We start from the raw sequence: 40,424 nt of genomic DNA on the forward strand, positions 1-40,424 counted from the left end.
CTATACTTGCATAGAAAAGGAAAAACCGGGATGATGTTCATGATGACAGGTAGAATCTGATCCATGGCGAAACCCGCAAAACAAAAGGCGCGCCCCGGCGCCGCCGAATCCGATACCGGCAAGGAAGGCAAGGCCCGCTCTGCGCGGACTCTGCTGATGGCTGCGGCCTTGTTGTCGGTGGCCTCGCTCGGAGGCGGATTTGTTCTTGCAAGGATAGCGTTCCAGCAGGACGCGGCGAGCTATGAGCCCGACTACGTCGCGGACGACGAGGGCAAGCCCGCAGAGGCGGCGCATGACAAAGAGGCCAAGGCGGACCACCCGGCGCCCGAGGCCGGCGCCGCCGGAGAAGAGGGGCAGGGCAACGACGGGGTGCTGGAATTCGGCGAGATTGTCACCAACATCAACGGGTTCGATACCAGCGGGAAGCCCACCCAATCGTTTCTGAAACTGAACCTGGTGCTGGTCTACCGCCCCGAAGAAGGCGCCGCAGATCTGATGAAGACACGCCAGCCTTTCATGCGCGACCTGTTCACCGGTTATGCGCGCAGCCTGACCGAAACCGACGTGCGCGGCATGGCCGGCGTTCTGAACGTCAAGGCCGAGTTGCTCAAGCGCGCCCGCGCCGCTGCGGGCAGCGATCTGCCGATGGAAATCCTGATCAGCGACCTGATCGTACAATAGGGGGCGCATTTTGAACAAAATCCTGTCCCAAGACGAGATCGAGGCCCAGGGCGGCAATCTGATCGACGAGATCATCCGGATGTCGGATTTCAGCTTTGAGCGGCTGCCGATGCTGGATGTCATCGGCGAGCGGCTGGCCGATTCGATCTCGGTGTCGCTGCCCGACCTCACCGGCGTGATCTGCGAGGCCTCGCTGAGCCAGCTCGACTATGTGCCGATGGCCCAGGCGACGGATGCGCTGCCGTCGCCGGCGATGCTGGCGGTCTGCTCGTCGCCAAGCCTCGATGGAGAGATATTGCTGGCGATGGACGCCACGCTGTTGCTGACCGCGATGGAATTGATGCTGGGCGGCGCGCCGAGGGACGAGGCCCCGCGCCAGCCGGAACGCTTCACGGCGATCGAGCGCGGCTTCGGCCGCCGTCTGGCGACCCTGATCATGACCGAGCTGCAAAACGATTTCGGCCTGGTCGGCGATATAGAGCTGGAGTTGGAGCGGGTCGAAACCGACCCCGACTCAGCCGCCGTCACCCAGCCCGCCAACCTCTGCGTGCGGCTGCATTTCGCCGTCGGGCTGGCCGGGCGGACCGGTGCGCTGGAAGTGATTCTGCCCTATGACGCGCTGGAGCCGGTGCGCGGCAAGCTGGGCAAGATTCATTTCGGCACCCCCTCGGATGACGGCAGCCCCTGGCGGGAACAGCTGTGCGGCCAGATCGAACGCGCCACGGTCGAGCTGGAGGCCGTCCTGGCCGGGGTGCAGCTTTCGATTCAGGACATCATGAAATGGAAGACCGGCGACGTGGTGAACCTCTGGGTCGAGGAGGATCACGACGCCACCGTCGTCTGTGCGGACACCCCGATGTTCCGCGCCGCGATCGGCAAACGCAACAACGGCAACACGGCGATCCGCATCACCGAGGAGCTGGAACCCGAAGAGGAGGCGAACCATGGCCGCAACGATCACTGACATCCTGATCATCCTTCTGCTGGCAGGCAGCGTCGGCTACGGCGTGATGATTTCGCGGCGGGTGCAAAAACTGATGGCCTCGCTCGAGGCGCTGGAGCCGCTGGTGCGGGAATTTTCCGAGGCGGTCGACAAATCCGAAACCTCGGTCAACGCGCTGCGCGACAACCTGGCCGAGGGCCTTTCCGCCCCGCACGATGGCGCCGCAGACGGGGCCGGATACGGGGCCGGGGAAGACGCCGGGGACGCGCCTGCCTTTTCCTCGCGCCGCCATGCGCAACGGCGGCTGCCCGGGGTGCAGGTGGTGCGCGGCAAGCAGGATCTGGTGCGCCGTTTCTTTGAAACCTCGCGCAGCGAATCGAGGGCCTGAGCGTGGCCCGAGCATTGGCCGGCAAATTGCTGATCGGCGGGCTGGCGGTGACAGCCTTTGCCAAGGCCGCGATCTCGTTTCCCGGCCTGCCGTTTCCGTCCGACCAGATGATGCGCCCGGACCTGCCGGTCCGGGTCGCGGTCCAGACCGAGAACCACGAAGCCGTCGCGCTGGATGACATAGCCTCTGTGACCGCGAGGGTGCCGGAGATGCCGGCCCAGTGCGAGACCCCCGAGGAGGTTCTGCAATCGCTGGCGCGGGAACGCGAACTGATCGCCGTCCAGAGGGACGATCTGGACAGCCGACGCTCGGAACTGTCGCTGGCAAAGGAAAAGCTGGAGATCGAAAAGGCGGCGCTGCTGGAGCTGAAGGACGACATCGAGGCGCTGCTGGCCCGCGTCAAAGCCGCCGAGACCGAAGACCTCGACCGTCTGATCGGATTTTACGAGAACATGAAACCGACCGAGGCGGCGCGGATCATGGACGATCTGGACATCGAGGTGACGATCCTGGTTCTGGCCAAGATGAAGCCCCGGGTGGCCGCGCCGATCCTGGCCAAGATGTCCCCGGTGCGCGCCCGCGCGGTCTCCAAGATCATCCTGGAACGCTCGCAACTGCCGGGCGATCAGGATCTGGTGGGGATCCGGTTGAAGTAACTGCGGCAACGCCCGCCGACCCTGAGATCCGACCCTGCGATCCGGCTCTGCCCCGCCCCGGCCCCCGTGCCGGGGCGTTTTCATTGGCCGCAACAGATGCCGTCGGTCATCAAAGCCCACGGCTCGGTTCCCGCGCGGCAAACCGGATGTGTCCGGCGCGGATCCGTCACTCCGGGCCGGTGCGCAGGACCGATCCCTGGGGCGGCTTGCGGTGGCGGTTGTGCTTGAGGTCCAGAACGAAACTGATGATCTCCGCCACGACCTGCCAATGCTCCACCGGCACCGTCTGGTCGATCTCGACCTGGTCGAAGAGGGTGCGCGCCAGCGGCTTGTTCTCGACGATGGGCACGTCGTGCTCATGGGCGATCTCGCGGATCCTGTGGGCCAGCAGATCGGCCCCCTTGGCAACGCAGACCGGCGCCTCATCGACGCCCTGTTCGTATTTCAGCGCCACGGCATAATGGGTCGGGTTGGTCAGGATCACGCTGGCCTGCGGCACGGCCGTGGCCATGCGCTGACGCGACCGGGCACGCCGGATCGAGGCGCGTTTGCCCTTGATATGGGGATCGCCCTCGGATTCCTTCATCTCGTCGCGCACCTCTTTCACCGACATCATCTGGCGGCGGCGCCAGTCGAACCGGTTCCACAGGATATCGAAGATCGCCACCGGCACCAGGAACACCGTCGCCGCGATCAGCAGCCGGCGGGTGGCATCCAGCATGTACCCCGGCAGCGTCTCGGGCACGAAACCGGGGGCCTCCCAGATGCCGCGCACGGCCCGCTCGGTCACCCACAGGGCCAGCCCGCCCACCACCAGCACCTTGATCAGGCTCTTGCCGAATTCCACCAGCGTATTGGCCGAGAACAGCCGCTTCAGACCCTGCACGGGCGAGACCTTGGACAGTTTCGGCGTGACCCGTTCAAGCGCGGCGACGGTTTCCCCCTGGATCAGCACCCCGACCACGCCGCCGGTCAGAATCATCAGGAACAGGGGGGCCAGCACCAGCGCCAGCGACAGGACCAGCTCGCGCAGCACAAGCCCCAGCGCGGTCAGCCCGGCGCGCCCCTGCCCGACCTCGATCTGGCCCGCCCCTTCGATCACCGCGCCAAGCGTTGCGGACAGGCGCGGACCCTGCCAGGGCAGCACAAAGGCGGTCGCCAGCACCAGCGCCAGCACCACCATCATGTTGCCCGTCTCGCGCGATGAGGGGACGTCGCCCTTTTTGCGCGCATCGCGGAGCTTCTTGTCCGTCGGCTCCTGTGTCTGCTGGCTCTTGTCCTGATCCTGGTTGTCGGCCATCGCGTCAGAACCTGAACAGGCCGAACCAGTCGGTGAACTGGCTGATGAAGTAATCCATCATCGAGGGGATCGCGACCGCCAGCACCAGCAGTCCCGAGGCGATCAGCAGCGAGGCCCCGACAAAGAACACCGGAAGCTGCGGCATCATCCGGTTGGCCAGCCCCATGCCAAGGTTCAGGATCACCCCCATGACGAAAAACGGCGCGGCCACGGCGGTGCCGATATAAAGGCTGCGGGCGCCGGCGCGCACGATCTGCTCGGCCAGATCGCCGGGCATCACCGGCCCCGGCGGGAACACCGCATAGCTCATCATCAGCCCGCGCAGGATCACGTGATGGGCATCGGTGGCAAAGATCGCCGCCACCGAGCCGATCAGCAGCAGCGTCGCCACCAGCGTCGCCCCCTCGAACGAGCCGAGCGAGGGACCAAAGGCATTCGCCAGCCCCGAGACCTGCCCGACCTGGTAGCCTGCGAAATCCATCGCCGAGAGCAGCACCCGCGCCACCAGCCCGATCCAGACCCCGATGGTCATCTCCGAGGCCAGAAGCTGTGCCATCCCCACCGGGGTGCCGGGCATCACGGCGGCGATCGGCGTGGCCGGGTAGAGCGCGGCACAGAGCACCAGCGCAAAGGACAGCCGCGCGCGCAGCGGGATCTGGGTTTCACCGAAGCCCGGCAGGAACATCAGCGCGCCGCCGATCCGGGCCACCACCAGCACGTAACCAAAGATCAGCCCGGCGACATAGGCATCCAGCCCCATGGTCACGTTCCGACCGTGGCGACGGTCTTCAGCGCCGCCTTGCGGTGGACCTCGTTATGGGAAATCACCTGGGTGACGGGGCTGACCCGTTCCAGGATCTGGCGCACATAGGGGCGCACGTCCGGGGTCACCAGCAGTGCCGGCCATTCGTCGCCGGCGGCGAATTTCTGGATCTGCTGACGCACCGCCAGCACGAATTCCTGCACCCGGGCCGGGGACATCAGAAAGGCGTTCTCGTCCGCCCCCGGCGAGACCGCGTTGTTCAGCTCGCGTTCCCACTCTGCGCCCAGGACGATCACCGGCACGAAGCCGTTGCCGTCCACCAGCGACTGGCAGATCTGCTTGGAAAGACGGCTGCGCACATGTTCGACGATGGCCCGCAGGTTCTGGGTGGTGGCGGCGGCCTCGGCCACCGCCTCGATGATCCGGGGCAGGTTGCGGATCGAGACCCGCTCGGACAGCAGCGCCTGCAGCACATGTTGCAGCAGCACGGCGGGCGACTTGTTGGACATGTCGCTCAACAGCTTCTGGTATTCCTTGCTCTGCCCCTCGATCAGATCCTGAGTGGCGGAAAAGGTCAGAAGATCCGGCATATGCTCCTTGATCACCTCGGTCAGGTGGGTGGTGACCACGCTTTCGGGATCGACCACAGTCAGGCCGCGCATCTCGGCCTCGGAGGCGCGGGCCTGATCGACCCAGATCGCATTCAGCCCGAAGGTCGGCTCGCGGGTGCGCTCGCCTACCAGGTCGGTCTCGTTGCCTCCGGGGTCGATCACCATCATCGAGCCGGGCCGGACCTCGCCGCGGGCGGTTTCCACACCTTGCAGCGAGATCGCATAGGTCATGCCGGGCAGCGCGTTGTCATCCTTGATCCGGACCGGCGGCATGACAAAACCGAAATCCTTGATGAAGAGGTTGCGCAGGCTTTTCACCTTGCCCGGCAGCGCCGCGTCGGTGGAACTGATCAGCGGCACCAGCGCCGCCCCCAGATCAAGCCGCAGATCGTCCAGCCGCAGCGCCTCGGCGATCGGGTCTTCTGGCTCGCGCCGCTCTTCCGCCCTTTTGGCGGCGGCGACCGTCTCGCGGTCCTGTTCCGCGACGTGTTTCTGCATGACATAGCCGAGCGAGGCCATGGCCGCGGCCAGGACCGAGAACACGATCAGCGGAAAACCCGGCAGAAAGCCAACCATGAAACTGAGCCCGGCGGCCATGTACAATGCCTTGGGGAAATTCCCCAGTTGCGCCAGCACAGCCTCGTTCGCGGCGCCGTGGGTGCCGCTCTTGGTCACCAGCAGGCCGGCGGCCAGCGACACCACCAGCGCCGGGATCTGGGTGACCAGACCGTCGCCGATGGTCAGCACGGTATAGTTGCCGGCGGCGTCGCTGATGCTGAGCCCGTGGCTGGTCATCCCGATCAGAATGCCGCCGATGACGTTGATCAGGGTGATAATCAGGCCGGCGACCGCGTCGCCGCGCACGAATTTCGAGGCGCCGTCCATCGCCCCGAAGAATGCGCTTTCCTCTTCCAGAATGCGGCGGCGCTCGCGGGCCTCCTCGTCGTTGATGATGCCGGCGCCCAGATCGGCGTCGATCGCCATCTGCTTGCCCGGCATCGCATCCAGCGAGAACCGCGCGGCGACCTCGGCGATGCGGGTCGAGCCTTTGGTGATCACGACGAAATTGATGACCACCAGAATCGCAAAGATCACGATCCCGATGACGAAATCGCCCGCCACGATGAACCGCGAGAACCCCTCGATCACCCGGCCGGCGGCGTCCGATCCCTGATGCCCCTGGCTCAGGATCAGCCGGGTCGAGGAGACGTTGAGCGCCAGCCTCAGCATTGTCACGACCAGCAAGAGCGTAGGGAAGGAGTTGAATTCCAGCGGCGTCGGAATCCACAGCGCCACCATCAGGATCAGCACCGCCAGCGACAGCGAGATCGCCAGCCCGAGATCGAGCAGGATCGCCGGCAACGGGATGAACAGCATGCACAGGATCAGCACGACGCCGATGGCAAAGCCGACATCGCGGTTGGCCAGGCCGAATTGCGACAGCCCCTTGGCTGCTCCCGCCGCGGTCGGGTTGACGTCCCGTGCGCTCATCCCGCCCTCACTTCATCGTCCGGTAGGCCGGCAGGACCGGCTGCATCGGGCGGTTGGAATAGATCGAGAACCGCTCGGCCCCGCCCGCGTCCGAACTCCAGTACACCGGCGGTGGCGGCAGTTGTGGCGCTGCGGCTTCGGCCGAGGCCACGTCGAACATGCGCGCGGTGCTGGCCTGGGCGATCAGCGCGCCCAGATGCGCATTGACCACCGAATGGTTGCGCCGCAACGCGCTCAGGTAGACCTCGCTGTAGGTTTCGGTGGCGGAATGATAGCGCCCGGCGGCTTTCCACCAATCGCCGCTTTCGCGGAAGAGGCTCAGCAGGAAGCGGGCGGCGTAGTCCACATTCATCGCGGGATCGAACGCCTGTTCGAGCGAGACAAAGCCGCCGCCGTGCCATTTCTGGTTCACCTGCATGCAGCCCACGTCGATCGAGGCGATACCGGCCTGCTGCCTGGCGCGGACCCATGTCAGCGCCTCGTCCCGGGTGTTGAAAAAGGCGCCCTCGCCGGCGGCGTTCACGGTCCAGGGCCAGACTGTCAGCCCGCCCGGGCCGCGCCGCCCGGCCTCCTGGATGCCGATGGCCAGAAGCATGTTGTCGGGAATGTCATAGCGCGCCTGCGCATCCAGGATCGCCGCCAGGCAATCGGCCCCGCGCAGGGCGGGCGCCGGATCGCGGGCGGGTGCGGCCACAGCGACCGGCGCCGATGAGCGGTAGAACCCGGAAAAGAACTCGGCCCGCGCCGGAAGGCTGCTCCATGCCAGGCCGCCGGCCATGCTGGCCCCGGCCAGTCCGATGCCAAGGGCGAACGCGCCGCGCATCCTAAAGGCCGCCGCTGACGATCAGATCGAATACCCGGTCCGACAGCCGCATCAGCGTTCCATAGATAAACGGCATGGTCAGCGCCAGCGCGGCAAAGATCGCTATGATCTTGGGCACGAAGGTCAGCGTCATTTCCTGGATCTGCGTCAGCGCCTGCACAAAGGAAATCCCCAGCCCGACCACCAGCGCGACCGCCAGCACCGGCGCCGAAGCCAACAGCACCGTGCCGATCGTCAGGCGCAGAACCTCATATGTGCTGACCGTATCCAATAGCGCCCCCGGTTTGGCATTCCTGCCGTGGCGCGGGCGCCGTCAGAGCGGCATCCGCAGAACTTCCTGATAGGCTTCGACCAGCTTGTCGCGCACCGCGATCGAAACCTTGACCGTGCTTTCCATCGCCATGGTCGCCTCGACCACCTGCTGCAGCCCGGCCTTGCCGGTTAGTCCGGCGGCAGCGGTTGCGTCGCCCTCGCGCACGGTGGTGACGGCATCGGCGGCGGCATTGCGGATCATCTGTCCGAAATCCTGCGCCCCGGCGGGATCGAGCTGGCTCCCGGCGGCCTTCTTCCCGGTCAGCTCGCTGGACGCCCCATAGGCCGCCCGGATCGCGGCATTGGGCTGGATCGACGTGAAATCGCTCATGGCTCAGCTCTATTTCAAAAGGTCTATCAACTGGCTGCGCATCTGACGCGCGTTTTCCAGCATGGTCATGTTCGCCTCGTAGCTGCGCGACGCCTCGCGCATGTTGCTCATCTCGATCAGCGGGTTGACGTTGGGCATCTTGACATAGCCGTTCTCGTCAGCCCCGGGATGGGAGGGATCGAAGCGCAGGGAAAACTCGCCCATGTCGCGGGTGATCTCGGCCACGCGAACCATGGCCGCGCCGGTGGCGGCATCGGTGCCCTGGCCAAAACTGATCACCTTGCGCCGATAGGGATCGCCGCCCGCCTCCTGCGCCGTGGTGGACGAGTTGGCGACGTTTTCCGACACCACGCGAAGGCGTTCGCCCTGGACCCGCATGCCGCTGGCGGCGGTGGTTACGATCGAAGACAGAACGTCCATTCAGAATACTCCCTCAACGCGACCCGGACACCGCCAGCACCATCTCATGCGCCTTGCGGTAAAGGTTGGATGCCAGCTTGTACTGCCCGGCAGCATTGGATGCCTGGAGGATCTGCTCCTCCAGCACCACGTTGTTGCCGGAAATCGCCTCTGCCCAGGTCGCCTCGACCTCTTCGATCGCGGCCTTGGGCAACCCCTCGGCCCGGTCGGCGCGATCCATATAGGAGGCGAAATCCTCGACCTCCCGGGCGCGATACCCGGCGGTGTCGGCGTTGGCGATATTCTCTGACACGACCTTCTGTCGATCCGCCAACCATTGCAGGCGGCGCGAGGCCAGCTGGAACAGATTGATGTTGTCGAGATTCATCGTGGACTCCGGCTCAATTCTTGGCAAGTATAGCAAGTACGGTAAGGATTAACAGGATTTATTCTTGTGAGCGCCATCTTTTCAGACCTTCGACGGACGGTTTCAAACCTTGAAACCACAAGGATAGCTGGGCGAGTTCAGTCGATTGTCGGCCTGTCTCTGGTGGTCGTGGGACTGGAACGCGCGGCCGGCATCGGCCAGCGCTGCCGGGTGCGGGGCCGTCACGGACCGGTCACCGGCGAGGTGGTGGGCAGCGGCGATGACGGGCTGCGCCTGCTGCCGTTCGGCACCTGGGACGGAATCGCCGTGGGCGATCCGGTGGAACTGATCCAGGCGGGCGACGGGATCTGCCCCGACGACAGCTGGATCGGCACCGTGATCGACCCGCTGGGCCGGCCGCTGTCGCCGGCGCCCCGGTTCCGCCCCGGCAGCCGCCGCGCGCGCGGCCGCAACAGCCCCCTGCCCGCCTACGACCGGCGACGGGTCGGCGAAAAACTGGAAACGAGGATCAAATGCGTCGATCTGTTCACGCCGATCTGCCGCGGACAGCGGATGGGGGTGTTCGCCGGCTCCGGCGTCGGTAAATCCACCCTTATGGCGATGCTGGCGCGCAACACCGACGCCGACGTCATCGTGATCGGCCTGGTCGGTGAACGCGGGCGCGAGGTGCAGGAGTTCATCGACGAGGATCTGGGCGAGAAGGGCATGGCGCGCTCGGTCGTGGTGGTGGCCACGGGCGACGAGGCACCGCTGCTCCGCCGCCAGGCGGCCTGGACTGCGACGGCTGTGGCCGAGCATTTCCGTGCCGCCGGCAAACAGGTGCTGCTGATGATGGACAGCGTCACCCGCTTTGCCATGGCCCAGCGCGAGATCGGCCTGTCGAGCGGCGAGCCGCCGACCACGCGGGGCTACCCGCCGACGGTGTTCTCAGAACTGCCGCACCTGCTGGAACGCGCCGGCCCGGGCCGCCCGGGCGAAGGCGACATCACCGGCATCTATACCGTGCTGGTCGATGGCGACGACATGAACGAGCCGATCGCCGATGCGATCCGCGGCATCGTCGACGGTCATATCGTGCTGGACCGGCGGATCGCAGAGCAGAACCGCTATCCGGCGATCAACGTCCAGCGCTCGATCTCGCGCATGCTGCCCGACTGCCACAGCCCGGAAGAATACAGCATCATGCACGCCGCCCGCCGGGCACTGGCGCGCTACACCGACATGGAGGAACTGATCCGCGTCGGCGCCTACGCCCCCGGCTCAGATCCCGAAACCGATGCTGCCGCGCGGTTCTTCGAGGCGGCCAACGCGTTCCTGGCCCAGACCCGCAGCGAGACGATGCCGGCCGAGCAGAGCTTTGGCGAACTGTACAGAATGTTGCTTGAAGCGGGGATCGACGTTCCCATGACGCCGGCGGCAGACGCGAAAACCGGCCACCCCGGTTAGGGGCGGCCGGCGGGCAGCGGCCCGTCTGAGCCAACTGCAAAACTCGTGACGTTACGGATACGCCAGGGGGAGCCCCCTGGCGAAAGGCCGGTTAGCGGAACAGGCTCAGGATGTTCTGCGGCGACTGGTTGGCAATCGACAGCGACTGCGTGGCCAGCTGCTGCTGGACCTGATAGGCCTGCAGGCGGGCTGCCTCTTCTTCCATGTTCGCATCGACCATCGCGCTGACGCCGGAATCCAGCGTGTCGGTCAGGCTGCCAAGGAAATCCTGCTGGCCTTCCAGTGTCTTTTCCGAGACGCCCAGCGAGGTCGCCGCGTCGATCGCATCGCTCAGCGCGCCCTCGGCGGTTGCCAGATCGGCCGCGATGTCGGTCGAGGTGCTCAGGTCGATCGCGTCCAGCGTGGTCTTGATCGCACCCAGGTCAACCTGGTTGAAGCTGATCGTCGTGGTGGCAAAGCTGCCCGACGACCGACTGATCCCGCTGACCACGGTCACGGCGGTGGTCGCGTTGACCAGGTCGTCACCGTTGAAGGTCGACTGGTCGATCGCTGCGCCGATCTGGGCGACCAGACCATCCAGTTCCGACTGAACGTCGGCCAGGTTGATCCCGCTGCCCTGAGCAAAGGCCACACGCTCGGCGAATTGCTCGGCCAGGCCGCTGACGGTTTCCGCGCCGAGGCGGGCCGTTGCAACCGAGTTCTTTGTCGAGGTCAGACCTTCGTTGATCGCCTTGAACATGCCGCTGTCGCCGGACATGGTTTCCGAAATGGCGAAATAGGCGGCGTTTTCCTTGCCCGAGCGAATGGCCAGGCCGCTGGAAACGCGGTTCTGGGTCTCGTTCAGGCCCTTGTTGATGTTGTTCAGGGTAGCCAGCGCGACGGTTGCCGAGCTGTTGTTGAGAATGGACGACATTTAATGCTCTCCTCAGTTCTCTGTTCGTATTTCCAGTCTTCTGACTGCAACTGGTTTCTTGAACCAATACAGAGGATATAACCGCCCGGATTAAAGCAGGGTAAACGTTTTACTAATTTTAAGGTTGTATCCGGCCTCAGAACTCGCGGTCGATGCGTAGCTGACCGCCCTCCTGGTCGCCAATCCTCTGCCCCGACTTGCCGTAAAGGCCGTTCAGACCGTTGCGCTCCGTGGCTTTGCGGATTTCGCGCACGATGGTTCCCGCTGCGGTCGCCATGCGCCGCAGCATCGCGCTGTCTTCACTGACCGCTGCCTGCAATTCAGCCAGCCGCTCTGGCAGGCCACGCGATTTCGCCGCCTCGTGCTGCAGAAACGGTTCGACCAGCGGCACCCGCAGCTCCAGCCATTTCAGCAGCGCGGCCTTTCGCTCGAACAGCTCGCTGACGACGTTGAAGCGGCCTTCGGTCAGGGCGGTGACCTCTTCGTTCAGCAGCGCCACCGCTTCACCGACCCTGACGGTGAAGGCCTCGATATTCGCCTCATCCTCATCGGTCAGGATCGTCGCCCCTGCTGCGGGCGCAACCTGCCGCGCCTGCATCCGGCTGCCGATTCTAAACCTGCGTTTTCCCAGCATGACTCGCGTCCTCCGCCTGATCCCTGTTCCGTCAGCGCCGATAGGCGTTCAGCATTTGCGCGATATTCGCACTCAGGCCCAGCCCGCCGCGTTCCGACAACTGCTCGGCCATGGCCTGGGACAGGAACGAGCGCCAAATCTCGGCCCCCTGCCCGCCGGCCGCCGGCCCATAATCGACCGTCTTCATCATCTGATCGACAAACTGGCTGAGAAAGACCGCCTCGAATTCCTTTGCCAGCCGGTCTTCACCGGCCCCGGTGCCCGCCGCCGATCCGGCTGATGCGCCGGGTGCAGTGCCGGGCGCAGTGCCGGCCGCGCCCCCCATCGGAGCGAGAGGGGAGATCGGCGTCGACGACATCAGATGATCTCCAGATCCGCATGCAGCGCACCCGAGGCCTTGATCGCCTGCAGGATCGAGATGGTCTGGCGCGCGCCGACGCCGATCGCGTTCAGCCCGTCGACCAGATCCTGCAGGCTGACATCGCCCTCCAGGATGGTGAATTTGCTCTCGCGCTCTTCCACGTCGATATCGGTTTCCGGGACCACCACGGTGGTGCCGCCGATGCTGATCGGGTTGGGCTGACTGACATTGAACCGTTCACGCACCCGGACGGTGAGGCCGCCCTGGCTGATCGCCACCTGGCCGATCCGCACATTGGCGCCGATCACGATGGTTCCGGATTTCTCGTCCACGACGACGCGCGCGGTGCTGTCGGGCTGGATCATCAGACTCTCGATCGCCGCGATGGTTTCGGCAACGTCGCCCTTGCCGGGAACCTGAACCTCGACCGTGCCGGGGTCGAGCACCCGCGCCGATCCGCCGCCAAGCGTCCCGTTCACCGCGTCCTCGATGCGGGTGGCCGTGGTGAAATCCGGTATCCGCAACGCGATACGGAAACTGTCCAGCTCCCTCATCTGAAAGGCGACCTCGCGCTCGACAATGGCGCCATTGTCGATCCGGGCGATGGTCGGCACCCCCTCCTGCACGCTTCCGGCATTGCCCTGAGCAAGAAAACCGGACACCGCGACAGGCCCCTGGGCCACGGCATAAACCTCGCCGTCGGCGCCGGACAGGGGGGTGACCAGAAGGGTGCCGCCGCGCAGGCTGGTCGCATCGCCAAGCGAGGCGACATTGACGTCGATCGGCGCGCCGCGACGGGCAAAGGGCGGCAGCTTGGCGGTGACCATGACAGCCGCGGTGTTCTTGGTCTTGAGCAGATCGCCGTCGAGGTTGGCCACGCCGAGCCGCTCCAACATGCCCTTCACCGCCTCGCGGGTGAAGGGGCTGTTGCTCATCTTGTCGCCGGAGCCGAGCAGGCCGACCACCAGCCCGTATCCGATCAGGTGGTTTTCGCGGACGCCCTCGAAACTGGCGATGTCCTTGATCCGCACATCGGCGGCGGCGGGGGGCGCGAGAAAACAGGCGGCGCCCAGCATGGCCGCCCCCAAAATCCCCGCCAAAGACCTACGTGCCGACATTGAATTCACCCCTGGTCCTTGAGCAAATCCTAACGATTTGTTTTTGCCAAGTCCATATATAGCGCGATCTAATCTTGCCTCTGGATGATTTTATTATTGAACTAACTGTCTTTCCTTGGTAGCGATGAAGAATAGCGGTGAATGACGGCGGGAACGGAGGTGTTCATGCGCGCCTATGTTTTCGAACCACGCGAGAGGCGCCAGGCTTCGCTGGCGGCCGAGCTTGAGAATGCCGGCATCGACCCCCTCTTTGTGAACGCAGACTTCTTCGAGGTTGGGCTGGCGCCTCTGACGCAACCGGGCAACGACGTCCGGGCGATCCTGATCGGAGAATCCGAGAACACCCACGCGCAGATCCGGACCGTTCGCAAAGCCGGCTGCGCCAATCCCGTCATCGTGCTGCGCGATTTCAGGAATTCACAGGATACCTCGGCAGCTCTTGATCGGGGGGCCGATGACGTCATCGTCAGTCCGATCAAGGGCAGCGAGGTGGTGTCGCGGATCAATTCGATCATTCGCCGGTTCCACGGGCATGCCGCCGAAAGCGTTGTGGTCGGGGAACTCACCGCGTTTTTCGACGGGCGCGATCCGATCGTCTCGGGCGCGCGGATCAAGCTGTCAAAGCGCGAACATTCGATCTTTCAGCATCTCGCGCTGAACTCCAACCGGGTGATTTCCAAGAACGCGATCTATGACGCGGTCTATGGCATGAGCGCCGACCAGCCGTTCGACAAGGTGATCGACGTCTATATCTGCAAACTGCGCAAGAAGATTGCCGCCGCCGCCGAAAGCGGGGCGCAATATATCGAAACGGTCCATGGCCGCGGCTACAAGCTGAGCGCGCCGGACGAGTTCGATCTGCCCGCCCCGGACCGGCCGGTGGGGCGCGGTCCGCGAGGGATCGAGGCCCGCGCCTGACGGCAGGCGTTCCGTTCAGAGGTAGTTCAACAAGGTGAGCTGCGACAGACGCGCGGTCACGCTGTAACTCGCCTGGAGCTGCGTCTCCAGGTTCGAGACCTTTGTCGCCGCCTCGTAGGGATCGACGCTTTCGTAGTTGGAGATCTGGGTGCGCTGGACCAGCGACATGTCGTTCAGCTGGGTCTGGGTCACGGCAACGACCTGCTGGTTGAAGCCGATCGCCGAAGCGCTTTGCAGCCCCCCCTGAATACCGTCGCTCAGGGCGTTGTTCACCGCCTCCATCCAGCGGGCATAGACAGCCTCGTCGTCAATCTCGCTGACATCGGTCACCGACAGCATCGCCAGCCCCTTCAGCGTGTCGCGGAACGCCTGATCGTTGGCCTGGACGCCATAGACCAGCTTCTGCCCCTCGTCGATACGGGCGCTGACGCGGTTGGACGCCCCGCCAGAGGCATCCAGCAGCGGCGTACCGTTAAAGAACGTCGCCTCATAATTGCGATCCGGGTCGGCGGTATTGCTCGAGTCGAAAAAGGCGTCGATCTTGTCGATCATCGCCTCGACCTCGGGCAGCGTGGTCGGACCGGACCCGACGATATCCAGCAGCGCCTGTTGGGGGGAAAGGCCGGTGTTCGCGTTGGCCTCCTCCCATCGGGTCAGCGGCGCGCGGTCGCTGGCCGTCCCCGAGAACAGGTGATCGCCGTTGTAGCTGATGTTCAGCGACGCGATGGTGCTTTCCAGCGCCGCGCGCGCCTGCGATTGCAGCGCGTTCGCCCCGGTGCTGGGCCGCGAGGCATTGACCAGCGTGTTCTTCAGCACATCGTTGGCCTGGCCGCGCACCGCGTCGACCGAGGCCAGCATCGCCTCCAGCTTGCTGTCCAGCAACTGGTTCGAGGTGATATAGGTCTGGGTGTTTTCCTCGCGCGCGCGCAGGGTCAGCGCGATCGCGGCGCGCGGCCCCAGATCGGCGAACAGGTCGGCCTTGACCCCGGTCGCCAGTTCCTGACCGGCGCGCTGCAATGCCTCGGTCGCACGGGCGACATGCTGGCGGTTGAACTGGTTCAGTTGCAGCGAAGAAACCCGGCTAATTGTCCAGCCCATCTTTTACCCTCAAACGGCGGCCAACAGCGTGTCGAGCATCTCGGCCACGGCGGTCAGCATCTTTGAATTGGCGGCATAGCTCTGTTCGATCAACAGCAGCTTTTGCAGTTCATCATCAATATTCACCCCTTCGACGTTCTGCCGCGAGGCCTGCACCATTTCGGCGGCCGAACTGGCGGCGGCATAGCTTCTCTCGACCCGGACCCGCTCGGCGGATTGCGACGAAACCATCTCGGCGGCGAAATTCGCGACTGTGACGGTGGCGTTCAGGCTGGTCTCCGGATCGGCCCCGAGCGGGGCGTCCATCGCGTCGATAAAGCCCTGGATTTGCGTTGCGTCCGCGGCCGCGCCGGGCGCGGCGGCGCCAATACCGTCGCGGATGCGCCACACCTCGCTTCCGGCGCTCTGACTGACCAGGTCGTTGACCCGGAGGCGGCTGGCCAGCCCGTCCAGCCTGGCCGGGTCATAGGCGCCGCCATTGTCCGTGAACAACCCGGCTTCACCTGCCGATAACGAGGCGTCGGCCGCCTCGAAGGTCTGGATCAACCCGCGCGCATATTCGTCGAGCTGAAGCTGGAACCTGGGCAGGATGTCCCCCAGCAATTCGGAAAATCCGGCCAGGCTGCCCTCGTCAATGCCGCGCACCCCGGCCTTGCCTGGCGTGATCTCGGCATCGCCGGCAAAGAAGGTTCCGTCGCCGGGATTGAACGTGACATCCTGAACCTGGGCCCCCTCCAGCAGCGCCGCGCCGCCGGTGGTATAGATGTTGACCTGACCGTCCGAGGTTTGCGACACCCGGATACTGACGATCTCGGACACCTGATCGAGCAGCCCGTCCATTCGGTCGCCCAGTTGTGCCGCCTCAAGCGTTCCGGCGCCGAAATCGCGCATGCGTCCGTTCAGCGTGGCCAGATCGTAAAGCGCCTGATTCAGGTCGGCCACTTCGTAACGGATCTCCATGTCGACCTCGGCGCGCACGTTGGCGAGCGTATCGCTTGCGCCGCGAACCGAGGCGGCCAGATCCTCGGCCGCGAAGACTGCGGCGGACTGGGCCCCGGTCGACGACGGTATGTTGACCAGCGTGGTCATCGCCGTGTTGAAGGTGGAAAATTTCTCGGCCGGAGACAGGCCGTCTCCGGGCTGACCCAGAAAGATGGTGTAGTTGCTCAGCCCCTCGCTGATGGCCTGCTGGTGAGCCATCTTGCCGCTTTCGGTGCGCGCCATCCGCACCAGCGCCGCATCCACGTCGCGGCGCACCTCGGACACCTGGGAGCCGCCGCCGACCGTGCTGACGATCACCGCCTCGCGCCGTACATGACCGTCGGTCATCGCGTTGGCGATGTTGTCGGAGACAACGCGCGTCTGGGTCTGCGCCGTGGCCAGACCCGACGCGGCGGCATTCAGGGCGCTTGAAAGACTCATGGGTTATCCCCTGAAAACAGGTTCCCGTCAGCGTTTGAGACGCGTTGTCTCATCCATCATCTCGTCCACAGTGGTCACCACCTTGGCATTGGTCGAGAACGCACGCTGGGCCTTGATCAGATCGGTCATCTCTTCGGCGATATCCACGTTGGAGGCTTCCAGGGATTTCTCGCTGATCGAGCCTGTGGCCCCGGTATTGGCCTTCATCGCCAGGAATGTCCCGGTGTCATTGGTCAGCGCATAAGCATTGCCGCGCATCTCGCGCAACCCGTTGGGGTTCGCCACGACGGCGACCGGAATCTCGTAAAGCGCCTTGCGCTGGCCATTGTCAAAGATGCCGTAGAGCGTGCCACCTTCGTCGATTTCGGTGCGCATGAGTTCCCCCACGCTGGAGCCGTCGCGACCGAAGGTCTGGCTGAAATCGCCGGCGAACTGCGTGATGCCATCGAAAGAATCAGGTGTGCCCAGGGTGATGTCGATGGTCTGCGGCGAACCGCCGCCATCCACGGTCACCGTGGCCACCCCGGTGGCCGTGTCGAAGGAGAAGCCCGACGGCGCGGTCGCCGTCGAGGTCACGCCGGAATAGGCGGCCGGCGAGCCGGCGAGCGCGCCGGAATCATTGAAGTCGACAGTCACCGATCCCAGCGCGGTCCCGGCGCCATCGCTGATCGTCACGTTCCAGCGGTTGTCGGTGGTGGTCGGCTCCCAGGAGAAGCTCAGCCGCTCCGATGCGCCCAAGGGGGTGAAAAATTCCGACGATGTGGTGAAGGGCGCCCCCGGGGTGGCAAGACCCGACTCCTGTGCGGGCAGGTTGCCCGCAGTGGAAATCTCCGTGGTTGCGTCGGCCGACAGGGTGATGTCGCCGATATTCACCGTTTCCATTTGCGCGAAAGAACTGCGATCGACATCCCCCAGCGTCCCGTCCAGGCCATAGCGATAGCCAGCCAGATAGAAGCCGCCCGCATTCACCAGGTTGCCGTCCTTGTCCGGCAGGAAGGAGCCGGCGCGCGTCAAAAGGTAATTGGTCTGAACCGTCTCGTCGGGACGCAGCGAGACGGTGAAGAACCCGGAGCCGCTGATCGCCATGTCGGTGGACGAGGTTGTCGAGATCAGGCCGCCGGCATGGTTGATGTCCATCGCCTCGACCGCATCGACCGACAACGCCCCGGTGGCGCCGCCGCCGGAGGCGCTGGTCGTGACGAAATGGGCAAAGCCGCGCTTGTAGCCGACCGTATTGGCGTTCGCGATATTCTCCGAGATGCCGCCCACAGCCCTGGAGTTGGCCTGAAGCCCGCTGACTCCGGTCTGAAGTGCGCTTGAAATACTCATGCTCGCCGCCTCTTATTCTTGTCTTTGACCTCTTTCCCACAAGGAATACACGACGCTATTTTAAAGCAAGTTAAAAATTTAAGAAAAACAACCTGACCGCAGGCTTTCCTGCAAGGATTGCAACCTCATTCAGCGCGATTGCCGGCCCGGCGCGCCGCCCTAAAGGCCGGTGTCGGCGGCATTGATGGTGCCGACCGCCCGTTTGGCGCTTTCCAGACGGGTGTCGGCCGCGTCGCGGCTGAGCGGCACCAGCGGCGCCGGCGGGTTGAGCAGGCTTTCGGCGATCTCGACCCAGGCCACGGAGTCGGTCAGGTCGGGAAAGGCCGCGACGACCTCGCTTGCGGCGCGCACGTCCCCGGCCCGCCGCGCCGCGAGCAGCAGGTACGAGGCATCGCGGGCGGTGAACGCATCGGGGAAATTCACCCAAAGCTTGGTGTAGAACCGCGTCGCCTCGGTCCATGTTCCCTCTTGCCAAAGCGCCAGCGCGAGGTCGCGCAGATTTCCCGCGTCGGGGGCGGCGACATGGGTGCGCAGCACCCCCTCGTTGTCACCCAGGCTGGCCAGAACCGAGGCCTTCAACGCGTTGACGCGCCGGCGCTGCGCCGGATCTTCCGGCGCGCCGATCCGCTCGAGAACCGTTCGCGCCTCGGCATATTGCCCACCGCCTGACAGGGCCCGGGCCAGTTTCAGCCGCAACCCGATCAGATGCCCCTCGTCGACCGTCGTGCCGGACACGGTGGCCAGTTCCTGCACCAGCGCCAGCGCCCGGCGATACTCGCCCGCCGCCAGATCGGTGCCGCCAAGCTCCAAAGCCCGGTCCGCCAGGATCTCGGAGTGCTGGGCAAACTCGGGGAAAAAGCGATAGAGCGGCACCAGTTCCATATGCAGCGTCACCCACTTGGACAGCGACAGGCGCCCCGCGGCGCCGTCCTGATAAACCGAAGCCATATCCGCACGCGCCAGGGTAGCGGCCTCTTCCGCCGCCTCGGTGCCGGGAAACCGCAGCATCAACTTGCCGCGTGCGACCAGCGCGGACAGCGGGTCGCCGGTGGCGGTATAGAGCCCGGCGAGCCGCCGCAGCAATTCGCGTTCGTAACGGTCGCCACGCCAGGCGCCGACGCCGTACTCAAGGACGTCCCGCGCCGCCAGAAGCGCGCCGCGGCCGCCATCCTTCAGCGCCATGTCCGCCAGCGCCAGCCGCGACCGCGCGGCGTAGAGATCCCAGCCATCGCTGGCCAGAAAATAATGCTCCAGCGCGGTCTTGGCCCTGCCCTGGACAAGCGCCGCGCGCCCCCGCAGATAGCTGCCCACCGGGGCGCTCGACAGATCGGGAAACCCCTCGAGCAGCGCCACCGCCTGATCGGCCAGGCGCGCCTCTCCGGTTTCGACCGCGGCCTCGGCCAGGATCGGCAGCAGGACGCGCACCACCGGACGGGTCTGATAGGCCAGCGCCTCCAGCGCCCCGGCCAGATTGTTCCGCAGCATCACTGAATCGCCAACCGCCACCGCCTGCAGGGTCAGCCACAAGCTCCGGTCGGGGCGCGAGAGGGCCGCCAGCGGCGAGGTCTTGATGTCCTCCGACGCGGGCTGACCACTCAACAACAGCGCCGCATCCCGCATGGCGCGCCAGCGACGGGCATCGCCGGCCGCCTCGGGCTCCACCCCATCGAGGACGGACCCGGCCTCGTAGAGCAGCGCCTGGCTCAGATACAACTCTGCCATGTCGAGAAAGACGGCCAACCGCTCCGGTCCGTGGGCCGAGCTCAACGCATCGATCCGCCGCGTCAACTCTCTATGGAACCCGTCCAGCGGCCAGCGCCGCAAGTCCATGTCCGATTGCCGCGCCGCGCCCGGGGACTGGCGGGCCGCCTGACCCAGATCCGACAACGCCGGCGCGTCGGAGGGCGCACTGGAGGCCAGCGCGACACCGGCCGCAACGCCGCCCGCCAGAAGTGCAACAACCGCCGCCGGTTTCTTCATGTAGGCCACCGACTGTCCTTGTATTTCCCCAAATACATCTTGCCTTAATTCTTATATTGATGGATAGTTTATCATGCAATAACAGGAATGATACCGAAATCTTGCCGGTCTATCCTTGTCGGCGCATCTCAGGGGCACGGAGCCAGCCATGAGCAACGCGGATTACGTTTCCCTTTCTCTCGCCACTGCCTTGCAGCGCAGCATGGACATGTCCGCGCACAACATGGCCAATGCGACAACTGCGGGCTACAAATCGATGCACCCCCTGTTCGAGGCGGTGCAGCCCGACGGCGAGGAGGACATGGCGGTCAGCTATGTCGAGGATCGCGGCACCTATCTCAATTCCAGCCAGGGGGCGCTGATCGCCACCGGCAGTCCGCTGGATCTGGCCTTGTCGGGAACCGGGTGGTTCTCGTATCAGACCGGGACGGGCGCCACTGCCTATGGCCGCGACGGGCGGCTGACGGTCAATTCCGATGGCCAGCTTTCGACGCTGACGGGCGCGCCGATCCTGAACCGGGGCGGTGCCCCGATCACCCTGCCGCAGGCACTGGGGCAGGACATCACCATATCCGCTGACGGAACCATCACCGAGGCCGACGGCGGCATCCTGGGCCAGATCGGCATCTTTCGCGTGCCGGATGTGGACAGGCTGGTTCCGATCGGCGGCGGCCTCTACCTCTATGGCGACGCAGGCGGCGCGGCTGTCCCCGACGACGAGACCGTGATCGCCCAGGGGTTTGTCGAGCAAAGCAACGTGCAGCCCGTCGTCGAGATGACCCGCCTGATGGATATTCAGCGCGCCTATGAGCGCGCCGCCAAACTGATGAGCGACAGCAACGATCTGACGCGGCAGGCGATCCAGCGCCTCGGCCGCGTGGTCTGAACCGCCGGACGCCGGCTAACGGGAAGGACCCGAGCATGAAAGCACTTGGAATCGCGGCGACGGGGATGCTGGCCCAGCAGACCAATGTCGACGTCATCGCCAACAACATCGCCAACGCCAATACCACCGGCTTCAAAAGCGGGCGGGCGGCGTTTCAGGACCTGATCTACCAGTCGATGCAGCAAGAGGGCGCGCTGACCTCGACCGAGGGCACCTCGCGTCCGGTGGGCATGAATGTGGGGCTGGGGGTGCAGAGCGCCGGGGTGATCCGGCTCAGCACCCAAGGGGGGTTGTCGCAAACCGAGAACCAGCTGGACCTGGCCATCGAGGGGCGCGGTTTCTTTGTGGTCAACCGCCCCGACGGCAGCCAGGCCTTCACCCGTGCCGGCAGCTTTCAGCTCAGCGCCGAGGGGCAGATCGTCACCCTCGACGGGTACGAGATCGACCCGGGCATCAATGTGCCCGAGAACACCCGCCAGATCGCCATCAACCAGGAGGGCGTGGTCATGGCCTATGTCGAGAACGACCCTGCGCCTGTGGAGCTGGGTCAGCTGACCATGGCCACCTTCCTCAATGAGGCCGGGATGAAGCCGATCGGCAACAACCTTCTGGAGGAAACGACCGCCTCGGGCGAGCCGTCGCTGATCAACCCGGGCGAGCCCGGTGCGGGGATCGTCCGGCAGGGATACCTTGAGAACTCCAACGTCAATATCATCCAGCAGATCACCGACCTGATCTCGGCCCAGCGGGCCTATGAAATGAACTCCAAGGCGATCGAAACCGCCGACCAGATGCTCTCAACCGCCAATCAGATCAAGTAGACCGATGCGCCGTAGAACCACAGCCCCGCCCCGATCCCGCCGCCGGCCCGGCCTTGCCGCGCTTGTCGCCGCGCTGCTGCTGCCGGCGCTGCCCGCCGCCGCGGCCCAGATTTCCGCGCTGGTGGCAGAACGCGCAACGCAGGAGGTCGGCCCCGGCATGCCCGACAAGGGCTTTTTCAACGTCCGGATGGCCGAGGGGCTGCCGGATCAGGGCGACTTCATCCGCGAATTCTGGATCGACCGCGACACCGGTCAGTTCATCGCCAACGTGATCACCGATCTGGGCGAGGTCCGCCGCGTCTGGGGCGTGGCCACGCTGACCCAGCCGGTGCCGGTGCCGGTGCGCCGCATCATGCCCGATGAGATCGTGCAGCCCGAAGATATTGAAATGGTCGATATGCCCTGGGCCCGGGTCAACGCCTATGCGGTCACCGAGAACGCCGCGCTGGTTGGCATGCAGGTCCGGCGCATGCTCTCGCCCGGGCGGCCGGTGCAATTGCAATCGGTGCAGCCGCCGATCATCGTTTCGCGCGGCGAACGGGTGACCATACAGCTCAACTATGGCGGACTGGAACTTTCCGCCGAGGGCAAGGCGATTTCCGATGCGCATCTGGGCCAGGAGGTCCGGGTGGTCAATCTCAGCAGCAACAAGACGATCGTGGGCATCGCCCGCGCCGATGGTTTAGTGGAGGCCAGCTTTTGATCCCCGCCCTTTCTGATAATCTCCGCCCGCGGCGCATCCGCGCCGGAGCTCTCGCCACCCTTGCCGCGGCGCTCGCGCTGTCGGCCTGCGGCCAGTACACCAAGCACCGCGACCCCTCGCTCAGCGACATGGTGCTCGACGGCGAAACCATGCCGGAAGTCAACCGCATCAGCGTTCCGATGCCGGAAACCGAGCCGATGAGGCCGCCCCAGCGGGCCGAGGCCTCCAGCCTCTGGGGCAAGAATACGCGCAGTTTTTTCGGCGATCGCCGCGCCCAGGCGGTGGGCGATCTGCTGACCGTGGTGATCGACATCGACGACAGCGCCCAGCTGCGCAACGCCTCGGAACGCAGCCGCAGTGGCGGCACGGACGTGAAGGATCCGGTGTTCCTCGGCTATGGCGGCCAGATCGACAAGATCCTGCCGGGTGTCGATGCCTCCGACCTGCCCACCGGCGGCTCGATCATCGATCTGGGGTCCAGTTCCTCCACCGCCGGCGACGGCTCGATCAAGCGCAACGAGTCCATTCAGCTGCGCGTCGCCGCGATGATCGTCAAGGAACTGCCCAACGGCAATTTCGTGATCGGCGGCCGGCAGGAGGTGAAGGTCAATCAGGAATTGCGCGAACTGCGCGTGGCCGGGGTGATCCGCCCTGTCGATATCATGATCGACAACACCATCCCCTATGACCAGATCGCCGAGGCCCGCATCGCCTATGGCGGGCGCGGGCAGCTCAGCCGTGTCCAGCAACCGCGCTATGGCGAGGATTTCCTGGATGTGGTCCTGCCCTATTGACCGGAGTGACCTGTGAAAAAGCTGCTCCTCGCCCTCCTGCTTATGCTTCTGATGGGAGGGGTGGGGTTTGCCATGGGGCGGTATCTGCTCGAGTCAGGGGGGCCGGCACTGGCTGACGACGCCGTCGCCGGGGTGGAACGAGAAACCCTTTACAAAATGCCGCTGGGAAAATTCACCTTCCAGGTGCTGCAACCGACCCGCATTCTGCACATCCTGATCGACATGGACGTGTTCCTGGACGATGTCACCGTCTTTGAACAAGTGAACGGGACGGTCGGCCGCGCCCGGCTGCGCGATGCCACCATCTCCGCGGCGTCGGATATGGCCGAGAGCATGCTCTGGGTCGGCAAGGGCGAGGAGCAGGCACTCGACACCGCCGCGATGGCGGGGCGTCTGGTGCTGAAGCTGCACAGCGGTTTTCCCGCCGTGCGCTCGGCGCAGATCAATCAGTTCATGGCCTCGAGCAAGCCGCGCGACTAGCGGTGCGGGATGCCGCTATCGCACTGCCAGAATGGAGGCGGCCGGAACGTTCTCGTCACCGGGCAGCCCGTAATAGAGTGTTCCCTCGGCGAACAGCACCTCTTTTACCGAGGTCTTGCGATAGGTATAGGCGGCGACCGGATCGCCGGCACCGTCCACAGCGGTGATGCGCACGGAATAGCTGCCGCTCAACACATCGGCGCCCAGATCGTCCTTGCCGTCCCATTGGAGCGGAAGCAACTCGCCCGGGGTGGTCGCCAGACCGTTCAGTTCGCGCACCACCCGGTCCAGCGGATCGACGATCTGCGCCGAAACCTCGGCCGCCTCGCCGGTCAGCATATAGTACCCGTCGTTCATGCCGTTATCCAGCAGGACCTGATCGGAGCTGACGGTCACATCGCGGCCGATCATGCCGGCGCCGGCGACCGAGGTCAGCGCGCCGAACTGGGCCGACAAGGTTTCCAGATTTGTGTTCGACTTGACCGCCTGTTCAACTTGGCTGAGCTGGGCGAGCTGCGACACGAACTGGGTACTGTCCATCGGCGCCAGCGGATCCTGGTACTGGATCTGCGCGGTCAGAAGCGTAAGAAACCGGGTATAATCCTCGCCCAGTTGCGACAGGGAACTGTTGGAAGAGCCCGTCGTCTGCGTGCTGCCCGTTGCGGTCACGTCCATATCAGTCTCTCCTCAGGTCACGATGTCCAACCGGCCGTTGCCGATCTCTGCGGTCTGCGCCCGGGCGGGGCCGGCCCCGGGCTCTGCGTCGTCTGCAAGCACGGCGGCAGCCGGCGCGGCACGCTTGCCCTGCGGCTCTTGCCCGCCGCCGTCTGAGTAGGATTGCAGATCCAGCGATCCGCTGTCCAGACCGCCCAGCGCCAGTGCCAGCATATCCCGTTCCGCGCGCAGCGTGTTCAGAACCGCCGGGTTCTCGGCCCGCACCACGACCTTCAGGGTGCCGTCCTGCGCGGTGCTGATATCCACCTCGATACTGCCCAGTCCCCGCGGGCTCAACTCGATCCGGGTGTGGCCCTCGCTGACCTCGGCGGAGCGGACCTGCGCCGCCAGCGCCGCTGCGAAACGGGGCGGCTCGGCACCGGTATCCGGCGCCTTGGCCTGGGCGCCACCCGCCGGGGCGTGCCCGGGGTGGCCGGCGCGGGCCAGGGTGCGGGCGATATCCTCGGTGGTGATCAGAGCGTCGGTCGCGCCGGCGCGGCGCGCGCCCACCCCGGGCGGCGGGCCTGGAAACAGGGCCGCGACGTTCGGGGCCTCGGCCGCGCCAGCTGGCTGCGCCATTGCCTCGGCGGCCGATACGACCCGTGCCATTAGCGCCCGCTCACCCGGGCCTGCGACATTGCCAGACCGCCCGATGTGCAGTGGCAGGGTCGTGAACGGGGCATCGGGCGCGTCGGCCTCGGCCACCACCGGAGCCTGGGCTGCGGCGCCTATCTCCGATGTCCGGACCGCGGGGCCGGCGGGGCCGGACGCCACCGAAACCACCGCGGCGATGCGCGCCATGGCCGGAGTCCTGACCGCCGCGGCAGATACCACCGTCGGCGCAGTCACGGTCGCAACGGCAGATGCCGTTGTGGATGCCGGAACGGCGGCGGCACCGCCAGAGGTGGCGGCGGGGATGGTGGAGGCAGCGGCCACAACCGGTGTCGCCACAGGCGCTTCACCGTTCGAAACGGCCGTAGTCGGGGCCGGTGCCCTTGCCCACAGGCCAGCCCCGTTCTGGGCAGGCGTCGCCGATGCAGCCGAGATGCCCTGCACCGCCCCGCCCACGGATGCGATCACCGTTTGCAGGGCCCGGACCGCCGCCGCCGCATCGGCCGGGGTCGCCGCCGCATCCCCGGCGCCCGAAGAAACGACAATGTCCCCGTCAATGCCACCGTCCGGAAGTCCGGCCTTCAACTGTTGCAGGAGACCCAGCCCGGTTTCCTTCTCGAATATGGCCAGCGCACTGGCCAGATCGGTGGCGAGCCCGGCCACAGCCTCCAGCGTTTCACCGGGCGCATCGCCCTGCGCTCCCAAGTAGGCGGCCTTTTTGGTCAGTCCGGTGAGGATATTGTACAGTGTCTTCAACGCTGCGCCGCCGGGGGCTGCCGCCGCTTCGGAGCGGCTCGCACCGGTGCCGGTGTCATTCTGGGAGAACAGCGCCTCGAACCCCGCCAATTCCCCGCCGCGCGCGGTCTGGCCGCCCGGCCGAACCGCGGTGAGAACCGACAAAAGGCTGACTGCATCGCTCATCCGGTCACCCCAGTTGCGCCGCGGTCACACCCCGTGACAGCAGCCCATATTTCAGCCGTGACATCGCGCGGCGTTCGATCAGGCGAAGTTTTTCGCGGCTGACGCCCAAGCGCACGGCCAGATCCTCGATCGTATCGGGCACCTGGCGCAGATTGCGCGACAGCACGATCTCGCGCTCCACATCGCCCAGCTCGCCCATCGCCTCGGCGATCAGCCGACGCAGACGGGCATTGGCCGTACGCGCGATCATCCGCTCTTCCGGTGTCGGATCGGGCGATTGCATGGCCTCCAGCGCATCGCCGGAGCCGTCCAGCGGCGTCGCCTGTTTCGCCTTGCCCGCCGCGCGCTGGGCCCGCGCCGGCAGGTCCACGACATTGTTCAGGCGGGCCAGGGCGCGCGTAGCGCTGTGCAGGATCCACCAGTGGGCATAGGTCGAAAACCGGACCTCGCGCGCCAGATCGAACCGGTTCGCCGCACGGATCAGACCGACCATTCCCTCGGCGATCAGGTCTTCGCGGTCAGCCGCATCGAAGCACAGGCGCGCGGCGCAGGCATAGACCTGGCGCGCATGCGAAAGGATCAGCGCCTCCAGCGCCGTCCGGTCGCGTTCCGCCTGCCAGCGTCCGATCAAGATGCGCTCCTGCTCCATATCAAGCAGCGGCGCGCCCCGCGCCGTTGCATAAGAAATCGCCATGTCCTGCCTCACGAAATCTGCCGCTTCGTTGGCAGCAGCAGACCACAGCAAGAACAAGCTGCAAAGACTTATGTGTTTAACGAGGAATTAATCGCCCCGATGTTACCCGGTTCCGACGCGGTGGCGCGCCGAGTTCTCTGCGCCATCCGCCGTCGCCTCTGCCTACCGCAGCCGGGCCCCGTCCGCATGGGCGGCGCGGTCCACCTCGGGCAGGATCCGGGCCATGTCGCGGCTCAGCGCCCGCCGGGCGGAGCGCGGGATGTCGCCGCCGGCGGACCAGACCGCGCCATGCGCGGCGCCAGCCACATCGCAGGCGCCGGCGCAGGTGGCAATCTCGCTCAGGATGCGGCCAAGCTCCCGGCCCAGGACGTTGCCGGAGTAAGAGTCGGCATCGGCGAAACAGGCCGGTTCGATCAGCACGACCGCGTCGTGTGGCACGTCCAGCCCCAGCTCTTCGGTCAGAATATCGCCCAGCGGCGCGCCGGGCAGCAGTTCGTCCGCCTCCATCATGGCATAGGGCTGCCCCCCCTCGGTGTGGGTGACAAGTGTCACCATCGGCGCCGTCAGCAGCGCCCCGAGCAAGCGGGCCAGGGGCGACATCTCGTCAGGGGCGCGGACCTCGATCTCGTCGCCCCAAATCTGCTCCAACAACGCAGCGCCTTGCATCGACACACCCCCATATATCGCCGTCATTCTCGTTAAATTGACCATATTTAGTTTCCCCTCAAAGGAGAATGGTCTCTTTGTAAACCCGGTGGTAACCTTTCCCATCGCCAGTGAACGCTCGACTCCCAGCGTCATCCGCCGGTCTTTTGCACCGGGCTTCCGGCCATCGCGTAACGGCCCCGGCGGCAACAATTTTTCCATATATGCCACGGATGACACCCAGAACCGCAACAGCTAGATGTGTCACCTATGGATTGACGGGGGAGATATGCACAGGGGCATATTTACATTTCCGCGCTTGACGAAGGCGGGATAGCCGCACCCCCCGGTCGAATCCCCGGCGCCCGCACGGCGAGTCGGCCCGCCGGTCAATGCCCCTGGGCGAAAGCCGCCGCGCCCAGGGTCAGCACATAGCCCGAGGATCGCACCGTTCGCACCGACACACGCGCCCCGAAGGCGGCGTTCAGCTTTTTGCGGATCTTGCCGACATGCACGTCGAACTTGCGGTCGCCATAGGACCAGGGGCGCCGGTCGATCACGCGGCTCAACTCGTCGCGGGTGACGATTTCACCGCTGCTACTGAGCAGGACATTGACCACCTGCGCCTCGGCCTCGGTCAGACCGGCGCGGCGGACGATGTCGGCCTCGGCATCCCAATCGGCCCCCAGATCGGCCTCACAGTCGGCCAGACCGCAGATCCGGCTGCCCAGCCGGGCTCGCAGGCGCAGCGCGAACTCCTTGAGCGGAACCGGGGCGTGGACCACGTCATCCGCGCCGGCCAGAAACGCCCGCACCCCCGCCTCGGGCTGATCGCCCCAGTCGAGCGCAAAGATGAGGGGGGCCATGTCCAGGGCCGCGGCCGCCCGGATCAGCGCCAGCGCCTCGACCGGGGTTCCGCTCCGGCCCGCGATCAGAACCTGCGGACGCAGCCCCTGCTCCAGCAGCGAGCGCGCCTCGCCCGGATCGCCGGTCGCGCGCGCCCGGCGGCGCAGGATCACCGAAAACAGATGGTCCAGCGCCATGCGCATCGCCGCGTCTGCCTCGGCGATCAATACAAAAGGCCTGTCGCGATCGCTGTCCTGCGGGTTTGACACGGTTGCCTCTCCTGCCCCTTTTGCCGGCCGATTTTCGGGTATCGTCCTGTCGCCGCGCCAGGCACCTCGCAGCCCGGCGCGCCCCGGCGGCGAGAGTGTAGCCGCAGCCCGCAACCCGAGGCCAGCGGCAATTGCGCCGAACCGCCGGCAAAGGAGAGCAAAGGATCAGCAAGAATAATTTGGGGCGAATTCAGGAGTTTTAACCGGAGCGTAACCAATTCTTTGCGTGGTCCAAGAAGTTTTGACCAAAATTTAACCCGGCAAGCCATATACCATAGAAGAGGCGACACAACACATCGTTCCGTACAGGCAACCGGAGACGTCATGGCAGAGACAAGAAACAGCAGCGTCAGCCGGCACGCCGCGATCGCGGCGGCAGACCGGGTCAAACTGCTCCTCTCGGTGGTCGAGGGGGATGCTTTCCTGTCCGAGGTTCTGCAAAGCGCCGACCGAACGCTGGTCGACATGGGCCAGTCCCGGACAGAAGACGCCCCCGAGGCAATGGCCAAAACACTGACAGCGGCGCCGCGGGAGCGCCGCGTTTCCGATGACATTCGCGCCCCCCTGCTCGGACCGGCCTATCACAGCGCCAAGAAGCGGGCGCTGCGCCTGCGCGATACGGCGCCGGTCGTCCCGGGCCGGCCGCAGGGGCGGGCCTGATGCGGATCGGGCGCACCGAGGGCGATCTCCATGACCGCATGGATCCCGCCCATCCGGCGCGCAGCAGATTATGACTGACTGAAGAAGCGAAATCAGAACCCATGGACGCGAACGAAACTGGTGCCGCATATACTCGGTCCGCCCCTGCCCCCACGGTCGCGGACGCGGTGGCCCGTGTCGTTGCCGCCTATGCCGGCCGGCCCGATGTATCCGCCGATGAAATCGTCGCGCTCGCGCTGCGCCTGACCGGCGTGTTCGGCGCGCTGGCCCCGGCGACTGCCGCGCCCGGGACCGTCCCGGCAGCGCCGCCGCAGGCCGCGCCGGCAGCGGTGGATGCACCGGCCCCCGCCCTGCCGATAGAAAAGGCCGTGACGGCCGACAAGGTCTATTGCCTGTGCTGCGGCCGCGGTTTCACCATGCTCAAACGGCACCTGAAGGCCGAGCACGGCCTGACCGAAGAGGAATATCGCGCGCTGTTCCATCTGCCCGAGGACATGCCGCTGGTCGCGCCGAACTATTCCGAGCGCAAGGCCGCCTATGCCAAGCGCGTCGGCCTGGGCAAGTACCAGCGCGATCCCGGCGAGGACGACAGCCCGGCGCGGTGATCGGCGCCGATCCCCGGGGCAACTCTGCCACATTTCCCGGGGCGCCGCCCCAAACATGTCCGAATTGCGCCCATCTGAGCGCACCTTCCCAACCGATACCTTGTGAAGCTTCGGCCCGCATCCTCTGCGCGGTCGTCACGATCCGCCGGCAGACCCGGCCCTCACAAGGCAGACGAACATGGCAGCGACCACCAAGACCAACATCATCCGCAAGGTGGAAATCATCGAGGGCGGCGGCCATCACGGCGGCGCGTGGAAAGTGGCCTATGCGGACTTCATGACGGCGATGATGGCGTTCTTCCTGCTGCTGTGGATCCTGTCCTCGGCCGACGAACAGAAGCTGCGCGGCATCGCCGAATATTTCACCAACGCGACCATGCCCAAGGGCAGCGGGCTGCTCGACGGGGCCACCTTCGGCCCGCCGGGCACGCTGAACGCCTCGCGCGGGTCGGTGGTGGCGCGCGGCGTCGATTTCGGCGAGATCGACGATCCCAGCCCGGCGAAATGGGAGGTGATGGATGTCACCGAGACCGCCGATCCGCAGGAAACCCGCAAGGGCACCTATGAGGGCAGGCATGACCACCCTGCCGGCGGTGCCCCCGCCGAGGCCGAGCCGCGCCAGGAAGGCACCTCGGTCACCGGCGGGGCGGGCCAGACCCCCGATTCGGTCGCGCCCCTGAATGCGGTCGCGGACGCCGCCGGCGCCCGGGCCGCCGCCCAGGCACAGGAAATGCGCGCCGCCGACGGCGCCCAGTTCGACACGCTCCAGACCGAGCTGCGCCAGGCGATGCAGGAGAATCCCGATCTGCGCCCGCTGGAAAAGAACGTGATCTTCGAACGCACCCCCGACGGGATGCGCATTCAGGTTGTCGACCAGCAGGGCCAGCCGATGTTCGCCACCGGCAGCGCCGAGATGCACCGTGCGACGATGGAGCTGATGGAGAAGCTGGGCGAATCCCTGGCCGCGCTGCCCAATTCACTGGTGATCTCGGGCCATACCGACGCGGTGCCCTTTACCAACCGCAAGGCCTATGACAACTGGGATCTGTCCTCGGACCGGGCCAATGCGATGCGCCGCGTGCTGCTGGGTTCCGGTGTCGATCCGTCGCGCATCACCCGCGTCTCGGGCATGGCCGATACCGAGCTTCTGGTGCCCGAAGACCCGCGCGATGCCTCGAACCGACGCATCACCGTACTGCTGGAATACCGCAAGCCGGTCGCGGACCTCCCCGCCCAGGCCGCCCCGGGTGATGCCGGATCCTCGGCCGAGGAGACGACGGCGACCGCCCCGGCCCCCCGCAAGGCCGATGCGGCCGGCACGGTCGGCGGCAGCGCACCCGAGCGCGTTACCCAGCTGGACGATGCGGTATTTGAGAACCTGCGCAGCGCGCTGCGCTGAGCCTGGAAACCGGCCCCGCCCCTTGTGGCGGGGTCATGCCGTCTGACTGGCTGCTACCCGGCGCGCGCCGCCTGCCAGACGCTGCGGAAACGGTCCCAGTCGATCTGCGCATCGCCGCCGAGCGGCCCCTGCGCCCCCTGCCCTCCGAGCTGGAATCCAACCTGGAGTCCAAGCTGGATCAGGACCAGAGCGGCGGCGATCCCCGTCAGGGCCAACAGGCGCCGCCGTATCCTGTATTTTCCCTGCCGAGGCGCTGGCGTGACAGGCTCGGCGGCCTCGTCCCCGCCAATCCGGGGGGCCGCATCCGGCGTGACCTGAGCCTCTGAGCTGTTCAAGGCGGGCGGATCGGCGCGATTTGAGGCCGGCGCGGTCAGCTGCGGCGCCACATGCAGGTACAGAAACGCGCCATTGCCCGTCATCTCGGCCGAACCAACGCACTCGGTGAATATCGTCCGCAGGCTGGGGGGCAGGCTTTTCGCCCGAATCCAGATCCGCCCGGGCAGGGTCGCAGAGATGTCCCAGGGCGGCTCCAGCCGGATCGCCACGACGCTGTGGTCATCGCGCAGATAGATCAGATCGGGATCGCCGATACGGATGTCGGCGCCCCCCTCACCGATCCGGGCCACCATGATCCAGCCGTTCTGTTCCGGGCATATCTCGCAGAGCACGGGACGTTCTTCGCTCAACGCCAATTCCCGGGCCGAGCGGAACCGCGCCCCGGGCTGGGCCTGTTCGACCCGCTGCATGAAGCCGGGCAACAGGGCCTTGCGGACCCGCCCGGCGCGCGCGGGTCCGGTTGCGGCATGTTCCGGCGCGGGCTGAGGCGCCCGGCGCGACACGAAATCGGCCCCGGAGGGCATGTCGCCGGGCGCGGTCCGGTCGACGCCCCGCTCGGGGGCGGGCTCTGGCCGGGTGCCGGCCACCTCGATGCCCAGGAACACGGCGGGGTTCAGCCCCTCTTCCAGCGCATAGGCATAGTTCACGGAGTAATCGGACGCCTCTTCGACGATCTCGGGCGCCTCCGAGACCAGCGCCATCAAACGCCGCTCGTCGGAATAAAGCAGCGTCCGGGTGGGAAACCCGGGGGCGGCCGGAAAGAAGCAAAGCTCATCGGCATTCAAACCCAGGTGCTGTTGCAGGCGGCGCGGGAATGGCCCGACCTCCTCTTGCCGGAACACGACCAGCTGACAGTCGCCGTTGTCCATCAGGCAGACCGCCAGGCACATCTCGGCCGGCCAGTCCCGAAAGGTCTGGCGCACCTCGACCGGCCCCATCAGGACGGCCATCACCTTTTCCTTGCCAGCCATGCGCTGCATCCCTTCCGGACCCGCCTTGAACATGTATAAACCTGTACCATTCACACGTTACTTGTCAATTATCCTTGCTTTTCGTTGGAGTTTTTTCGGACTAATAAAGAGTTTTTCATTTTGTTCTTGCCAAAATCGCGTATAGACTGCTGGATCAAGAGGAATTCGACCGACAATGGCCATAGCGGCCCCATGGACTGTGCCCCGTCATGACCATCATTCTCGGCTTTATCATCGTCATCGCCCTGGTGTTCGGCGGCTACGTCCTGTCCGGCGGCGAGATGGGGGTCATCCTGCACGCGATGCCCTTCGAGGGGATGATGATCGGCGGCGCGGCGCTGGGGTCGTTCATCGCGGCCAATTCCTTTGGCCAGATCATCGACACCTCGAAATCGGTTCTGAAGGCATTCAAGGGGCCGAAGTGGAAGCAGCAGGATTACATCGACCTTCTGAACCTGATGTATACCCTGACCAAGATGTACCAGAAGGACGGCATCCTGGCGCTGGACGACCATATCGAAAGCCCGCAGGACAGCACGATCTTTTCCCAGTTCCCCAAGCTGCAAAAGGATCACTTTGCCATCGATCTGATCACCGACAGCTTTCGCATGCTGGCGCTGCAGTTCGACGATCCGTTTCAGACCGAGGACGTGATCAACAAGAAGCTTAAAAAACACCACCATGAGTCCCTGGCCGCGTCGCACGGGCTGACCACCGTGGCCGACGCGCTGCCGGCGATCGGCATCGTCGCCGCCGTTCTGGGCGTGATCAAGACCATGGGCTCGATCGACAAGCCGCCGGCGGTGCTGGGCGAGATGATCGGCGGCGCGCTGGTGGGGACATTCCTTGGGGTTTTTCTGGCCTATCTGTTTGTCGCGCCGGTCTCCAGCCGGCTGGCGGACATCGAGGAACAGGACGGCGCCTTTTACACGGTGATCCGCGACATTTTCATCGCCATTCTTCACGACCATTCGCCGACGATCTGCATCGAGATCGGCCGTGGCAACATCCCGACCAAACTGCAGCCGAACTTCTACGAGATGGAAGAGGCGCGGCAGGACATGGCCGAGGCGGCCTGATGCCATGCCGGCCCGGCGCAGGATTTCGGCGCTCAGGCTGATCCAGCGGATCAAGCAGCACGAAATCGACGGCTATGCCGCGCGCATGACGGCGATCCGGGCCGAGCAGGCCAACCTTCACGAAGAGATCAAGGCGCTCCAGGCCCGCGTCGAAAGCGAGGGGCACATCACCTCGCCCGAGGCGGCCCCCTATCTGGCGGGTTTCCTGCGCGCGGTGGAGGCCCGGCGCGCCCTTCTGACCGGCCAGCTTGCCGCGCTGGATGAAAAAGCGGCCGGGATCGAGGCGCAGCTCATGGGCAGCTACCGCGAGGCCAAGACGAATGACGCCGCGCTCGACCAATCCCTTGAGCAATTGCAGAAGCACGAGGATCGGCGCGAAGCGGCGGAAACCGAGGAAATCGCCCGCAACGTCTATCTCCGAAACCGCCCGAGCTGAACGGCCTCCGGTCTCAGCCGGCCGGACCAGCCGCCCACAGGGTGCGGATTTCGGTGGCCAGGGTGGTCGGGTCGAAGGGCTTGGTGATGACCCCCAGATCATGCTCGCCCAACATGGCGTCGCGTTCGGACTCCATCACCTTGGCGGTCATGTAGATCGCCGGGATGCGTTCGAAGCCCGGCAGGGCCCGGATAGCGGCAAGCGCCTCGGGTCCGGTCATGCCCGGCATCTGCACATCGGTCAGGATCAGGTCGGGCATCGTCTCGGCAACGAGGGGCAGCGCCGCCGATCCGCAATCCGCCTGACTCACCTCAAAGCCGCCGATTATCTCCAGCGCCATAAGGGCGATTTCCCGGATATCAGCCTCATCCTCGATATGGAGGATCTTTGTCAATTCGGCCAAAACGCGCTTCCTTTCAAAATCAGCTGTTCACGGCACTTGCCGTCACGACCGCACGGCCCGGCGGCGCGCCTTGCCCCGACCGGCCGTCGTAGGCCGCGCAAACTTGGATACCACCCCGCGGCCGGGTTCGGCCAGTGCGTTCCGGGCCGCGACCAGAACGATCGGCAGATCCTCGGGCAGCCCGCCGCCGGTCACCGGCATCACCAGCGTCACCGCCACGTCGCTGCCGCGCTCGCCCGTCATGATCAAGTCGAATCTCTCCTGCTCTGCCCGGGCCAATGCCTGGCCGACATCCTGGGCATGCACGATCTCGACGCCGCCCATCCCGCCCGGGATGCCGGCCTCGCCATCCACCACCAGCATACGCAGCGCACCACGCTCGCCGGCCGGTTCGGTCACCTGTTGCAACCAGCCGGACAACAGCGCGATCATCTCTTCGGGCGGGCTGGCCGGTTCGTCCTCTTCCACCGGCGCGGCGGTAACGTCGAGAACCGAAACGGCACGGTTGTCCAGGACCTCCCGGTCGCACAAACCGGTCAGCAGCGCCCGCCCCGGTTCGTCCAGCAGGGCCGGCGCGGCGGATTGTCCCAGAACGCCGACGCCCTTGACCACCTGGCTGGCCACCACGTGGCCGCCGTCGATTTCAACCTGAGCCCCGTTCCGGCGCAGCAGCGCCTGCAACGCGGCCAGCGCCACGCCTGCGGCCGGGCGGGCCCGGGCGGCGATCCCCGGGATCTGAGAGAACCCGTTTTCTGCCGGGTCCAAAGCGTTCGCCGGCGCGATCAGGCCCAGAACATCGTCCCGCAGCCGCGGCAGTTCGACAAAGAACTCGGTCCCTTCGCCCTCTTCGCTGACGAAGGAAATCGCGCCCTGGTGCTCCTCCACGATCAGCTTGGCGATCGACAGCCCCAGTCCGGTACCCCCCTTGGAGCGGGTATCGGAGCTGTCGACCTGGGTGAATTTGTCGAAAATGGTCGGCTGCGCCGCCTTCGGAATGCCGGAGCCGAAGTCGCGCACCGTCAGCTGCAGGGCATCGCCGTTCGGGCGCAGCCAGATCACGATCTCGCCCCCCTTGGGCGAGTATTTGGCCGCATTCGACAACAGGTTGTCCATCACCTGCATCAGGCGGTTGCGGTCCCCCAGGGTGAACAGCTCATCGTCCTGGGCATCGACTTCACAGCGCAGGGTCACGCCGAACTTGTCGGCATAGAAGCTGTTGGCCTCGGCCGCGGCATCGACCAGCGCGGCCATGTCCAGCGGCTCCATCTTGAAATCCATCTTGCCGGCCTCGATCTTTTCCAGATCGAGGATGTCGTTGATCAGCACCACCAGCCGGTCGCAATTGGTGCTGGCCATCGAAATCATCTTGTGAACCGGATCGGGCATGTCGCCGATCGAGCCCGACAGCGCCAGCCCCAGCGCCCCCTTCATCGACGTCAGTGGCGTACGCAGCTCATGGCTGACGGTCGAAACGAATTCGTTCTTGGCCTTCTCGGCCTGTTTGCGCTCGGTTATGTCGCGGTAGATCGCGATCAGGCGCGGCTCTTCCTGATCCGGTTCGACGTATTCCAGGCTGATTTCATAGGGAACGCCGGATTTCGAGGTCACTTCCCAGGTGATGCGCCGTTGCGGCCCTTCGATCAGCGCATCGCGACGCAACTCGAGTGTTTCCAGATCCTCGCCGGTGATGAAATTCCCGACCTTCTTGCCCTTCCACTCGCCGCCCATTCGGTCGCGGACCAGTTGCTGTTCCGCCGCCTTGTTGCAGTAGAGCATTTCCAGTGTGCCGGGCCGCAGCACCACCACCTGATCGGTGATCATGTCCAGCGAACTCTTGAACCGCTCCTCTGAAATTCCCTTGCGGGTTCGGGTCACGTCGGTGGCCACCACCGCGACCTCGCTCAGCTGGTTATCGGCGCCGGTCACCGGAATGCAGCTGCATTGCACCCAGGCGGCACTGCCGTCCTCCCGCAGGATCTTCATCGGCCCGTTCCAGGGCGCGCCCACCTGCATCGAGGTCATGATCTCCTGCAACAGCACATCGGTGTCGCTGTCATCCAGGAACCGGGCCAGGGGTTGTTGCAGTATGTCCGGCCGCATACGGTCGGCCATACGGCAGAACCGGTCGTTGACGTGAGAGATCCGGCCGTCCTGCGTCAGCATGCAGAACACCGTGTGCTCTTCGATGGCGCTGCGGTAGAACAGCTTCGAACGCACCTCGGACTGGAGCACGTTGCGCCGCTCTTCGGCGAGCTGGATGTTGCGCCGCAGCTGGTAGGCCAGAAACGCCAGCGACAGCAGAATCAGGACGATCCCGCCCAGGATCGGTATCCGGTAGGCGCGGAAAATCCGGTTCGCCGCCTGCAGCAGGTAATTCTCGTAAGGGCGGGCGCGCAGCGAGATCAGCAGATCGTGAACCGGCTGGTAGTTCTGCGGTGCCTGCCACAGCGCGCCGCCCGCAGCGCGCGATTGCGCACTGTCCACCGTCACCGACAAGAGCGTGTTGATGACTGCCGCGAGCACCGGCTCGGGCACATCAGGCAGCGCCGACAGCACCCAGTCGGGATACAGCGGCGTCGACACCCAATAGGGGTAATCCTGCTCTGCCACCGCCGCGATCGGGGCAAAGTCCGACAGCGCGATCACACCCTTTTTCGCCAGATCCTCAAGCAGGCCGGCCCGCACCACCCCCGCATCAACCAGCCCGGACTGCACCGCATAGACGATCTCGCGCTGGTTGCCGCCCGAGAACACCAGCTGCGACAGGTCTTCGCGCGGGTCCAGCCGGTGTTTGCGGAATTCCTGCGCGGCCAGCCACCAGCCGCTGAAATCGCCCGGCTCCACCGCCATCACCTTGCGCCCCTTCAACTGGGGGATGTCGCGGATGGTGCTATCGGCCCGGGTGAAGATCAGCGCGCCGGTCTTGTCATAGGTCCGCCCCTCCCACATGTAGGCGGCGGACAGCAGCGCACGGGCCCCGTTTTCCACCTCGGCCGCGACGAACGAGGCCGGGTCGGTCAGCGCAAAGGCGATCTGCCTGTCTTCGATTGCCTGTGTCAGCGAGGCGACCGTGTGCGGCGCGACGCTGAACCTGTAAGGCAGCCCCTGCTCCTGCACCGCCCGGTTCAGCAGATCCGCCGTCGGCGCCCAGGCCTCCAGGGTCCGTGTTGCGCCTTCGACCGCCAGAACGCCGATCCGCAAGGTGGCGCGCTCTGCCTCGGGTATCTCAGGCTCGCTCTGTGCCTGCAGGCCGGATGGGTCGGACAGGCATGACGCCCAGATCAAAGCGATGAAAAAAAGCTGCGGGGGCCGAAGCGCAAGTGCCCGGCCCACAGTCGACCCGAAAAGCCCGGCCGCTTTACGCAGCATCCAAATGTTGCTCCATTTCATCGAGAAGGAGGTTCAGCAGGCTCCGCACCTCATCAATATCCCGTTCCCGAAGAGTCGGTCCAAGTCCGTCGATCAGGTATTCGACCTGCGCCGCGTTCTGACCTATCTTGGAAAATCCGACACTGGCACAGATCCCATGCAACTTGTGCGCACTGGCCCGTATCTCAGCGCAGGCGTCCTGCCAGCTGCCCGGGTCGCGCAGGTCGCCGAGCAATTCGTAGAATGCATCGATGCGATCCGAAAGCGACTGAACAAACCGTTCGCGTATCCGCGCGAGGCCTGCGTTAAGTTGCGCCGCCTTATCGGCGTCCAACCCCTGTACCATTTGACCTTACCAACCCGCTCTGCCTATTTTTGTTTGATACGCGCTCTTTCGGCGCTGATTGTTTCCTCGGTTGACACAATGCCTGTGAAAACCGGCAGCAATGTGTCCTTACCCCAAGTCGATTTAAGCTGAGTTTAAAAATTCACAGATATGTCAACAATCAGGGGTCATCTGATGCGGATTAGCAACGCCGCGGAACCAGTCAGGCACGACCAATCCCCAGGGGCACCCCTGTGCCCCAGGGCATAATATATCCGGAAACCCGCCGCGTCCTATGCGGCGTGAATGTCCAAACGCCCGATGCCGCTGTTCATGGGGCTGAGTTGCCGTTGCTTTGGCACCATGTTCAGATTGTCTACCGCCCTGCCCAGGAACCGCAGATCATCGCGCCGCTCCAGGATCTTGGGTGCCGAGAGCGCCCCCACCTGGGCGGAGAAGCTGGTCGGAACCTCTTCGCAATAGACCAGATCGGAATCGTTCAGCATCGTGAACAGCTGATCCTGAATGGTTTGCGCCTCGGGCAGCATCCGCCGGGGTCCAACGCACAGGAACACGCCGCCGCCGATATAGGACACAAAGGCCTGCGAGCCGACCAGCGTGTCGGAAATCACCTCGGCCACATCCGTGACCACATAGGCGAATTCTTCCGCCGAGGATCCGGCATGCACCTTTTCCAGCTCGGGAACGCGGATGGCGAAGGCCCCGATTGAAAGCTGTTTTTGATCCTTCATGATCATGACATAGTTCTGGAGCACACCGCTCGAGACGTAGCCCTTGATCTCTTCGATGGCGATCGGATCGGCATAGGCGGGCTTGTTTTTCCCTACGCGCTGGCTCTGTCCAGCCACCGTGGCCCGACGCGTCTCCGATTGCAGTTTGTCGGCCAGGCGAATCCGCGTGATCAGTTCCGTGGTATCAAACGGTTTGGTCACATAGTCGGTCGCCCCGGCAAGAAATGCCCGGTCGATGTAATCTTTCTGGTTCATCGCGGTGATCATGACCACCGGCGACTCGCGATAGTCCGGCATATCCCGGACCCGCTGGGTCAGTTCGATGCCGTCCATACCCGGCATCTGAATGTCGAACATGAACGTGTCGAAGGGTTTGCCTGCGGACGCGATCTTGCGCAAAGCGTCCTCGCCACTTTCCGCCAGGGTCACGTCCGTATAGCCATGCGCCTCGAGCGTTGCCAGGAGCAGTTCCCGGATCAGTTCGTCGTCGTCGACGGCAAGGATTCTCATGTCGTTCTCCAGTGGTTCCGTCGGAATTCTACCGACGGGCACATCGCCTTGAAGCGCTTCTGCGCTTTTGTTTTTCGAACCCGGTGATCTTCATTTTCGGTGCCACCGTGGCCCTCTCTCGTTTCTAGGTTGATTAAGTCCTACGAATGTGGCGCAAATTTGACCTAGTTAAGGTTGAGTAACGACACCCCTCGCCTGTGCCCGGGCGGTCGGCGGAAAATGCGGCTATGCACGAATCCTCAGGAAAATTGGGGTTTTACCCGTTCAATCGCGAAACGGATCGCCCTCATCGGGATCGGTTTCGCGCCAGACATAGCGGCCTTGCGCGGCCTCGTCTTTGGCGCAACGAAACGCTTTTCTGGGGCGATCCGTCACAACCTCCCGGCGAATCGGCGTGTCTATGGTGATCAACGCGCCTGCGGAATAGGCCAATCCGGCGTAGTAGCAGAACCGAAGTTCGGCATGCGGCGGCAGCGGGCTCGCGGCCGGCGCGGGGGCCAACGGCTCGGCCCGTGCGCCTTGGGACAGGAGCATCACCAGCACCATGGCGAGCGCCACCGGACGCGGGCATGCGCCTGTTCCCGCTCCGCTCCTCTCGTGCCGATAGACCATCTTCCTCTCCCCTGTGCCGGGCTGGAACGACGGTAAGCGGAGCGCGCGGAAATCCCAAGGCCAAAACCGTGCTGCTGCCCGCAGCCGGGCCGGCTGCGATGCACAGGATGGCCGCGATCCAGCCATTGGCAGTTGGTATGGCGCGCGGTTCGGGTGCGCGGCCGCGAACGATGTGCAGGAGGTTACGGCTGACCTGCTCCCCTGAAAAGTCCGCGGTTTGAAGTTAGCCTGTTCTCCAAACGAGGAGACAGACAATGCGAAAAAGCCGATTCAGCGA

At 65.2% G+C, this 40,424-nt stretch carries 43 protein-coding genes; 16 read left to right on the top strand and 27 right to left on the bottom strand.

The window, feature by feature from the left end; translation table 11 throughout:
- Positions 1 to 63: 63 nt before the first annotated feature.
- Genes E1832_RS07230 through E1832_RS07245 form a run of 4 tightly spaced genes read left to right on the top strand, consistent with a single transcriptional unit; the run spans position 64 to position 2,668 of the window.
- Positions 64 to 681, top strand: a complete 618-nt coding sequence (locus tag E1832_RS07230; protein ID WP_133359065.1) for a flagellar basal body-associated FliL family protein — start codon at positions 64 to 66, stop codon at positions 679 to 681.
- A gap of 10 nt (positions 682 to 691) precedes the next feature.
- Positions 692 to 1,645, top strand: coding sequence for a flagellar motor switch protein FliM (locus tag E1832_RS07235; RefSeq protein WP_133359066.1), 954 nt, complete (start codon positions 692 to 694; stop codon positions 1,643 to 1,645).
- The gene (locus E1832_RS07240) at positions 1,626 to 2,012 is read left to right on the top strand and encodes a flagellar motor switch protein (RefSeq protein WP_133359067.1); all 387 of its coding nucleotides are present in this window, start codon (positions 1,626 to 1,628) and stop codon (positions 2,010 to 2,012) included. The genes E1832_RS07235 and E1832_RS07240 overlap by 20 nt, the downstream gene beginning before the upstream one ends.
- A 2-nt stretch (positions 2,013 to 2,014) precedes the next feature.
- Positions 2,015 to 2,668, top strand: a complete 654-nt coding sequence (locus E1832_RS07245; protein ID WP_245513883.1) for a MotE family protein — start codon at positions 2,015 to 2,017, stop codon at positions 2,666 to 2,668.
- A gap of 166 nt (positions 2,669 to 2,834) precedes the next feature.
- On the opposite strand, the gene flhB is transcribed toward E1832_RS07245, so the two are convergent.
- From flhB to E1832_RS07285, 8 genes are read right to left on the bottom strand one after another with little or no spacing between them, the layout of a single operon-like run.
- Entirely contained in the window at positions 2,835 to 3,968 is a 1,134-nt protein-coding gene (gene flhB, locus E1832_RS07250) for a flagellar biosynthesis protein FlhB (RefSeq protein WP_133359069.1), read from the bottom strand.
- Positions 3,969 to 3,972: 4 nt separating this feature from the next.
- Complete coding sequence (locus E1832_RS07255; protein WP_133359070.1) at positions 3,973 to 4,728, bottom strand: flagellar biosynthetic protein FliR; 756 nt, start codon at positions 4,726 to 4,728, stop codon at positions 3,973 to 3,975.
- Positions 4,729 to 4,730: 2 nt separating this feature from the next.
- On the bottom strand, positions 4,731 to 6,833 hold the full coding sequence (flhA, locus tag E1832_RS07260; protein WP_133359071.1) for a flagellar biosynthesis protein FlhA: 2,103 nt from the start codon (positions 6,831 to 6,833) through the stop codon (positions 4,731 to 4,733).
- A 7-nt stretch (positions 6,834 to 6,840) separates the two neighbouring features.
- Positions 6,841 to 7,656, bottom strand: coding sequence for a lytic transglycosylase domain-containing protein (locus E1832_RS07265; protein ID WP_133359072.1), 816 nt, complete (start codon positions 7,654 to 7,656; stop codon positions 6,841 to 6,843).
- Position 7,657: 1 nt separating this feature from the next.
- A complete protein-coding gene (locus E1832_RS07270) occupies positions 7,658 to 7,927 on the bottom strand; it encodes a flagellar biosynthetic protein FliQ (RefSeq protein ID WP_133359073.1) in 270 nt (89 codons plus the stop codon).
- Between the two features lie 42 nt (positions 7,928 to 7,969).
- Positions 7,970 to 8,299, bottom strand: a complete 330-nt coding sequence (gene fliE / locus E1832_RS07275) for a flagellar hook-basal body complex protein FliE (RefSeq protein ID WP_133359074.1) — start codon at positions 8,297 to 8,299, stop codon at positions 7,970 to 7,972.
- Positions 8,300 to 8,308: 9 nt separating this feature from the next.
- A complete protein-coding gene (gene flgC, locus E1832_RS07280) occupies positions 8,309 to 8,719 on the bottom strand; it encodes a flagellar basal body rod protein FlgC (protein WP_133359075.1) in 411 nt (136 codons plus the stop codon).
- 13 nt (positions 8,720 to 8,732) lie between these two features.
- On the bottom strand, positions 8,733 to 9,086 hold the full coding sequence (locus E1832_RS07285; RefSeq protein ID WP_133359076.1) for a flagellar basal body protein: 354 nt from the start codon (positions 9,084 to 9,086) through the stop codon (positions 8,733 to 8,735).
- Between the two features lie 66 nt (positions 9,087 to 9,152).
- Between E1832_RS07285 and E1832_RS07290 the strand changes: the two genes are divergently transcribed.
- A complete protein-coding gene (locus E1832_RS07290) occupies positions 9,153 to 10,532 on the top strand; it encodes a FliI/YscN family ATPase (RefSeq protein ID WP_133359077.1) in 1,380 nt (459 codons plus the stop codon).
- Positions 10,533 to 10,623: 91 nt separating this feature from the next.
- Here the strand turns inward: E1832_RS07290 and E1832_RS07295 are convergent, their stop codons facing one another.
- The 4 genes from E1832_RS07295 to E1832_RS07310 all read right to left on the bottom strand — a co-directional run bounded on the left by E1832_RS07295 (position 10,624) and on the right by E1832_RS07310 (position 13,558).
- Positions 10,624 to 11,445, bottom strand: coding sequence for a flagellin (locus E1832_RS07295; protein ID WP_133359078.1), 822 nt, complete (start codon positions 11,443 to 11,445; stop codon positions 10,624 to 10,626).
- Positions 11,446 to 11,581: 136 nt separating this feature from the next.
- A complete protein-coding gene (locus E1832_RS07300) occupies positions 11,582 to 12,079 on the bottom strand; it encodes a flagellar biosynthesis protein FlgI (protein WP_133359079.1) in 498 nt (165 codons plus the stop codon).
- A 31-nt stretch (positions 12,080 to 12,110) separates the two neighbouring features.
- Positions 12,111 to 12,437 carry a rod-binding protein gene (locus tag E1832_RS07305; RefSeq protein WP_133359080.1) on the bottom strand — a complete coding sequence of 109 codons (327 nt, stop codon included), beginning with the start codon at positions 12,435 to 12,437 and terminating at the stop codon, positions 12,111 to 12,113.
- Positions 12,437 to 13,558, bottom strand: a complete 1,122-nt coding sequence (locus E1832_RS07310) for a flagellar basal body P-ring protein FlgI (protein WP_133359081.1) — start codon at positions 13,556 to 13,558, stop codon at positions 12,437 to 12,439. Before E1832_RS07310 ends, E1832_RS07305 begins: the two co-directional genes overlap by 1 nt.
- 141 nt (positions 13,559 to 13,699) lie before the next feature.
- On the opposite strand from E1832_RS07310, the gene E1832_RS07315 reads away from it, so the two are divergent.
- The gene (locus tag E1832_RS07315; protein ID WP_245513885.1) at positions 13,700 to 14,476 is read left to right on the top strand and encodes a winged helix-turn-helix domain-containing protein; all 777 of its coding nucleotides are present in this window, start codon (positions 13,700 to 13,702) and stop codon (positions 14,474 to 14,476) included.
- A 15-nt stretch (positions 14,477 to 14,491) separates the two neighbouring features.
- Here E1832_RS07315 and E1832_RS07320 read toward each other — a convergent pair whose 3' ends face one another.
- The 4 genes from E1832_RS07320 to E1832_RS07335 all read right to left on the bottom strand — a co-directional run bounded on the left by E1832_RS07320 (position 14,492) and on the right by E1832_RS07335 (position 20,314).
- A complete protein-coding gene (locus E1832_RS07320) occupies positions 14,492 to 15,574 on the bottom strand; it encodes a flagellin (protein ID WP_133359082.1) in 1,083 nt (360 codons plus the stop codon).
- A gap of 9 nt (positions 15,575 to 15,583) precedes the next feature.
- On the bottom strand, positions 15,584 to 16,996 hold the full coding sequence (flgK, locus tag E1832_RS07325) for a flagellar hook-associated protein FlgK (RefSeq protein WP_133359083.1): 1,413 nt from the start codon (positions 16,994 to 16,996) through the stop codon (positions 15,584 to 15,586).
- 27 nt (positions 16,997 to 17,023) lie between these two features.
- Positions 17,024 to 18,325 carry a flagellar hook protein FlgE gene (locus tag E1832_RS07330; protein WP_133359084.1) on the bottom strand — a complete coding sequence of 434 codons (1,302 nt, stop codon included), beginning with the start codon at positions 18,323 to 18,325 and terminating at the stop codon, positions 17,024 to 17,026.
- 159 nt (positions 18,326 to 18,484) lie between these two features.
- On the bottom strand, positions 18,485 to 20,314 hold the full coding sequence (locus tag E1832_RS07335) for a tetratricopeptide repeat protein (RefSeq protein WP_133359085.1): 1,830 nt from the start codon (positions 20,312 to 20,314) through the stop codon (positions 18,485 to 18,487).
- 139 nt (positions 20,315 to 20,453) lie between these two features.
- On the opposite strand from E1832_RS07335, the gene E1832_RS07340 reads away from it, so the two are divergent.
- Genes E1832_RS07340 through E1832_RS07360 form a run of 5 tightly spaced genes read left to right on the top strand, consistent with a single transcriptional unit; the run spans position 20,454 to position 23,989 of the window.
- Positions 20,454 to 21,191, top strand: a complete 738-nt coding sequence (locus tag E1832_RS07340) for a flagellar hook-basal body complex protein (protein WP_133359086.1) — start codon at positions 20,454 to 20,456, stop codon at positions 21,189 to 21,191.
- A 35-nt stretch (positions 21,192 to 21,226) separates the two neighbouring features.
- Positions 21,227 to 22,012, top strand: a complete 786-nt coding sequence (flgG, locus tag E1832_RS07345; RefSeq protein ID WP_133359087.1) for a flagellar basal-body rod protein FlgG — start codon at positions 21,227 to 21,229, stop codon at positions 22,010 to 22,012.
- Positions 22,013 to 22,016: 4 nt separating this feature from the next.
- Entirely contained in the window at positions 22,017 to 22,715 is a 699-nt protein-coding gene (flgA, locus tag E1832_RS07350) for a flagellar basal body P-ring formation chaperone FlgA (protein WP_133359088.1), read from the top strand.
- Positions 22,712 to 23,509, top strand: coding sequence for a flagellar basal body L-ring protein FlgH (gene flgH, locus E1832_RS07355; RefSeq protein WP_245513887.1), 798 nt, complete (start codon positions 22,712 to 22,714; stop codon positions 23,507 to 23,509). The genes flgA and flgH overlap by 4 nt, the downstream gene beginning before the upstream one ends.
- A 12-nt stretch (positions 23,510 to 23,521) precedes the next feature.
- Positions 23,522 to 23,989 carry a hypothetical protein gene (locus tag E1832_RS07360; RefSeq protein WP_133359089.1) on the top strand — a complete coding sequence of 156 codons (468 nt, stop codon included), beginning with the start codon at positions 23,522 to 23,524 and terminating at the stop codon, positions 23,987 to 23,989.
- A gap of 15 nt (positions 23,990 to 24,004) precedes the next feature.
- Here the strand turns inward: E1832_RS07360 and E1832_RS07365 are convergent, their stop codons facing one another.
- The 5 genes from E1832_RS07365 to E1832_RS07385 form a co-directional block, all read right to left on the bottom strand.
- Positions 24,005 to 24,664 carry a flagellar hook assembly protein FlgD gene (locus E1832_RS07365; RefSeq protein ID WP_133359090.1) on the bottom strand — a complete coding sequence of 220 codons (660 nt, stop codon included), beginning with the start codon at positions 24,662 to 24,664 and terminating at the stop codon, positions 24,005 to 24,007.
- Between the two features lie 12 nt (positions 24,665 to 24,676).
- On the bottom strand, positions 24,677 to 26,236 hold the full coding sequence (locus E1832_RS07370; protein ID WP_133359091.1) for a flagellar hook-length control protein FliK: 1,560 nt from the start codon (positions 26,234 to 26,236) through the stop codon (positions 24,677 to 24,679).
- Between the two features lie 4 nt (positions 26,237 to 26,240).
- Positions 26,241 to 26,930, bottom strand: a complete 690-nt coding sequence (locus tag E1832_RS07375) for a sigma-70 family RNA polymerase sigma factor (protein ID WP_133359092.1) — start codon at positions 26,928 to 26,930, stop codon at positions 26,241 to 26,243.
- 162 nt (positions 26,931 to 27,092) lie between these two features.
- Complete coding sequence (locus E1832_RS07380) at positions 27,093 to 27,623, bottom strand: hypothetical protein (protein ID WP_165978825.1); 531 nt, start codon at positions 27,621 to 27,623, stop codon at positions 27,093 to 27,095.
- 341 nt (positions 27,624 to 27,964) lie between these two features.
- The gene (locus tag E1832_RS07385) at positions 27,965 to 28,690 is read right to left on the bottom strand and encodes a winged helix-turn-helix domain-containing protein (RefSeq protein ID WP_133359094.1); all 726 of its coding nucleotides are present in this window, start codon (positions 28,688 to 28,690) and stop codon (positions 27,965 to 27,967) included.
- Positions 28,691 to 29,014: 324 nt separating this feature from the next.
- Here E1832_RS07385 and E1832_RS07390 point away from each other — a divergent pair, with 324 nt between their 5' ends.
- The 3 genes from E1832_RS07390 (at position 29,015) to E1832_RS07400 (ending at position 31,354) form a co-directional block, all read left to right on the top strand.
- Positions 29,015 to 29,350, top strand: a complete 336-nt coding sequence (locus E1832_RS07390) for a hypothetical protein (protein ID WP_133359095.1) — start codon at positions 29,015 to 29,017, stop codon at positions 29,348 to 29,350.
- Between the two features lie 101 nt (positions 29,351 to 29,451).
- Positions 29,452 to 29,955 carry a MucR family transcriptional regulator gene (locus tag E1832_RS07395; RefSeq protein ID WP_133359096.1) on the top strand — a complete coding sequence of 168 codons (504 nt, stop codon included), beginning with the start codon at positions 29,452 to 29,454 and terminating at the stop codon, positions 29,953 to 29,955.
- 178 nt (positions 29,956 to 30,133) lie between these two features.
- Positions 30,134 to 31,354 (top strand): flagellar motor protein MotB, encoded by a 1,221-nt coding sequence (locus E1832_RS07400; protein WP_133359097.1) that lies wholly within the window; start codon positions 30,134 to 30,136, stop codon positions 31,352 to 31,354.
- Between the two features lie 53 nt (positions 31,355 to 31,407).
- Here the strand turns inward: E1832_RS07400 and E1832_RS07405 are convergent, their stop codons facing one another.
- Entirely contained in the window at positions 31,408 to 32,694 is a 1,287-nt protein-coding gene (locus E1832_RS07405; RefSeq protein WP_133359098.1) for a hypothetical protein, read from the bottom strand.
- A 176-nt stretch (positions 32,695 to 32,870) separates the two neighbouring features.
- Here E1832_RS07405 and motA point away from each other — a divergent pair, with 176 nt between their 5' ends.
- Together motA and E1832_RS07415 are read left to right on the top strand one after the other, a co-directional pair.
- Complete coding sequence (gene motA / locus E1832_RS07410) at positions 32,871 to 33,740, top strand: flagellar motor stator protein MotA (RefSeq protein WP_133359099.1); 870 nt, start codon at positions 32,871 to 32,873, stop codon at positions 33,738 to 33,740.
- Positions 33,741 to 33,744: 4 nt separating this feature from the next.
- Positions 33,745 to 34,176 carry a hypothetical protein gene (locus tag E1832_RS07415; protein WP_133359100.1) on the top strand — a complete coding sequence of 144 codons (432 nt, stop codon included), beginning with the start codon at positions 33,745 to 33,747 and terminating at the stop codon, positions 34,174 to 34,176.
- Positions 34,177 to 34,189: 13 nt separating this feature from the next.
- On the opposite strand, the gene E1832_RS07420 is transcribed toward E1832_RS07415, so the two are convergent.
- The 5 genes from E1832_RS07420 to E1832_RS07440 form a co-directional block, all read right to left on the bottom strand.
- A complete protein-coding gene (locus E1832_RS07420; RefSeq protein ID WP_133359101.1) occupies positions 34,190 to 34,570 on the bottom strand; it encodes a response regulator in 381 nt (126 codons plus the stop codon).
- Between the two features lie 51 nt (positions 34,571 to 34,621).
- Entirely contained in the window at positions 34,622 to 37,864 is a 3,243-nt protein-coding gene (locus E1832_RS07425) for a PhnD/SsuA/transferrin family substrate-binding protein (protein ID WP_165978826.1), read from the bottom strand.
- A 73-nt stretch (positions 37,865 to 37,937) separates the two neighbouring features.
- Entirely contained in the window at positions 37,938 to 38,282 is a 345-nt protein-coding gene (locus E1832_RS07430; RefSeq protein ID WP_165978827.1) for an Hpt domain-containing protein, read from the bottom strand.
- A 284-nt stretch (positions 38,283 to 38,566) separates the two neighbouring features.
- Positions 38,567 to 39,535, bottom strand: coding sequence for a response regulator (locus E1832_RS07435; protein WP_133359104.1), 969 nt, complete (start codon positions 39,533 to 39,535; stop codon positions 38,567 to 38,569).
- Positions 39,536 to 39,799: 264 nt separating this feature from the next.
- Entirely contained in the window at positions 39,800 to 40,147 is a 348-nt protein-coding gene (locus E1832_RS07440) for a hypothetical protein (protein ID WP_165978828.1), read from the bottom strand.
- Between the last annotated feature and the right edge of the window lie 277 nt (positions 40,148 to 40,424).

The sequence above is a fragment of the Antarcticimicrobium luteum genome (assembly GCF_004358185.1).
In the GTDB taxonomy this organism is placed as follows: domain Bacteria; phylum Pseudomonadota; class Alphaproteobacteria; order Rhodobacterales; family Rhodobacteraceae; genus Antarcticimicrobium; species Antarcticimicrobium luteum.

Bases quoted from the DNA above. Each gene is read 5' to 3' on its own strand.
- E1832_RS07230 (WP_133359065.1), top strand. From the start codon at position 64: ATGGCGAAACCCGCAAAACAAAAGGCGCGCCCCGGCGCCGCCGAATCC.
- E1832_RS07240 (WP_133359067.1), top strand. From the start codon at position 1,626: ATGGCCGCAACGATCACTGACATCCTGATCATCCTTCTGCTGGCAGGC.
- flhB (WP_133359069.1), bottom strand. From the start codon at position 3,968: ATGGCCGACAACCAGGATCAGGACAAGAGCCAGCAGACACAGGAGCCG.
- E1832_RS07255 (WP_133359070.1), bottom strand. From the start codon at position 4,728: ATGGGGCTGGATGCCTATGTCGCCGGGCTGATCTTTGGTTACGTGCTG.
- flhA (WP_133359071.1), bottom strand. From the start codon at position 6,833: ATGAGCGCACGGGACGTCAACCCGACCGCGGCGGGAGCAGCCAAGGGG.
- E1832_RS07265 (WP_133359072.1), bottom strand. From the start codon at position 7,656: ATGCGCGGCGCGTTCGCCCTTGGCATCGGACTGGCCGGGGCCAGCATG.
- fliE (WP_133359074.1), bottom strand. From the start codon at position 8,299: ATGAGCGATTTCACGTCGATCCAGCCCAATGCCGCGATCCGGGCGGCC.
- flgC (WP_133359075.1), bottom strand. From the start codon at position 8,719: ATGGACGTTCTGTCTTCGATCGTAACCACCGCCGCCAGCGGCATGCGG.
- E1832_RS07285 (WP_133359076.1), bottom strand. From the start codon at position 9,086: ATGAATCTCGACAACATCAATCTGTTCCAGCTGGCCTCGCGCCGCCTG.
- E1832_RS07295 (WP_133359078.1), bottom strand. From the start codon at position 11,445: ATGTCGTCCATTCTCAACAACAGCTCGGCAACCGTCGCGCTGGCTACC.
- E1832_RS07300 (WP_133359079.1), bottom strand. From the start codon at position 12,079: ATGCTGGGAAAACGCAGGTTTAGAATCGGCAGCCGGATGCAGGCGCGG.
- E1832_RS07305 (WP_133359080.1), bottom strand. From the start codon at position 12,437: ATGTCGTCGACGCCGATCTCCCCTCTCGCTCCGATGGGGGGCGCGGCC.
- E1832_RS07310 (WP_133359081.1), bottom strand. From the start codon at position 13,558: ATGTCGGCACGTAGGTCTTTGGCGGGGATTTTGGGGGCGGCCATGCTG.
- E1832_RS07315 (WP_245513885.1), top strand. From the start codon at position 13,700: ATGACGGCGGGAACGGAGGTGTTCATGCGCGCCTATGTTTTCGAACCA.
- E1832_RS07320 (WP_133359082.1), bottom strand. From the start codon at position 15,574: ATGGGCTGGACAATTAGCCGGGTTTCTTCGCTGCAACTGAACCAGTTC.
- flgK (WP_133359083.1), bottom strand. From the start codon at position 16,996: ATGAGTCTTTCAAGCGCCCTGAATGCCGCCGCGTCGGGTCTGGCCACG.
- E1832_RS07330 (WP_133359084.1), bottom strand. From the start codon at position 18,325: ATGAGTATTTCAAGCGCACTTCAGACCGGAGTCAGCGGGCTTCAGGCC.
- E1832_RS07340 (WP_133359086.1), top strand. From the start codon at position 20,454: ATGAGCAACGCGGATTACGTTTCCCTTTCTCTCGCCACTGCCTTGCAG.
- flgG (WP_133359087.1), top strand. From the start codon at position 21,227: ATGAAAGCACTTGGAATCGCGGCGACGGGGATGCTGGCCCAGCAGACC.
- flgA (WP_133359088.1), top strand. From the start codon at position 22,017: ATGCGCCGTAGAACCACAGCCCCGCCCCGATCCCGCCGCCGGCCCGGC.
- E1832_RS07365 (WP_133359090.1), bottom strand. From the start codon at position 24,664: ATGGACGTGACCGCAACGGGCAGCACGCAGACGACGGGCTCTTCCAAC.
- E1832_RS07370 (WP_133359091.1), bottom strand. From the start codon at position 26,236: ATGAGCGATGCAGTCAGCCTTTTGTCGGTTCTCACCGCGGTTCGGCCG.
- E1832_RS07375 (WP_133359092.1), bottom strand. From the start codon at position 26,930: ATGGCGATTTCTTATGCAACGGCGCGGGGCGCGCCGCTGCTTGATATG.
- E1832_RS07380 (WP_165978825.1), bottom strand. From the start codon at position 27,623: ATGACGGCGATATATGGGGGTGTGTCGATGCAAGGCGCTGCGTTGTTG.
- E1832_RS07390 (WP_133359095.1), top strand. From the start codon at position 29,015: ATGGCAGAGACAAGAAACAGCAGCGTCAGCCGGCACGCCGCGATCGCG.
- E1832_RS07395 (WP_133359096.1), top strand. From the start codon at position 29,452: ATGGACGCGAACGAAACTGGTGCCGCATATACTCGGTCCGCCCCTGCC.
- E1832_RS07400 (WP_133359097.1), top strand. From the start codon at position 30,134: ATGGCAGCGACCACCAAGACCAACATCATCCGCAAGGTGGAAATCATC.
- E1832_RS07405 (WP_133359098.1), bottom strand. From the start codon at position 32,694: ATGTTCAAGGCGGGTCCGGAAGGGATGCAGCGCATGGCTGGCAAGGAA.
- motA (WP_133359099.1), top strand. From the start codon at position 32,871: ATGACCATCATTCTCGGCTTTATCATCGTCATCGCCCTGGTGTTCGGC.
- E1832_RS07415 (WP_133359100.1), top strand. From the start codon at position 33,745: ATGCCGGCCCGGCGCAGGATTTCGGCGCTCAGGCTGATCCAGCGGATC.
- E1832_RS07435 (WP_133359104.1), bottom strand. From the start codon at position 39,535: ATGAGAATCCTTGCCGTCGACGACGACGAACTGATCCGGGAACTGCTC.
- E1832_RS07440 (WP_165978828.1), bottom strand. From the start codon at position 40,147: ATGGTCTATCGGCACGAGAGGAGCGGAGCGGGAACAGGCGCATGCCCG.